57 protein-coding genes (1 of these 57 running past the window's edge) are annotated in these 55,996 nt (G+C 62.3%); 28 read left to right on the top strand and 29 right to left on the bottom strand.

What is annotated here, in order from left to right:
* Both lpdA and DBV08_RS14770 read left to right on the top strand, forming a co-directional pair.
* A protein-coding gene (gene lpdA, locus DBV08_RS14765; protein WP_003941477.1) for a dihydrolipoyl dehydrogenase crosses the window boundary here: on the top strand, positions 1-1,260 show its 3' portion. It extends 144 nt beyond the left edge of the window; only the last 1,260 of its 1,404 coding nucleotides appear in the window; the start codon falls outside the window, past its left edge; the stop codon is at positions 1,258-1,260.
* A 184-nt stretch (positions 1,261-1,444) separates the two neighbouring features.
* Positions 1,445-2,437: an iron-siderophore ABC transporter substrate-binding protein gene (locus DBV08_RS14770; protein ID WP_095970433.1), complete on the top strand. Its 993-nt coding sequence runs from the start codon at positions 1,445-1,447 to the stop codon at positions 2,435-2,437.
* On the opposite strand, the gene DBV08_RS14775 is transcribed toward DBV08_RS14770, so the two are convergent.
* A complete protein-coding gene (locus DBV08_RS14775; protein ID WP_082239249.1) occupies positions 2,413-2,862 on the bottom strand; it encodes a helix-turn-helix domain-containing protein in 450 nt (149 codons plus the stop codon). The two genes, DBV08_RS14770 and DBV08_RS14775, sit on opposite strands and share 25 nt — an antisense overlap.
* Positions 2,863-2,980: 118 nt before the next feature.
* On the opposite strand from DBV08_RS14775, the gene DBV08_RS14780 reads away from it, so the two are divergent.
* Positions 2,981-3,832 carry an SDR family oxidoreductase gene (locus DBV08_RS14780; protein ID WP_124567884.1) on the top strand — a complete coding sequence of 284 codons (852 nt, stop codon included), beginning with the start codon at positions 2,981-2,983 and terminating at the stop codon, positions 3,830-3,832.
* A gap of 51 nt (positions 3,833-3,883) precedes the next feature.
* Here DBV08_RS14780 and DBV08_RS14785 read toward each other — a convergent pair whose 3' ends face one another.
* Positions 3,884-5,485, bottom strand: a complete 1,602-nt coding sequence (locus DBV08_RS14785) for an MFS transporter (RefSeq protein ID WP_124567885.1) — start codon at positions 5,483-5,485, stop codon at positions 3,884-3,886.
* Positions 5,486-5,553: 68 nt separating this feature from the next.
* On the opposite strand from DBV08_RS14785, the gene DBV08_RS14790 reads away from it, so the two are divergent.
* Positions 5,554-6,129 carry a TetR family transcriptional regulator gene (locus DBV08_RS14790; protein ID WP_003941498.1) on the top strand — a complete coding sequence of 192 codons (576 nt, stop codon included), beginning with the start codon at positions 5,554-5,556 and terminating at the stop codon, positions 6,127-6,129.
* Between the two features lie 3 nt (positions 6,130-6,132).
* On the opposite strand, the gene atzF is transcribed toward DBV08_RS14790, so the two are convergent.
* From atzF to urtA, 12 genes are all read right to left on the bottom strand, one after another.
* Positions 6,133-7,842, bottom strand: a complete 1,710-nt coding sequence (gene atzF / locus DBV08_RS14795) for an allophanate hydrolase (RefSeq protein WP_124567886.1) — start codon at positions 7,840-7,842, stop codon at positions 6,133-6,135.
* Positions 7,843-7,859: 17 nt separating this feature from the next.
* Entirely contained in the window at positions 7,860-8,561 is a 702-nt protein-coding gene (locus tag DBV08_RS14800; RefSeq protein WP_124567887.1) for a GntR family transcriptional regulator, read from the bottom strand.
* 76 nt (positions 8,562-8,637) lie between these two features.
* Entirely contained in the window at positions 8,638-9,171 is a 534-nt protein-coding gene (locus tag DBV08_RS14805) for a carboxymuconolactone decarboxylase family protein (protein ID WP_124567888.1), read from the bottom strand.
* Entirely contained in the window at positions 9,168-9,974 is an 807-nt protein-coding gene (locus DBV08_RS14810; protein WP_124567889.1) for an SDR family NAD(P)-dependent oxidoreductase, read from the bottom strand. Before DBV08_RS14810 ends, DBV08_RS14805 begins: the two co-directional genes overlap by 4 nt.
* A gap of 97 nt (positions 9,975-10,071) precedes the next feature.
* The gene (locus DBV08_RS14815) at positions 10,072-11,268 is read right to left on the bottom strand and encodes an MFS transporter (protein WP_124567890.1); all 1,197 of its coding nucleotides are present in this window, start codon (positions 11,266-11,268) and stop codon (positions 10,072-10,074) included.
* A gap of 9 nt (positions 11,269-11,277) precedes the next feature.
* The gene (locus DBV08_RS14820; protein ID WP_039973481.1) at positions 11,278-12,267 is read right to left on the bottom strand and encodes an LLM class flavin-dependent oxidoreductase; all 990 of its coding nucleotides are present in this window, start codon (positions 12,265-12,267) and stop codon (positions 11,278-11,280) included.
* Positions 12,268-12,396: 129 nt separating this feature from the next.
* Entirely contained in the window at positions 12,397-13,086 is a 690-nt protein-coding gene (locus DBV08_RS14825) for a GntR family transcriptional regulator (protein ID WP_124567891.1), read from the bottom strand.
* A gap of 1 nt (position 13,087) precedes the next feature.
* Entirely contained in the window at positions 13,088-13,780 is a 693-nt protein-coding gene (gene urtE, locus DBV08_RS14830) for an urea ABC transporter ATP-binding subunit UrtE (RefSeq protein WP_050656708.1), read from the bottom strand.
* Between the two features lie 3 nt (positions 13,781-13,783).
* On the bottom strand, positions 13,784-14,620 hold the full coding sequence (gene urtD, locus DBV08_RS14835; protein WP_124567892.1) for an urea ABC transporter ATP-binding protein UrtD: 837 nt from the start codon (positions 14,618-14,620) through the stop codon (positions 13,784-13,786).
* Positions 14,617-15,723, bottom strand: coding sequence for an urea ABC transporter permease subunit UrtC (gene urtC, locus DBV08_RS14840; protein WP_124567893.1), 1,107 nt, complete (start codon positions 15,721-15,723; stop codon positions 14,617-14,619). Before urtC ends, urtD begins: the two co-directional genes overlap by 4 nt.
* Positions 15,720-16,604 (bottom strand): urea ABC transporter permease subunit UrtB, encoded by an 885-nt coding sequence (urtB, locus tag DBV08_RS14845; protein ID WP_124567894.1) that lies wholly within the window; start codon positions 16,602-16,604, stop codon positions 15,720-15,722. Before urtB ends, urtC begins: the two co-directional genes overlap by 4 nt.
* A gap of 54 nt (positions 16,605-16,658) precedes the next feature.
* Complete coding sequence (gene urtA, locus DBV08_RS14850) at positions 16,659-17,915, bottom strand: urea ABC transporter substrate-binding protein (RefSeq protein WP_007735391.1); 1,257 nt, start codon at positions 17,913-17,915, stop codon at positions 16,659-16,661.
* A 267-nt stretch (positions 17,916-18,182) separates the two neighbouring features.
* On the opposite strand from urtA, the gene DBV08_RS14855 reads away from it, so the two are divergent.
* The 9 genes from DBV08_RS14855 (at position 18,183) to DBV08_RS14895 (ending at position 27,521) form a co-directional block, all read left to right on the top strand.
* Entirely contained in the window at positions 18,183-18,923 is a 741-nt protein-coding gene (locus tag DBV08_RS14855; RefSeq protein ID WP_124567895.1) for a TetR/AcrR family transcriptional regulator, read from the top strand.
* Between the two features lie 126 nt (positions 18,924-19,049).
* Complete coding sequence (locus tag DBV08_RS14860; protein WP_124567896.1) at positions 19,050-20,234, top strand: ABC transporter substrate-binding protein; 1,185 nt, start codon at positions 19,050-19,052, stop codon at positions 20,232-20,234.
* Positions 20,235-20,249: 15 nt separating this feature from the next.
* Positions 20,250-21,125 (top strand): branched-chain amino acid ABC transporter permease, encoded by an 876-nt coding sequence (locus DBV08_RS14865; RefSeq protein WP_124567897.1) that lies wholly within the window; start codon positions 20,250-20,252, stop codon positions 21,123-21,125.
* Positions 21,125-22,153 carry a branched-chain amino acid ABC transporter permease gene (locus DBV08_RS14870; protein WP_124567898.1) on the top strand — a complete coding sequence of 343 codons (1,029 nt, stop codon included), beginning with the start codon at positions 21,125-21,127 and terminating at the stop codon, positions 22,151-22,153. The genes DBV08_RS14865 and DBV08_RS14870 overlap by 1 nt, the downstream gene beginning before the upstream one ends.
* Positions 22,150-22,923, top strand: coding sequence for an ABC transporter ATP-binding protein (locus DBV08_RS14875; RefSeq protein ID WP_029254813.1), 774 nt, complete (start codon positions 22,150-22,152; stop codon positions 22,921-22,923). Before DBV08_RS14870 ends, DBV08_RS14875 begins: the two co-directional genes overlap by 4 nt.
* Before the next feature lies 1 nt (position 22,924).
* On the top strand, positions 22,925-23,629 hold the full coding sequence (locus DBV08_RS14880) for an ABC transporter ATP-binding protein (RefSeq protein WP_124567899.1): 705 nt from the start codon (positions 22,925-22,927) through the stop codon (positions 23,627-23,629).
* 9 nt (positions 23,630-23,638) lie between these two features.
* Positions 23,639-25,279 carry a class I adenylate-forming enzyme family protein gene (locus DBV08_RS14885; protein ID WP_124567900.1) on the top strand — a complete coding sequence of 547 codons (1,641 nt, stop codon included), beginning with the start codon at positions 23,639-23,641 and terminating at the stop codon, positions 25,277-25,279.
* Between the two features lie 68 nt (positions 25,280-25,347).
* The gene (locus DBV08_RS14890; RefSeq protein WP_124567901.1) at positions 25,348-26,367 is read left to right on the top strand and encodes an alpha/beta hydrolase; all 1,020 of its coding nucleotides are present in this window, start codon (positions 25,348-25,350) and stop codon (positions 26,365-26,367) included.
* A 131-nt stretch (positions 26,368-26,498) separates the two neighbouring features.
* On the top strand, positions 26,499-27,521 hold the full coding sequence (locus DBV08_RS14895) for an alpha/beta hydrolase (protein ID WP_124567902.1): 1,023 nt from the start codon (positions 26,499-26,501) through the stop codon (positions 27,519-27,521).
* A gap of 5 nt (positions 27,522-27,526) precedes the next feature.
* Here DBV08_RS14895 and ramB read toward each other — a convergent pair whose 3' ends face one another.
* The 4 genes from ramB to DBV08_RS14915 all read right to left on the bottom strand — a co-directional run bounded on the left by ramB (position 27,527) and on the right by DBV08_RS14915 (position 31,227).
* Positions 27,527-28,939 carry an acetate metabolism transcriptional regulator RamB gene (gene ramB / locus DBV08_RS14900; RefSeq protein ID WP_019744436.1) on the bottom strand — a complete coding sequence of 471 codons (1,413 nt, stop codon included), beginning with the start codon at positions 28,937-28,939 and terminating at the stop codon, positions 27,527-27,529.
* Positions 28,940-29,063: 124 nt separating this feature from the next.
* Entirely contained in the window at positions 29,064-30,323 is a 1,260-nt protein-coding gene (gene fmdA / locus DBV08_RS14905) for a formamidase (protein ID WP_050656695.1), read from the bottom strand.
* A gap of 81 nt (positions 30,324-30,404) precedes the next feature.
* Entirely contained in the window at positions 30,405-30,692 is a 288-nt protein-coding gene (locus DBV08_RS14910; protein ID WP_124567903.1) for an FmdB family zinc ribbon protein, read from the bottom strand.
* A 79-nt stretch (positions 30,693-30,771) separates the two neighbouring features.
* Positions 30,772-31,227 carry a hypothetical protein gene (locus DBV08_RS14915; RefSeq protein ID WP_260395596.1) on the bottom strand — a complete coding sequence of 152 codons (456 nt, stop codon included), beginning with the start codon at positions 31,225-31,227 and terminating at the stop codon, positions 30,772-30,774.
* A 677-nt stretch (positions 31,228-31,904) separates the two neighbouring features.
* Here DBV08_RS14915 and aceA point away from each other — a divergent pair.
* The 4 genes from aceA to DBV08_RS14935 all read left to right on the top strand — a co-directional run bounded on the left by aceA (position 31,905) and on the right by DBV08_RS14935 (position 37,786).
* On the top strand, positions 31,905-33,194 hold the full coding sequence (gene aceA, locus DBV08_RS14920) for an isocitrate lyase (RefSeq protein ID WP_003941533.1): 1,290 nt from the start codon (positions 31,905-31,907) through the stop codon (positions 33,192-33,194).
* Positions 33,195-33,377: 183 nt separating this feature from the next.
* Entirely contained in the window at positions 33,378-34,274 is an 897-nt protein-coding gene (locus DBV08_RS14925; protein WP_003941541.1) for a 3-hydroxybutyryl-CoA dehydrogenase, read from the top strand.
* Between the two features lie 92 nt (positions 34,275-34,366).
* Complete coding sequence (metE, locus tag DBV08_RS14930) at positions 34,367-36,673, top strand: 5-methyltetrahydropteroyltriglutamate--homocysteine S-methyltransferase (RefSeq protein ID WP_070384580.1); 2,307 nt, start codon at positions 34,367-34,369, stop codon at positions 36,671-36,673.
* Positions 36,674-36,745: 72 nt separating this feature from the next.
* Entirely contained in the window at positions 36,746-37,786 is a 1,041-nt protein-coding gene (locus DBV08_RS14935) for an NAD(P)-dependent alcohol dehydrogenase (RefSeq protein ID WP_050656691.1), read from the top strand.
* Between the two features lie 59 nt (positions 37,787-37,845).
* Here the strand turns inward: DBV08_RS14935 and DBV08_RS14940 are convergent, their stop codons facing one another.
* Both DBV08_RS14940 and DBV08_RS14945 read right to left on the bottom strand, forming a co-directional pair.
* Positions 37,846-38,640, bottom strand: a complete 795-nt coding sequence (locus DBV08_RS14940) for an RNA polymerase sigma factor SigF (RefSeq protein WP_020906739.1) — start codon at positions 38,638-38,640, stop codon at positions 37,846-37,848.
* Complete coding sequence (locus tag DBV08_RS14945; RefSeq protein WP_003941553.1) at positions 38,637-39,068, bottom strand: ATP-binding protein; 432 nt, start codon at positions 39,066-39,068, stop codon at positions 38,637-38,639. Before DBV08_RS14945 ends, DBV08_RS14940 begins: the two co-directional genes overlap by 4 nt.
* A gap of 391 nt (positions 39,069-39,459) precedes the next feature.
* Here DBV08_RS14945 and DBV08_RS14955 point away from each other — a divergent pair, with 391 nt between their 5' ends.
* Positions 39,460-39,903: an STAS domain-containing protein gene (locus DBV08_RS14955; RefSeq protein WP_256278388.1), complete on the top strand. Its 444-nt coding sequence runs from the start codon at positions 39,460-39,462 to the stop codon at positions 39,901-39,903.
* Positions 39,904-39,970: 67 nt separating this feature from the next.
* On the opposite strand, the gene DBV08_RS14960 is transcribed toward DBV08_RS14955, so the two are convergent.
* Positions 39,971-41,239 (bottom strand): glycosyltransferase, encoded by a 1,269-nt coding sequence (locus DBV08_RS14960; protein ID WP_095970490.1) that lies wholly within the window; start codon positions 41,237-41,239, stop codon positions 39,971-39,973.
* A gap of 120 nt (positions 41,240-41,359) precedes the next feature.
* On the opposite strand from DBV08_RS14960, the gene DBV08_RS14965 reads away from it, so the two are divergent.
* Positions 41,360-41,773 (top strand): DUF6292 family protein, encoded by a 414-nt coding sequence (locus DBV08_RS14965; protein WP_003941464.1) that lies wholly within the window; start codon positions 41,360-41,362, stop codon positions 41,771-41,773.
* Positions 41,774-41,795: 22 nt separating this feature from the next.
* Here the strand turns inward: DBV08_RS14965 and DBV08_RS14970 are convergent, their stop codons facing one another.
* Entirely contained in the window at positions 41,796-42,368 is a 573-nt protein-coding gene (locus tag DBV08_RS14970; RefSeq protein ID WP_124567904.1) for a DUF2231 domain-containing protein, read from the bottom strand.
* Between the two features lie 114 nt (positions 42,369-42,482).
* Here DBV08_RS14970 and DBV08_RS14975 point away from each other — a divergent pair, with 114 nt between their 5' ends.
* Positions 42,483-42,704 carry a hypothetical protein gene (locus DBV08_RS14975; protein ID WP_020968904.1) on the top strand — a complete coding sequence of 74 codons (222 nt, stop codon included), beginning with the start codon at positions 42,483-42,485 and terminating at the stop codon, positions 42,702-42,704.
* Positions 42,705-42,720: 16 nt separating this feature from the next.
* Here the strand turns inward: DBV08_RS14975 and DBV08_RS14980 are convergent, their stop codons facing one another.
* Positions 42,721-43,575 (bottom strand): polyphosphate kinase 2 family protein, encoded by an 855-nt coding sequence (locus DBV08_RS14980; protein ID WP_124567905.1) that lies wholly within the window; start codon positions 43,573-43,575, stop codon positions 42,721-42,723.
* Between the two features lie 57 nt (positions 43,576-43,632).
* Positions 43,633-44,367 carry a TetR/AcrR family transcriptional regulator gene (locus DBV08_RS14985; RefSeq protein ID WP_003941527.1) on the bottom strand — a complete coding sequence of 245 codons (735 nt, stop codon included), beginning with the start codon at positions 44,365-44,367 and terminating at the stop codon, positions 43,633-43,635.
* A gap of 179 nt (positions 44,368-44,546) precedes the next feature.
* Here DBV08_RS14985 and DBV08_RS14990 point away from each other — a divergent pair, with 179 nt between their 5' ends.
* The 5 genes from DBV08_RS14990 (at position 44,547) to DBV08_RS15010 (ending at position 48,838) form a co-directional block, all read left to right on the top strand.
* Complete coding sequence (locus tag DBV08_RS14990) at positions 44,547-45,818, top strand: DUF445 domain-containing protein (RefSeq protein ID WP_185564633.1); 1,272 nt, start codon at positions 44,547-44,549, stop codon at positions 45,816-45,818.
* A gap of 103 nt (positions 45,819-45,921) precedes the next feature.
* On the top strand, positions 45,922-46,428 hold the full coding sequence (locus tag DBV08_RS14995) for a helix-turn-helix domain-containing protein (RefSeq protein WP_003941483.1): 507 nt from the start codon (positions 45,922-45,924) through the stop codon (positions 46,426-46,428).
* Positions 46,421-47,248, top strand: a complete 828-nt coding sequence (locus tag DBV08_RS15000; RefSeq protein ID WP_124567906.1) for a heparin-binding hemagglutinin — start codon at positions 46,421-46,423, stop codon at positions 47,246-47,248. Before DBV08_RS14995 ends, DBV08_RS15000 begins: the two co-directional genes overlap by 8 nt.
* A 95-nt stretch (positions 47,249-47,343) precedes the next feature.
* Positions 47,344-47,640, top strand: a complete 297-nt coding sequence (locus DBV08_RS15005; RefSeq protein WP_003941505.1) for a DUF2516 family protein — start codon at positions 47,344-47,346, stop codon at positions 47,638-47,640.
* A 166-nt stretch (positions 47,641-47,806) separates the two neighbouring features.
* Positions 47,807-48,838, top strand: a complete 1,032-nt coding sequence (locus tag DBV08_RS15010; RefSeq protein ID WP_021333908.1) for an alpha/beta fold hydrolase — start codon at positions 47,807-47,809, stop codon at positions 48,836-48,838.
* Here the strand turns inward: DBV08_RS15010 and DBV08_RS15015 are convergent.
* The 3 genes from DBV08_RS15015 to DBV08_RS15025 are packed head-to-tail and all read right to left on the bottom strand — an operon-like array spanning position 48,835 to position 51,733.
* Positions 48,835-49,632 carry a carbon-nitrogen hydrolase family protein gene (locus DBV08_RS15015; protein ID WP_046378192.1) on the bottom strand — a complete coding sequence of 266 codons (798 nt, stop codon included), beginning with the start codon at positions 49,630-49,632 and terminating at the stop codon, positions 48,835-48,837. The two genes, DBV08_RS15010 and DBV08_RS15015, sit on opposite strands and share 4 nt — an antisense overlap.
* On the bottom strand, positions 49,620-50,984 hold the full coding sequence (locus DBV08_RS15020; protein ID WP_124567907.1) for an MFS transporter: 1,365 nt from the start codon (positions 50,982-50,984) through the stop codon (positions 49,620-49,622). The genes DBV08_RS15015 and DBV08_RS15020 overlap by 13 nt, the downstream gene beginning before the upstream one ends.
* Entirely contained in the window at positions 50,981-51,733 is a 753-nt protein-coding gene (locus DBV08_RS15025) for an HpcH/HpaI aldolase/citrate lyase family protein (RefSeq protein WP_124567908.1), read from the bottom strand. The genes DBV08_RS15020 and DBV08_RS15025 overlap by 4 nt, the downstream gene beginning before the upstream one ends.
* 174 nt (positions 51,734-51,907) lie before the next feature.
* On the opposite strand from DBV08_RS15025, the gene DBV08_RS15030 reads away from it, so the two are divergent.
* Positions 51,908-52,585 (top strand): GntR family transcriptional regulator, encoded by a 678-nt coding sequence (locus DBV08_RS15030; RefSeq protein WP_185564635.1) that lies wholly within the window; start codon positions 51,908-51,910, stop codon positions 52,583-52,585.
* Here the strand turns inward: DBV08_RS15030 and purU are convergent.
* Positions 52,582-53,469, bottom strand: coding sequence for a formyltetrahydrofolate deformylase (gene purU / locus DBV08_RS15035; RefSeq protein WP_003941509.1), 888 nt, complete (start codon positions 53,467-53,469; stop codon positions 52,582-52,584). The genes DBV08_RS15030 and purU overlap by 4 nt on opposite strands.
* Positions 53,470-53,533: 64 nt before the next feature.
* Between purU and deoC the strand changes: the two genes are divergently transcribed.
* Entirely contained in the window at positions 53,534-54,199 is a 666-nt protein-coding gene (gene deoC / locus DBV08_RS15040) for a deoxyribose-phosphate aldolase (protein ID WP_095970489.1), read from the top strand.
* Here the strand turns inward: deoC and DBV08_RS15045 are convergent.
* Positions 54,196-54,966: a DUF2993 domain-containing protein gene (locus DBV08_RS15045; RefSeq protein ID WP_007735358.1), complete on the bottom strand. Its 771-nt coding sequence runs from the start codon at positions 54,964-54,966 to the stop codon at positions 54,196-54,198. The genes deoC and DBV08_RS15045 overlap by 4 nt on opposite strands.
* Before the next feature lie 127 nt (positions 54,967-55,093).
* On the opposite strand from DBV08_RS15045, the gene DBV08_RS15050 reads away from it, so the two are divergent.
* Complete coding sequence (locus DBV08_RS15050; protein ID WP_095970405.1) at positions 55,094-55,672, top strand: hypothetical protein; 579 nt, start codon at positions 55,094-55,096, stop codon at positions 55,670-55,672.
* Positions 55,673-55,996: the final 324 nt, after the last annotated feature.

Here is a 55,996-nt window from a genome sequence, read left to right on the forward strand (position 1 = left end):
CCGTCCAAGGCGCTTCTCCGTAACGCCGAACTCGCGCACATCTTCACGAAAGAAGCGAAGACGTTCGGCATGTCCGGAGACGTGTCCTTCGATTTCGGCTCCGCTTTCGATCGCAGCCGCAAGGTCGCGGACGGGCGAGTCAAGGGCATTCACTTCTTGATGAAGAAGAACAAGATCCCGGAGTACGACGGCAAGGGCACGTTCGTCGACGCCAACACCATCAGCGTGGAGCTGAGCAAGGGTGGCACCGAGACGATCACGTTCGACAACGCGATCATCGCGACCGGTTCGTACACCAAGCTGCTGCCCGGCACCTCGCTGAGCGAGAACGTCGTGACCTACGAAGAGCAGATCCTCACCCGTGACCTTCCGGGTTCGATCCTCATCGTCGGTGCCGGCGCGATCGGCATGGAGTTCGGTTACGTCCTCAAGAACTACGGCGTCGACGTCACGATCGTCGAGTTCCTCGATCGGGCACTGCCCAACGAGGACGCCGACGTCTCGAAGGAAATCGCCAAGCAGTACAAGAAGCTCGGCGTCACCATCAAGACCGGTGCCGCTGTGCAGTCCATCAGCGACGACGGCAGCAAGGTCACCGTCTCGATCAAGGACAACAAGTCCGGCGAGATCGAGACCGTGGTCGTCGACAAGGTTCTGCAGTCCGTCGGCTTCGCACCGCGCGTGGAGGGCTTCGGTCTCGAGAACACCGGTGTCGCGTTGACCGATCGCGGCGCCATCGCGATCGACGACTACATGCGCACCAACGTCCCGCACATCTTCGCCATCGGTGACGTCACCGCCAAGCTGCAGCTCGCGCACGTCGCAGAAGCTCAGGCTGTCGTCGCTGCCGAGACCATCGGCGGCGCGGAGACACAGACACTCGGTGACTACCGGATGATGCCGCGTGCGACGTTCTGCCAGCCGCAGGTCGCCTCGTTCGGTTTGACCGAGGAGCAGGCCAAGGCCGAGGGCTACGACGTCAAGGTCGCGAACTTCCCGTTCGCTGCCAACGGCAAGGCACACGGTCTCGGTGACCCGACCGGTTTCGTCAAGCTGATCGCCGACAAGAAGTACGGCGAACTGCTCGGCGGGCACCTCATCGGACCGGACGTTTCGGAACTGCTGCCCGAGCTGACCTTGGCCCAGAAGTGGGACCTCACGGTCAACGAGTTGGCACGCAACGTCCATACCCACCCCACACTCAGTGAGGCTCTGCAGGAAGCGATCCACGGCCTCGCAGGCCACATGATCAACTTCTGACGGCAGGGCCTTCGGCCCCGTGCGCCTTTTTCGGTAGTTCGCTCTACCGGAAAGGCGCACGGGGTTTTTCGTCTTTTGTGTCGAGTTGTGTTGCGAAACCGCCATCTGAGGCCTTCGAGTCGGGGTGTAGGCGCGCAACGCATTAGCGTCCCGAGTCGACCATCCGGCTTTCGAAGGACCACTCATGAAAACTCGTTCCGTACTGCTCGCGGCTTGCGTCGCGCTGACGCTCTCCGCCTGTGGGACCTCAGCTGACTCCGGATCTGACACCGAAGCTTCGGGTGCCGCCGAGGCGGGGGCGTTCCCCGTGACCGTCGACCACGCCTACGGCTCGACGACGATCGACGCGGAGCCGATGCGCATCGTGACCATCGGATGGAGTGGCCAGGATTCGGTGATCGCGCTGAACAAGGTCCCGGTCGCCATGGAGAGCTTCTCCGGCGACGGCATCGAGAACAACATCCTGCCCTGGGACGCTTCGCGTCTGAACGGTGCCAAGCCCGTTCTCATGACGACCAATCCCGATATCCCGTTCGAGCAGATCCTCGGGCTCGATCCCGACGTGATCCTCGCCGTCTACTCCGGCATCGACGAGGGCGAGTACAAGCGCCTCAGCGACATCGCGCCGACTGTCGCGTTCCCCGACCAGCCGTGGGATACGGCGTGGGACAAGCAGATGAGCATGATCGGCGCGGCACTCGGACAGCCGGCGCAGGCGCAGACGCTGATCGACGAGACCGGGGCGTACTTCGAGAAGCAGGCCGCAGATCACCCCCAGTTCCAGGGCAAGACCGCCACGTATGCAATGCGCACCGACGAGGGTTTGATCGTATTCTGCGGCACCGACCCGCGGATCCGTCTTCTCGGTCAGCTCGGGCTGAAGACCTCGCCCGGTGTCGACGCGGTGTGCACTTCCGGCGACAGTTCGGTGTCCGTGGGCATGGAATCCATCGACACACTCGACTCCGACGTCTTCATTCTCGTCGACGCCGACGGCACCAACCTGGACAAGCTCATGTCCTTCGGTCCGTTCGCGAACATGACCTCGGTGTCGAACGGCCGCCTGGTTCGCCTGGTCGGAATGGACTACGCGATGGCTACGTCCGCTCCGACGGTGCTGAGCGTTCCCTACGCATTCGACGAGTTCATCGCTCAGCTTTCGGACAAGCTGAGCTGATTCCGAGCGTCGTACGACGCTTGTGACGCAACGATTTTCGGAACCTGCGATTCGAGGAGTTCGATCAGGGCCGTGATCTTTGCGGCGACGTCGGCGCCGAGTTCGGTCAGACTGTATTCGACTTTGGGCGGGATGGTTTCGAGTACCTCACGGTGCACGAGGCCATCCCGCTCGAGTGTTTGCAGGGTCTGCGAGAGCATGCGCTCGCTGACTCCGTCGACGCGTCGGCGCAGGGCACTGAACCGGTACGGGCCCTCGTTCAATGCTGCCAGTGCGAGTGCGCCCCAGCGTCCGGTTGCATTCTGCAATGCCGCCCGAGAGTTGCACCCGCGAGCGAAGACGTCAGCCTCGAGGGTTGGGTCCACGACGTCGGCATTCGGATCAGGGGTCTGGGCAGCACGTGAAGGTGAGTCGGTGCTGGTCATGAACCCAGGCTACTACTGCACGATCCCATAGCGCTAACTCGACGTGTTGCACTTACGAAAAATAAGTGCATGATGGTTGCAGAACGCATTTACGCTTCAACCTGGATCGGGAGTTCGCATGAGCATTGCAGTCACCGGCGCAACCGGAAACCTCGGACAACTGGTCGTCGAGTCGTTGATCGAGCGGGGAACCGCCGCGTCCGACATCGTCGCAGTCGTCCGCAATCCACAGAAGGCGGAAAGCCTCGCCGCCCGCGGAGTAGTTGTACGCCAAGCGGACTACGCCGATGCCTCGGCGTTGGAAACCGCACTGGCGGGCGTCGACAAGCTGGTGCTGATCTCGGGAAGTGAAGTGGGGTCACGGCTCGCGCAACACACCAACATCATCGACGCGGCGAAGGCTGCCGGCGTCGGATTCATCGCCTACACGAGCATCTTGAATGCTCAGGACACGCCGATGAAGCTTGCTGCCGAGCACAAGGCGACCGAGGACGTGCTCGCTCGGAGCGGTATTCCGTTCGCGCTGTTGCGCAACGGTTGGTACTGGGAGAACTTCACCAACGACCTGGCCGGTGTGATCGAACGCGGCGCACTGGTCGGTGCGGGAGCGGAAGGCAAGATCGCGGCTGCGGCGCGTGCGGATTACGCCGACGCCGCCGCGGTAGTCGCGACCACCGGTGGCCACGAAGGCGCAGTGTACGAGTTGGGCGGTGACGAGAGGCTCACCTACGCCGAATTGGCCGAGAAGATCAGCGAATTCGCGGGCAAGCCCGTCGTGTACCAGTTCGTGGACGAGCAGGCATACGAAGGCATTCTCGAAAGTGTCGGACTGTCTGCACCGGTTGCGCAGATCCTCGCCGATTCCGATGCTGCAATTGCCAAGGGGGCGTTGGACACCGAGTCGGGTGACCTGCAGAAGTTGATCGGCCGCAGCAGCACTCCGGTGGCTGAGGTGTTGAAGCAGGCCTGACCTGCTGTGCGCCTTTATTAACCGCGGGCGGTTAATAAAGGCGCACAGCGGTTACCCCATGTGGACGGCACCCTCGGCGGGCAGATCACCCTTCTTGGCGCGGACCAGAACCAGCACTACCGGTGCGATGATCGCCAACAGGATTGCCGCCCAACCGAATGCGGCCGAGTATCCGGATACCTCGGCGCCGAAGAAGTAGTCCGTCATCGAGGCGACGAAGTCCTGCACCGGCTGGGGGAGTAGTGCCAATTGATCGCCGGCCGGGATGGTCGCATTCGACATGTCGACAGGAATGCCTTCCGGCGGGATCGGCGCCGCGTTGTCGGCGGTGAAGGCCGACTTGGCCGAAGCGTAGATCGTGGTGAACAGTGCGGTGCCGAGTGCACCGCCGATCTGCAGGGTGGCGTTGACCAGGGCACTGGCAGCGCCGGCGTCGTGGTCGGGAACGCCGATCAGTGCGAGGTTCTGCATCGGCACCATCAGCAGACCGAGTCCGAAGCCGAAGATCGCGAGGCCGGGGAACACGTGCGTCCAGTAGGAGCTGTGTACCTCGATCTGGGTCAGCATGAGCAGTCCTACCGCAGCCACCAGCGGGCCCGCGACCATGAGCGGCTTGGGGCCGATCTTGGTGGACAACTGCGCTGCGATGGTCGACGCCAAGACGATGAAGAACGCCATCGGCAGCGATCCGACGCCGGCCATGACCGGGCTGAATCCGAGCACGATCTGCAGGTAGAACGTCAGGTACAACGTGCCGCCGAGCAGGGCGGCGCCCACCAGCATGGAGCCGATCAGAGCAGCGCCGCGATCGCGATGCCACGGAACGCTCAGCGGTAGAAGCGGATTCTTGCTGCGGCTCTCGACGACCACGAAGATCGCGAGGAAGACCAGGCCCAGTGCGATGAACAGCAAAGTGTCAGCCTGACCCCAGCCGTGCTCGGCGCGTGTGAATCCGTAGACCAGTGAGCCGAGCCCCAGGGCGATGAGGACAGCGCCGGGAAGGTCGTAGCTCGTGTCACCGTGCGCTTTGGTCTCCTTGACGATCGGGACGGCTGCAGCGATGGCGATCAGAGCGATCGGGATGTTGACGAGCAGGCACCAGCGCCAGTCGACGTACTGCGTCAGCACTCCACCGAGGAGCAGGCCGATGGCAGCGCCACCGCCGGAGATCGCGCCGTAGACGGCAAAAGCCTTGGCGCGCTCCTTCTCTCCGATGAAGGTGGTGGTGAGCATCGACAGCGCAGCGGGCGCGAGCAATGCTGCGAAGACGCCCTGGCCGGCGCGAGCGATGAACAGTTCGATACCGCTCTGCGCGATGCCGCCGATGCCGGAGGCAACCGCGAAGCCGGCCATGCCGACGATGAAGGATCGCTTTCGGCCCCAGTAGTCGGCGATACGTCCGCCGAGGAGCAGCAGCGCACCGAACGCCAAGGCGTACGACGTGACCACCCACGCACGGTCAAGGTCGCTGATGCCCAGTTCCTCCTGGGCCGCCGGTAGTGCGATGGAGACGATGGTGCCGTCGAGCACCACCATGAGTTGAGCGAACGCGACGATGCAGAGCACCAGCCAGCGACGTTGATGATTCGGATTCTCGGAGGCAGCCGGGATCGGTGGCAGAGTGCCGCCGTCGACGTGGGACGTGGTGGTCATTGGAAAAAGGTATTCCAGCCTTCTCGGGTGAGTCAAACGAAATAGTTCGTTCGGTTACCATCATCACTATGGCTCCCACTGACGTGACCGCGACGAAACAGCGAATCCTCGACGCTGCGCAAGAAGAATTCGGTACCTACGGGCTTGCCGGTGCGCGCATCGATCGGATCGCGAAGAACGGAAACGCCAGTAAGGAGCGCCTCTACGCCTATTTCGGCGACAAGGTCGCGTTGTTCCACGCGGTGCTCGACGTCGACTTCGAGCAGGCGATGGAGTCCGTCGAGTTCACCGGTGAGGACATGCCCGCGCATGCCGTCGAACTGTTCGACGCAATGCTCGGCAAACCACAGATTCAGCGGATGATGATCTGGGGTCAATTGCAGGGTGAGGCGCCACGGATGAAGAAGCTGGCCGAGGAACATTCCAGCTGGGTTCCGCGAATGGCCACGATCCGCAAGGCTCAAGAAGACGGCCTCATCTCCAAGCACTGGGACCCCCAGGACCTGATCACGATGCTGTTCGGCCTCGTGTTCGGTTGGGTAGTGGCCCCCGGTGTAGCCGACAACCAGAACGTCGACGCCGACGAGATCGCGCGCCGCCGTGAAGTGGTGCGCGAGGCCGTCACTCGAATCTGCAAGCCCTGACTGTCAGCGAGAGAGGTACGCGGCCCAACCGCCGTAGCCGGTGATGTCAGCTGCGCCGTTTACTGCGTCATGAGTGCAGCTGAAACCGACAGTTGTTCTGCCGTCGGATAACTCGACGCTCGTGAGCGCCATCGGTGCCGGCAAGGCAGCGAGGAATGCTCCCAGGCCGGCCGGTGAGATCCGGAAGATCTCGCCGACGACCGGTGCGCCGAGTCCAGGCCCACGGCGTACCAGGCCGGGCTTCGGTGGCGTCGTGTCGAGAGCGAAGAGCCGGTAGGCATCCGAGGTCGTGACGGTTTCGACGAACCGCGCGCCGAGGTCGACCAGCTGTGTGTTGAGGGGTTGACCGCGCAGGTGAGCGCCGAATACTGCGAGGTCGATTCCGGTATTGACGAGGGTGGGTGATGGCACACCACCGAGTCGCGCAGCGAGGTCGATGGCGATCTGGTCGTCGAAAGCGGGTACGACGAACATGACGCCGAACGGGTGATCTTCGACGGTGCGGTGTCCAGGCACCGCGACGGCCGCCATGTCGAGCAGGTTGCAGAAGTTGGTGAAAGTTCCCATCCGGCGGTTGATTCCGAACGGATCCTCGGTCACGGCGGCGATCGTGGGATGTTCGGTGGTGGTGGGAAGCAGTAGGGCGTCGAACCCGGCGAGGAGTGCCCTGGCAGCGGCCTTGGCGCGGGTGAGAGCGTCGAGATCGTCGACCAGCTGGTATCCGGTGGGGTGCTTCGCGCCGAGCACGATGTCGGACACCGCGGGATCGGCTCCGGCAGGACGAGTTTCGAGGAACTCGCCGGCCGCGGCGTACCGCTGCGCCACCACGGCGCCGTCGTAGAGCAATCGGGCCGCGTCGAGCAGCCCGGAGATGTCGACGGTCTCGGTCTCGGCGCCGCCGGCTACCAGAGCTGCCACGGTGTCCTGAAACGCTGCCAGATACGACGGGCTCAGTTGCGTCAGATCCTCGATTCGGGGCACGGCGACGCGGGGATTCGGCGCCGCCGCGAGACGAACGTCGGAAGGCCAGACTCGGCTGCGGGGATCTCGAGGTTCGAGGCCGACCATGATTGCCGCTGCCGCGGTTGCCGATTCGAGGTCGCCGGCAAATACCGTCACAGCGTCGTAGTCGATGCAGGCGGGCACCACTCCGTGGACGGGAATGACGCCGAGCGAGAGCTTGAGTCCGTATAGCCCGTGGAACGCTGCCGGCACCCGGCCCGAACCGGCAGTGTCGGTACCGATTCCGATATCCGCAATCCCCAGTGCCACGGCGACGGCGGATCCGGAGCTACTACCGCCCGAGATCAACTTCTCGTCCCATGCGCAGCGAACGGCTCCGTACGGACTACGCGTTCCGACCAGTCCGGTGGCGAACTGGTCCAGATTGGTCTTCCCCAGAACAACAGCCCCGTGCTCGATCAACCGTTCAACGGCACTGGCCGTTTCATCCGGCGCATACGCGAATTCGGGGCACGCCGCTGTGGTCGGCAGACCGGCGACATCGACGTTGTCCTTGACGGCGACCAGGCGCCCAGCCAGGGGAAGATGCTCGCCCGCGGCGATTCTGGCTTCGGCCGAGGCGGCATCGGCAAGCACATCTTCCTTGCGGCGCAACGTGATCCAGATTTCGGGGCGATCTACTTCCTCGATCCGCTGGAATGCCTGCTCGACCCGGGCTGTCGGGGTGAAAACTTCTGCTGCGATGGTCATGGTGTGTACTGCTCCGATCAGTCCGTGATGTTGGCGAGTGAGAGCGCGGTGATCGCGCGGGTCACCCGGTCGAGGACGACGTCGAGAGACTCGCCGATGTGCTGGTGCAAAAGCGTGCGGGCCTCGGGCAGATTGCCGGCACGTAGTTCTTCGAGGATTCGAATGTGCTCCGCGATCGAGGTGTCGATGCGGCCGTTGACCATGAAGTCGTACATCCGAACGTGCCGGATACGGGAATTCACCGACAGCAGCGACGCGACCAGTTCATTGTTTCCCGACGCCGTCAGTACGGCGACGTGGAATTCCTCGTCCCGTTCGACGAACCCCGGTTCCTGAGCCGGCGGATCGAGAGCTAGGGCACGCCACCGCACCAACTCGTCGTCGAGGATCGTTCGATCGTGCCGGATCGTCGGATCTGCGATCGCTCGGGTAATTCCTTGTAATTCCAGGGTGATTCGGAGTTCGTACAGATCTCGGATCCGCGGGATGCTCGGGCGCACGGCGGAGAATCCGTACTCTTCCCGGCGCAGGAGTCCATCGGCGCACAGCATCGTCAACGCTTCCCGTATGGGCGTGCGAGAAATGCCGAAACGCGTGGAGAGTTTCGGTTCCGTCAGGCGCTGATCGAACCCGATGGTCCCGTTGACCAGTTCGGTGCGTAGTTCCCGGTAGACCACCTCACGCAGTGGCTCCGGAGCCGTATTCATCCCTGTCGACATACCTGTATACGCTATTGATCAGGTGTTTCGTCCAGATGTCCTCGGGTTAGAGCTGAGTTACGGCCGCCGCGGAACTTCAGGAGAAGTCGCGCTGAACCCGCAAGGTTCCGATCGTGGTGGCCAGGCCGTCGTACTGGGTGACCAGCAATGTGAATTCGATCAACCGACGATCGTCGAGATGCTGCGAGAGCGTTCCCCACGTGTTGTCGGTGATGTCCTTGGTGGTGACCAACTCGTCTACCGCAGTCAGGATCGCACGGTGACGCGGACTCAACTCGGAAGCGTCAGGGCCCTCGATGATCCGGGCCAGTTGTTCTGCGTCGATTCCGGCTTTGCGGCCGAGCCTGATGTGGTGATCCATCTCGTAACCGCAGTCCCGCAGATGTGCGACCCGCAGGATGATCAGTTCGGTGTCGTGCCGAGAGATCTTGCCGCCGGGCATGAGTGAGCCGGAGTAGTGCAGCCAACCGCGGAAGAGTCCGCCCGTGCGCCCCAAGGTGCTGAACAGATGCGCATCGGGTGCTCCGGCAGCCTTCGACAGGACGCGCCAGATTCCCCAGTTGATCGGACCGAGGTCCTTGAATCGGCCGGGTGGGATGCGGGGGTTCATGCGACTCCACGGATGTGAGAGGGACGGAGGTCGATAGCTCGTTGCGCGATGTGGCGAACCGCAGCGCTGCGGCGGGGCGCGTGTACGCGTGACTTCCGGCCGACGATACCGCGCTCGAACGCGTCGACGGCGTCGGCGACGGTCGTGGTGCCGGCGCTGGCGAGGGTTCCGCGAGCGCCGTCGAAAGAGAGTGCGGTGGTATCGGTGTCGATGTCTCCGATATACGCGACGCCCACCTTGGTACCAAGGTGTTTCATTTCCAAGCGCAACGCGTCGCCCAACGCTTCGACACCGGCGCGCGAAGCACCGAACGGTCCGCGGAACGGGTGCTTCGCCGCGCCGTGGGCCGAGGCGACCACCAGGGCGTAACCATCTTCGTGACTGATGTGGGGACCCGCTGCGCGCAGGGTGTAGTACGTGCCCATTAGGTTGACTTCGACTGCGCGACGCATGTCTTCGACGTCTCCGCCGAGGATCGACGAGTTCGCCTCGACGCCGGCATTGGCCACGACGACGTCGATGCCTCCCAACTTCTCAGCGATGTAGTCGACGCCGCGAGATACCTGCTCGGGGTCGGCGACATCGCACAACTGCCACGGCGCGCGGCCGCAGGAAGTGGCGACTTGCTCGAGAAGTTCCGGCTCGAGGCCGAGCAGTCCCACGGACGCACCACGGTCGTACAGGCGTCTGGCCAGCGAAGAACCGATGTTGCGGGCGGCACCGGTGATCAGGATGCGCCGACCCGTCAGATCGTCGGCACTGCTCTTGCCCGATTCGGCCTTGCCCGCCTCGCTCTTACCCATGTGCTGTGTCCCTACGCAGTTACCTTCTGGTCCTCCGACGCTAACACCGCCGGGTAGCTGCGACTGCAAGTACCGCCAACTCCGTCCGAACGGGTGTTCAGACCGATGCGGCTTCGAGACGCGGATGTGACGTGGAAGCCTGGGGCGACCGCAATCGACGGAATCGGACCACGGCAACAACGGCGGCAACAGCGGCGAGGATCACCAACGGCAGTGACGGACCCATCGTGGGTTCGATGACAACCAGTAGCACCGGCAGTCCGAATCCGAGATAGGTGCCGACGTAGAAGATCCCGGTCAGGGCGCCCCGCGAGGCCGGGGGAGCCAGCGACTCGAGGTCGAGCAGTCCCTCACGCAGGCACAGTCCGTAGGCCGTACCGAGGACGAGCGCGCAGACGATGAACAAACCGAGCGCGGGGCGTGCGCCGCCGACCGCGACCAGAAGGTATCCGAGCGCCGCCAGCGCGGCGCCGACCGTGCCGGCCTGAGGACCCCAATTGCGATGGCGCGCAGCAGTTTGAACCAGGATTCCAGCACCCAAGGTCAGCGCCGCCGCGAAACCCGGAAGGAGAGGACCGGAGTAGCGGTCCCCGAGCCTGGCCGTCATGGTCACGAAAGACACTGTTGCGCTGGCGAACACCCATGGCGCCAACGGAAGTGCCCAGAGCAGTGCGCCCTTCACATTGGTTCCCGACCGCTCTGCACGGTCGGGAACCTGTGTGAACGTCGCAGCTTTGGTGGGAGCAGGAGTACGACTCCACTCAGCCGCCGCGGCAACCGAACCCACCGACAAGACGGCCGAGACGACAAAGGGCGTAGCGAGTGGGAAGGCGGCAAATTGTGCCAACAGACCCGAAAACATTGGTCCCAGTGCAAAGCCCGAGGTGAGTACGACGCCCGCCATCACGGTTCCGGACTTGCCGCGAAGGTCAGCTGCCCACGCGGTACCGGCGCCGATTGCCAGACCGGCACCGATACCGACTACGAGGCGCCCGACCATGAGCCCGGGCGCGTCGTGCCAGAGAAGAAGAATCAAGGTTCCGAGCGAGGCTATGAGTGCTCCGGGAAGGACGACTACAGCTCGGCCGACGCGGTCCGACACTGCTCCACCGGTCAACAGGCCGGGTAGGAGTCCGAGCGCATAGATACCGAAGACACCATCGAGTACGGCATGAGAGAGGCCCTCGTCCACCCGGAGAACCGGGATGAGTGAAGCAAAGTGGTTGGCGGCCCAACCCGTCGAAAGTAGTACGGCCAGTACCGAGATGAACCCGCGACGGGATGGATCGCCCATACCGGCAGCTTAGGCGGGCACCAGATCGCTCACGTCGGCGAGGAGTTCGAACGTGCGCAACCATGCCTCGCGGTTGGTGCCGGTCGACACCGTGATCAGCTCGTCGGCCTGCGCATGCTCGGTGAACTCGTCGAGGTAGGCGCGGACCTCCGTAGGCGTGCCGATGGCGCTGTACTTGGTCATTTGCAGAACCTGCTGACCGGCGGGGGAGTCGAGCAGCATGTCCGCTTCGTCGTCCGTGAACTTGCGCCCGCGTCCGAGAAGAAGACTGACGCGCGAACGCTTGGCCGCGAGGAAGTCCTGCTGAGCCTGCTCGTGCGTGTCGGCGGCGATCACGTTGACGCCGGCGATGACGTACGGCTCCGCCAATTGCTCCGACGGCTTGAACTCGCGTCGGTAGATTGCGACGGCGTCGCGCAGGGCGTTGGGGGCGAAGTGCGAGGCAAATGCATACGGGAGACCGAGCATCGCGGCGAGCTTGGCTCCGAACAGTGACGATCCGAGAATGTAGAGCGGAACGTGAGTGCCCTTACCGGGAACGGCATTGATTCCGGGGACGCGCGAGGTGTCGCCGAGGTAGCCCTGAAGCTCGAGTACGTCCTGCGGGAAGCTGTCGGAAGAACTCGGGTCGCGTCGCAAAGCCTGCATCGTCTTCTGATCACTACCGGGCGCGCGGCCGAGGCCGAGGTCGATGCGACCCGGGTGCAGAGTCTCGAGCGTGCCGAACTGCTCGGCGATCGTCAGCGGTGCGTGGTTGGGAAGCATGATGCCACCGGCGCCGAGGCGGATTTTGCTGGTGTGCGCGGCGACGTGGCTGATCAGAACGCTGGTTGCCGAAGACGCGATGGAACCCATGTTGTGGTGCTCGGCATACCAGATTCGCTTGTAGCCCCACTCCTCGGCTCGCTGCGCCAAGGTCACGCTGGCGTCGAAGCTGTCTTTGGCGGTTTCGTTGTCGCCGATATGGGCGAGGTCGAGGATGGAAAGTGGGACGGCCATGAATGTGGTGCCTTTCTCAGCGGGCAATTACAAGCGTTGTTGTGAAGTGCAACCGCTGCGAGTGCATTCCTATTTCCGAGAGACCACGTCACCGAAGACGTCACCGTGAACTCAGCGACACGAGGCTGATCAGTTACGCACGGCATTGGCCATTGCGGCCAACGAGAGGGCCTGCCGAGCGCGGTCGAGGACGACCGTTCGAGAGATGTCGATGTGCGATACCAGTGCCTCGTGGGCTTGCGGAATCTTGCCGTCGAGCACTAGTTCGACGACGGAGATATGTTCGTCCACGGTGGCCTTCATACGGTCGGGAGTCAGGTAGTCGAACATCCGCACGGGGCGCAGTTTCGAGTTGACGGCCTGAAGAGCGTCGACCAACGCGTGGTTTCCGGACGAGGCGAGGAGCGCGATGTGAAACTCCTCGTCGAGCGTCACGAAACCGGCGTCCGGTACCGGCATCTGTTTGAGAAATGCGTACCACTTGTCGAGTTCGGAACCGAGCGCGTCTCGATCATGGGCGGGGGCCTCACCCTCGAGTACCCGACGAAGCCCGTGCACTTCGAGGAGTATGCGCAGCTCGTAGAGGCCACCCAACTCGTCGAGGTGCGGACGGTACGGAAAGAGTCCGTGTTCGTCGCGCTCGACCAGCCCGTCGGATTCCAACTTTGCGAGCGCTTCGCGCACCGGTGTTCGCGAGACACCGTACAGATGAGCCAACCGTTCTTCGCCGAGCCGTTCGGAGGGTGCGATCTGACCGGTCATCAGATCGTTTCGGATCGACCGATAGACCTGCTCGCGCAGCGGCGGGCGCACACTCATGTCAGATTGCCATCGCTCGACGAACCGCGTCGGTGGACGTGGTGCCGCCCTCACCGGTCGAGGTCACGTGTCCGGCCGCGAGAATGCTGTAATGCTGCGCAGATTGGAGTGCGAAACCGATGTGCTGCTCGACGAGGAGGACACCGAGATCGCCGCGTTCGGTGAGTTCCATGACGGTCCTTTCGATTTCGGCGACCACGTTGGGCTGAATGCCCTCGGTCGGCTCGTCCAGGATGAGGATCTTGGGCTCGGTGATCAGGGCGCGAGCGATGGCAAGCTGTTGTCGCTGCCCGCCGGAGAGAAGTCCCGCGCGCCGGTCGAGGAGTGTGGTGAGCGCGGGAAACAGATCCAATGCCTCTGCGATGAGTGCCTTTCCGCGTTTGCGCCCGTCGGCGACCACTCGAAGATTCTCGGCAGTCGTCAGTTGTCCGAACGACTGCTGACCCTGGGGTACGTAGGCGAGTCCGCGAGCGACGCGGGCGCTCGGCCGTAATCCGGTGATGTCCTCACCGTTCAGAAGTACCTTTCCCCGTGTGGGTTTGATCAGTCCGACGGCGGCGCGTAGCAAGGTGGTTTTACCCGCACCGTTGTGGCCCATGACTGCCGCAACCCCGTCGCTGGGAACCAGCAGGGAAACGCCGTGGATCACTTCGGTACGTCCGTAGCCGGCGCGGATGTCGACGAGTTCGAGCATGATTCAGTCCTCCGGGGTCGGTTCGGTGTCGGCGCCGAGATCTGTTCCGGCAGCGGCTGTGCCGAGGTAGACCTCTTGCACCTTGGGGTCGGCTTGGACCTCCGCCACAGTTCCTTCGGCGAGTACTTTCCCAGCGGCGAGCACTGTGACGGACGTGGCGAAGGATCGCATGAAGTCCATGTCGTGCTCGACCACGACGACGGTTCGCGCACCGCCGATGCGCCGCAGAAGGTTTCCGGTCTCCTCGCGCTCCTCGAGACTCATGCCTGCGACGGGCTCGTCGAGCAGTAGCACGGAACAGTTCTGTACCAACAACATTCCGATTTCGAGCCACTGCTTCTGCCCGTGCGCCAGGATGCCCGCGGCAGTGTTCCTGAGGTGCTCCAACCCAGTTGTCTCCAGAGCCTCTTCGATCTCGGGAAGCACACCTTTGCGTTTTCTGAGCAGGTTCCACGGTGATCGGCCGGCTCCGGCCGCGATATCGAGATTCTGCAGTACCGAGAGCTCTTCGAAGACGCTTGCCGTCTGGAAGGTTCGTCCGACGCCGAGACGGGCGATCTTGTGAACCTTCTTGCCGAGCAGCTGCTCGCCGGACTTCGTGATCGAACCCGTCGCGGGAACGAGTCCGGTGATGGCGTCGACCAGCGTTGTCTTTCCAGCCCCGTTCGGGCCGATGAGAAACCTGAGGTCGCCCTGCATGAGGGTCAAGTCGACGCCGTCGACGGCCTTGAAACCGTCGAAGCTGACCGAAAGATTCCGTACTTCGAGGTACTCGGACGACATTCCGGCGTTGCCGCCCAGTGCCGGTGTGGGTTCGCTGGTGGCGGTTGTGTTGGTCATGACGACACCTCCACTGGTTGGGGTTCGGAGACCTTGACCGGTGGGTCGGCCGGGGTCTCACGCTTCTTGCGGTGGCGCATCAGGGCGAACAGTCCGGCCACACCTGCCGGGAAGAACCCGACAACGACGATGAACATCAACCCTTGTGCGTAGATCCATCCCGAAGGGAGTTTCTCTGAGAACGTCGACTGTGCCCACGCGACGCCGATCGCACCCAGTACCGGGCCGAGAAGCGTTGCGCGGCCGCCGATCGCTACCCCGATGAGGAAGGCGATTGACGGGACGATCCCGACGTCGGCGGGGGAGATGATGCCCACGATCGGAACGAACAGCGCGCCGGCGATACCGGCGAGGAACGCCGCGGTCACGTAGGCGACCAGTTTGATGTTCGCCGGATCGTATCCGAGGAAACGTACGCGCTCCTCTTGATCGCGGACGGCGACGAGGAGTTCGCCGTATCGGGAGTTCATCAGCTGGCGAATCAGGGCGACCGATGCGAGAAGAACTCCGGCGGCGATGAAGAACAACATCTGCTTGTTCGCCGGATCATTGAGGTTGAAACCGAAGAACGTGCGAAAGCGGTTGAGGCCGTTGCTGCCACCGATCGACTGCTGGCCGATCAAGAGGATCGCGAAAGCCGCGGCGAGTGCCTGCGAGAGGATCGCGAAGTACGCGCCCTTGACTCTCCGCTTGAACACACCGAGCCCGAGCAGAAAGGCAACAGCGGCCGGCAGGAAAAGGATCGCGAAGATCGCCACGAATGGCGAGGCGAACGGTTGCCAGTATCCCGGAAGTTCGGTCTTGCCGGCGATGGACATGAAGTCCGGGACCGCGTCGCCCTTGAGTTCGGCATCGGCGATCTTGAGGTGCATCGCCATCACGTATGCGCCGATTCCGAAGAACACGCCCTGGCCGAGCGTGAGCATTCCGCCTCTGCCCCAAGCCAAACCGATGCCGACAGCGACTATCGCAAAGCACAGGAATTTGGCCAACAGTGACAGTCTGAAGTCCGAGAGCACAGCCGGAGCGATGGCGAACAGCACGATTGCGGCGAGTGCGAAACCGCCCCACACCCGAATTCGGGAGTTGTTCAGGATGCTCATACGAGGCTCCTCGTCTTGATTGCGAACAGGCCCTGTGGCCGAACTTGAAGGAAGACGACGATGATGACGAACACGATCACCTTCGCGATCGACGCCGTCGTCGAGTACTCGATGAACGAGTTCAAGATGCCGAGGGCGAAGGCTGCGATCACGGCTCCCTTCATCTGACCGAGACCGCCGACGACAACAACCAGGAAGGCGTCGATCAGATACGACTGGCCGATGGTCGGGCTGGTGGAACCGATGAGCGTCAACGCCACACCCGCGACTCCGGCGAGCCCGGAACCGAGGAAGAAGGTCGTGATGTCCGTACGACGAGAAGAGATTCCGCTCGTCTCGGCCAGATCGCGATTCTGTACGACGGCCCGGATGCGTCTACCCATCGACGACTGCTTCAGTGCGACCGAAAGCGCGATCACCGCTGCGATCGCCAACACCAGAATGAAGATGCGGGTTTTCGGTACCACCGCGCCGAAAATATCGACTCCGCCCGAAAGCCACGTCGGTGCTGAAACATTGACTGCCGGCGCCCCGAAGATGTCTCGTGCCAATTGCTGAAGGATCAATCCGACGCCGAATGTCACCAACAGAGTGTCGAGGGGGCGGTGGTACATCCGCGATACCAAGACCACTTCGAGCACGACACCCATCAGTCCGCCGACGACGAAACCGACGAGCAGAGAAATGATCAACGATCCCGTTGCATTCGAAATCACCTGCTGCACTACGTATGCGGTGTACGAGCCGGCCATGATGAACTCGCCGTGTGCCATGTTGATGACACCCATCTGCCCGAACGTGAGAGACAATCCCAACGCTGCCAACAGGAGAATCGATCCGATACTCAAACCCGTGAACAACTGCCCGATCACAACATCCATGACAGACGCTCCACCTCTCTACTCGTCGATTCCGTCAATTCCGCCTTTCGTCGATCAGCTGCCGAGTCCCTCGGCCCAGGGGTAGTTCTTCAGGTACGGATCCGGCTCGATCGGCTGTCCCGAATCCCAGACCGTGTAGATCAGTCCGTCGGAACGGATTTCGCCGATCCGAGCAGTCTTGGTGATGTGGTGGTTGTCGCCGTCGATGGTGACGAGTCCCTCGGGCGCTTGGAAAGTCACACCGTCGGCGTTGTCCTGAATATCCTTGACCGCAAACGAGTTGGCCTTCTCGACGGTGTTCTTCCAGAGGTAGACGGAGGTGTATGCCGCTTCCATCGGATCGGACGTCGGCTTGTCCTGGCCGAACTTCGCCTTGTACGCCGCGACGAATTTCTTGTTCTCAGGGGAGTCGATGGTCTGGTAGTAGTTCCACGCCGTCAGCTGGCCTTCGACGTTCTGGACTCCGATACCGCCGACCTCTTCCTCCGCAATGGAGACGGAGACGACGGGCATGTCGGCGGGCTTCAGGCCGACATTCGAGTATTCACGGAAGAACGCAACGTTGGAATCGCCGTTGAGTGTGTTGAACACGGCATCCGCGTCGGCAGTGCGGACCTTGTTCACGATGGTGGAGAAGTCGGTCGAACCCAGAGGCGTGTAATCCTCGCCCTTGATCTCGATGCCGTTTGCTGCCGCGTACGCCTTGATGATGCGGTTGGCGGTCTGCGGGAACACGTAGTCGCTGCCGACCAGATACAGCGACTTGACGCCCTTCTCCTTCAGGTAATCCAGAGCCGGGATGATCTGCTGGTTGGTCGTTGCACCCGTGTAGAAGATGTTCTTCGAATCTTCCAGTCCCTCGTACTGGACCGGGTAGTAGAGCAGCGAGTTGTTGTCCTCGAACACGGGCAGCATGGCCTTGCGGCTCGAGGAGGTCCAGCCACCGAAAACTGCTGCGACGCAATCGCTGCTGATCAGTTTCTCGGCCTTCTCGGCGAACACTGTCGGCTCCGACGCGCCGTCCTCGGCCACGATCTGGATCTTCTTGCCCAGCACACCGCCGGAATCGTTGATCTCCTGCACCGCCAACGAGATGGAGTCGCGGACCGTCACTTCACTGATGGCCATGGTGCCCGAGAGTGAATTCAGGGAACCGACCTTGATCGTGTCCCCCGAGGTGTCGACGCACGACGTAGCCGTCGAATCTCCCGATGCGGTGTCTGTTGCCTTGCTTCCGCAGCCGGTGAGAACCAAGCCCAGCGCGGCGAGAGCGGCCGGCGCGGCAAGGGTGCGCTTCGAGAAGGTTCGCATGTACGGGCCTTTCGTGTCGATGGCTCTGGCAGACAATGGCTCTGACAGATCTGTATCCGGAGTGCGTATACAACGCTGTATTCGTCGAGTGCACAGAGTAGGTGGAAGTTGTTGCGGTGGAATGACTGTCGGTGACAAGTGTGTGTCCGGTGTTTCGATTGGGTATCCAGGACCTCACACCGCAGGTCAGAGAGGGTGCGGTGTTAGCATCGACGAGAAATTGATCAAGCACTCGCTTGACGATCGGAACGTCGGAAGGATCTTCTCGTGCGCTCGACCCGACGGGACGAAATACTCGCTCATGCGGCCAAGCTGTTCAGTGAGCGGGGAATCGCCGCGACGACGGTGCGAGACATCGCCGACGAAGTCGGGATCCTTTCCGGCAGCCTCTATCACTACTTCGATTCCAAGGACGCGATAGCCAACGAGATCGTCGTCCGGTTCCTCGAAGATCTCAACGTCCGGTACGAGGACTCGATCGAGCCGGAAGGTTCGGCCCGAGATCGCCTGGCCACGATGGTTTCGGTGTCTTTCGCCTCCGCGGTCGATCACCCGTATGCCACCGAGGTGTATCAGGGAGAAGCCATACTTTCGTCGCAGCCGGCAGACGCGCCCATCACCGTTCTGGTTCAGAAGGCACACAGTTACTGGCGATCGGCCATCACGCGCGGAGTTGCCGACGGGGAGTTTCGGGAAGACATCGATCCCGAGCAGTTTCACCGTCTCCTGCGTGAATCCGTCTGGTCCACCGTCGCGCAGTATCGCCCGCAGCTTTCCGAATTGGCCGAAGATCTGCAGCGCAATCTGATTTCTGTGTTCCTGGACGGCTTTGCCGCACGTTCCGTCGACGGCGAGCCGGTGGCACGCATTGCGCGGCGCACGGCGAAGAAGGAAGCGCAGACCGAATCTCCCGACTCTGAACTTGCCGAACTCCGTTCGGATGTCGACGAATTGAAGTCCGTCATTCGCGAACTCAGCTCCTCGATCCGGCAGCTGCAGAAGCCGTAACACCGCAGTTCGTGCGCATGTAGTTCGCATTTTGACTATCGGTGTGACCCAGTGCATACTTCTGTCCACACTCGTAAATCAAGCGCTTGTTTGATTTACCAAGCAGAGTCTGGACGGGAGTTCGATGTGAGACTCGGAAAGGCGATCGCCGTCTGCGCGGCAGTGGTCCTCGGGGCGAGCGGGTGCGCATCTGCCGGTGTCATTCCTGAAGACACCATCGTCATCGGTTTGGACGAGGATTCCACCGGGCCCGGTGCGTCGTACAGCACGATCGCCGGAAAGACCGTGCGGATGACCGTCGACCTGATCAACCAGGCCGGCGGAATCAACGGCAAGCAGGTCGAATTGGTTGTCGAGAATGACGAGAGCAGTCCCACCAAGACCCCGTCGATCATTCGGAAGTTGGTCGATCACGGGTCCAGTGCGGTCATCCTCGCCACCGGCAGCGGGTCGGTGCTGCAGGCCAAGTCGATTCTCCAGCAGTCGAAGATTCCCGCGATCGCTCCGGTCGTTCTCAGCGACGCCTTCGCCTCGGCGCCCGACAACGACTACTCGTTCATGATTCCGAACTCCTTGAAGCAGTACGCCCAGGTGTACTGCGGGGCTTTCGAGAAGATGGGGTACAAGTCTCTGGGAATTCTCGGTGACGCGAGTGCATCCATCGACGGAATCATCAAGACCCTGCGGCCGGCGCTCGAGAAGTGCGCGAGAGTGACGGGCGTCGAAAAGGCGCCGGTGGATGCCGCGGACATCACCGCACAGGTCTCACGTCTCGCGGAAACCGAACCGGACGCGATTCTGGTCGCCAGTATCGGCGGGCACTTCGAAATCCTCGCGCACAACACCTTGTCGAAGATCACCCCGCAGACGCAACGCTTCTCACTCGCTTCCATCGGAAACCAGCCCGCATCTTGGGCTTTGGCAGACCCGAAGGCGTTGAGCGGCATGGTGTACATGGGCTCGCTCAGTGAGAACAACCCGAGAACCGCCGAACTGCGTAGCAAGGTGCAGGCGGTGAAGGGGTCTGATTATCAACTGACCGCCTACGACGCTCAGGCGTACGACGCCGTCATGATGTTGGCCGAGGCCATCGAGATTGCCGGCGACCACCGAGATCGGACGGCCGTTCGTGATGCTCTTCAACAGGTTTCGGCACTTCCCGCGAGCTTCGGCCAGGACGGATTGACGCTGTCGTTTTCCCCTCAGGATCACCTGGCGCCGGACAGCCTCTGCGGACTGGTGCTCGTCGAATTCGGTGAGGACAACAAACCGGCCCATCCGTGGGATTCCTACCAACCCCCGTGCGGATAACCGAGGAGCCTTGACATGACAGATGCACAACTGTGGCTCGCAGCCATCGAGATCGGTGCCTTCTTCTCTCTGATAGCCCTCGGAATGTATCTCGTGGTGGTCGGCGCCGACTTCTTCAACTTTGCGATGGGTCCGTACGCGATGGCTGCGGCCATGGCGTCGAGTTGGGTCGCGATCAATTACGGGCTCGCTCTCTGGATAGCCATGCCGCTGGGGACCGCGGTGGCGGTGGCGCTGTCGGTCCTGACGGAAAAGCTTGTGGTCAAACAGGTTCAGAAGCGTTCGGGTCGGGGTGAACTACCGGCGTTGGTGGCGGTGACGGCAGTACTGTTCGGGATCCAGCAGCTCGCCGGCACCGTCTTCGGCCGCACACCACTTCCCGGGCAGAAGATCTTCGACTTCGATCCGATATCGGTGCTCGGTGCCACCGTCGACAGCTCGACCGTTGTACTCGTCGTCGGTACCGCAGCGATCTTCGTCGGTATCGGACTGTGGCTGAACCGGTCCACGTCGGGCCGTCTGCTTCGCGCCGTCGGCGACAGTCCGGATGCCGCCCGCGTCCTGGGCTTGCCAGTGGATCGGGTTCGCCTCATCGCGTTCACCCTCGCGGGCGTGATCGCCGCCGTCGCCGGACTTCTGTTCGCTCCCAAGGCCGGTGTTCAGTTCACGAGCGGTCTGTCATGGACGCTGACGGCATTCATCGCACTCGTCATCGGTGGTACCGGCCGGAGTTGGGCTCCGCTGATCGGCGGAATGGTGTTGGGCGTCGTCCAGGTATTCGCCCCGTACTACTTCGGTGCGAGTGCTGCTCAAACCGCCATTCTGTTGATTGCCCTGGTGTTCTTCGCTTTCCGTCCGGAAGGCTTGCTCTCGAGGAAGGTTCGCGTCTGATGGCCTCGCTTTCTACCAGTCCGCTGACGTCACGTCCGCCCACTACGGCCGGCGGTTCCCGGACGAGAATGCTCGCCGTGTCACGAGAAGCGCTGATCACCGTAACCGTGGTTGCCGCCGTGCTTCTGTGGATGGGTCCGAGTCTGTACCGGCAGGATCTGGTGTTCCTCGCTGCGACGTATTCGCTGATCGCACTCGGAATGTACGTGCCATTCGTGCTCGCGGGATCATTGTCGATGGCGTACAGCGCGTACGCGGCGATCGGCGCGTATGCCGTTGCGCTGATTTCGGTTCGGACCGGGTTGTCGATGTGGTGGGGATGGATTCTCGGCGCCCTCGCCGCTGCAGCGGTTGCAGTACTCCTCAGCTTGGCAACGCAGAAACTCTCCGGCTTCTACCTTGCCGCGGTGACCTTGTTGTTCGGTATCGCTTTCGAGCACTGGTTGATCGACGGGCCGAGTTTCACCGGCGGGTCGGCCGGGATCTCGGGCGTCGAGACTGTGACGATGTTCGGCTGGGAGCCACCGCGCTACGCATTGGTCGTGTTCGCGATCTTGTTCGTGTGTCTGATCGCGGTCGCTGTCGATCGACTCCGGAAATCGGTGTGGGGGCTGATGTTGCAAGCTGCCCGCGACAATCGCAATGTCGCACGGTCTTCCGGCGTCAATCCTGCGCACCTGACCGTCGTGGCGCTGGCGATCGGTGCCGCGATCGCGTCGACCGGCGGATCGCTGTTCACCGTGTCGGTGCAAGCTGTCACCCCTGAAACCTTCACTCTCAGTATTGTTTTCCTCGCAATCTTCATGCCGATCATCGGCGGTCGCGGTTCGGCGTGGGGTGCTCCGCTCGGTGCGTTGATCGTGGTGATCGTGACGCTGAACATGCCCGGCTACCAGGGAAGCGGCGAACTCCTGCTTGCCGGAGCCGTCCTGGTGATCCTCATCGTCGCGCCTGGTGGGGTGATCGGGTGGAGTCAGAACGTTCTCGGTCGAATGAACCGTCTGTACAAGGAGCGTGGCATTCGATGACGCGGCTACTCGAAGTGAGCGGGCTCCACAAGTCCTACGGCGGCGTCCGCGCTGTCGACGATGTCTCGTTCAGCGTCGGACCGGGAGAGGTGATCGGCCTGGTCGGCCCGAACGGGGCAGGCAAGACCACACTCGTGGACTGCATCTTCGGCACCCAGCAAGCAGACTCCGGAACCGTCGCGCTCGCCGGTGCTCCCTTGACCGGGCCGTCGGAGCGCCGTGCACGGCAAGGGCTCTCGCGCACGTTTCAACATCCGCAGCTCGCGGCGGAACTCGACGCCGTCGACAACATCATCCCGGGACTGTACGGGCACAAGATCACCTCACCGCTGCACTCGCTGTGGTGGGCGATCAAAGGTCCTTTCGAGAACTGGGACCGGACAGCGCAGCGGGCCCGGGAGATCGCTGCGCGATACTCGGTCACCGACGTCGAGAGTGCTTGCGGGGATCTCAGTTTGGGCGCGCAGCGTCTGGTCGAGGTGGCGCGGGCGATGGCGACCGAACCCGATGTTCTCCTGTTGGACGAACCGTTTGCCGGCGCGGATCACGACGGCATCGCGGCCATCTCCGGTGCCGTGCGATCGATTGCCGCGCAGGGCAAAGGAGTAGTCCTGGTCGATCACAACGTCGATCTCATCGCGGCGCTCGCCACCAAGATCGTGCTGCTCAATTTCGGATCAGTGGCGTTCTACGGACCACCGCAGGAGTGCTTGGCCAGCGACGCGATGCGAGAAGTCTATTTCGGTTCCGAATACGAGGAAGGCGCCTGACATGCTCGAACTCGACAGAGTCACAGTTCGATACGGATCCGCTGTCGCCGTCCGGGAAGTCTCCCTTGTCGCCCCCGCCGGAGAAGTGACAGCGATCGTCGGACCGAACGGTGCAGGCAAGACCAGCTTGGCGGGATCCATCTACGGCTCGGTTCCCGCCACCGGGACAATCAGATTCGATGGTCGAGAGATCCAGAAATTATCGGCACTGGATCGTGTCCGCAGCGGATTTGCCTACGTTCCCCAAGGCAGGCAACTGTTCATGCGAATGTCCGTTCGCGAGAACCTACGCGTCGGCGCAGACCTGCTGGGATTGAAAGCCGAAGCCGTGGAAACAGCTTTCGAGAGGTTCCCGATCCTGCGTGAACGCTCGGAGAGTTATGCCGGGGTCCTCAGCGGTGGTGAGCAGCAGATGTTGGTTCTGGGGCGGGCCCTTCTGGAAACCCCGAAGGTGCTGCTCCTCGACGAGATGATGACAGGACTGGCACCGAAAATCGTCGCGGAGCTGCGAGCGCTGGTCGGGGGTCTGGCCGCCGAAGGTGTGACCGTCATCGTGACGGAACCGGCACTTACTGCACTGAAATCGGTTGTCGACCGCGGATATGTCATGCAGCGCGGCGAACTCGTCCGCGAATGCGATTCCGCAGCGACACTGGACAACGCGTACAAACAATCGATGGGCGTCCTCAGCGCCGACGGGAGATGATCGACGATCATGCTTGAAACGAAGACACTCGACTTCACCGTCGGTGAATTCGCCACGAATCCGGACCGGTTCGCCGGCGTCAGCATCAGCGAAATGGTCAGGCATTGGTCTGAGACCATCCCGGACGAAACCGCCTTTGTCACTCCGGAATCGAGGGTGTCGTGGAAACAGTACGACGCGGCTGCCGATGCGATCGCGTCGGCGCTGGATCTAGCTGGTGAGGGGTACGGACATGTTGCCGTGTTGCTTCCCGACACCGCTGTATTCCATGCGGCTCTCTGCGCAGCATTTCGTACCGGCCGCGTCGCCGTCGGAATCGGTTCGCGCTCGGGCATTCGCGAGATCTCTCATCTGATCGCCCGCTCGGAAGCCTCCGTACTCGTCACCACTCGCACGCTGCGAGGCGTCGATACCGCCGAACTCGTCGCGAGTCTGCGGGCAGAGCATCCCGGACTGGACGTCGTCTTCGCCGACGAACGCGCCGACGTGAGTTTCGAACGCGTGAGCGCACACGGCGAACTCACCTCGTTGCCGGTCGAGCTAAAGCAGTTCCCCGCAACCAGTCCGTGTTTTGTCACGTCAGCCGTTTCGATGCTGAACTCGACCTCCGGCACGACGGGCCTGCCCAAACTGGTCACACAAACCGAGGATCGTTGGGTTGGTTTCTCCGAGATTGCCGCCGAGGCGGCGGCGATCGGTCCGGATGAGGTGTTCCTCGGCGGGGTTCCGGCGCCTTTTGGATTCGGCCTCTGGACTTCGCATTTCCTGCCGGCGCTACTCGGTGCTCGTAATGTCGTCATGGAACGCTTCGACGTTTCGGTGATGATCGAGTTGATCGAGCGCGAACGGGTTACCGCTTTGAATTGTGTGAGTACACAATTCAAGATGCTGTTGCGTTCGGAGGCCGCGGAATCCGCCGATCTCTCGTCACTTCGTTTCATGTTCACCGGTGGTGAAGCCGTGCCGTATTCGGAGGCACTGGCCTTCGAACAACGCACCGGAGCTGCGGTTCTGCAGTTCTACGGCTCGAACGAAACCGGCGCGGTCTCGGTGACGACGGTTGCGGACGATTCCGATACCCGACTGAAGACGTGTGGCCACGTCATCGATCGTATGCAAGTTCGTGTATTCGACGACGCTGCAAAGGAAGTGACGGGCTCGGTCCGTCGTGGTCAGCCTGGGGTCAACGGACCGCTGATGTGTCAGGGCTATTGGGGCGACGTCCATGCAAACGACGAGTTGTACACCGACGGCGGTTGGATGCTTCTCGGCGACATCGTCGAGATCGACGAGACCGGGCGGGTGCGGGTGGTGGGGCGCAAGGCCGACATCATCATTCGAGGCGGCAAGAACATCTCCGCGGTCGAAGTCGAGGAGTACGTGCGCGCGCATCCTTCGGTAGAACTGGTCGCCGTGGTCGGGGTCGACGATCCGCTGTTCGGTGAGAAGGTCTGTGCGGTCGTCGTATCCGCCGATGACGATCTGAGTTCGGAGGACCTGACCGCCTGGCTGCAGAGCCGAGGAGTGACCCGCGAGTACATACCCGAGTACGTGATGACGGTCGCCGAATTGCCGATGGCGGCAGGCGGCAAAGTAGCCAAGGGCGAAGTCAAGGCACTCGCGCAGCGGCGGATCGCTGAACTCGGCTGATCGCGCCTGGCAGTACCGGCTTCGCGTTACGCTGATCCGGACATTGTGCCGAGAGTGAAGGAAACCCGATGACGAACCCTTCACCGCACCGATGGCGCAAGCGAGCACTGTTAACGCTCGGGATCCTGATCGTCCTTGTCGGCGCCGTGGTTCTGGCCTTTGTGCTCAGCCCGAGACCCGGCGCGCTCACCGTGCGCTGGGTCTTCGATCGTGACGCCGTGAAAGTCACCGAGGCGCTGGAGAAGCACGCTCCGGATGGTGTCGACTCGATCAAGGACCAGCAGTACCGCGCCGATGACGACGACGCATACCTGGATGTCTACTTTCCCGCGGCGACGACGACCGCATTGCCTACGGTGATCTGGACTCATGGCGGTGCCTGGATCTCGGGAAGCAAGTCCAACTACGCGCCGTACTACGAGTTGCTGGCCTCTCGTGGCTACACCGTTGTGTCCCTGGACTACTCACTCGGACCCGAGCACAACTATCCGACCGCGGTGCGGCAGCTCAACGACGCGCACGCGTACGTCGTCGCGAATGCGGAACGACTGCATGTTGATCCGACGAAGATTGTTCTCGCCGGTGATTCTGCGGGAGCGCAACTCACGAGTCAGCTCGCCGCTCTCATCACTGATCCCGCATATGCGGACCGAGTGGGCGTGAACCCGTCGCTGCGGCCGGATCAGTTGCGCGGAGTAGTCCTCAACTGTGGCATCTACGACGTCGGGAACATGGTCGGCGGGCCAGGCATCATCGGCTGGGGAGTTGATCGGTCCCTCTGGGCGTATACCGGGGTGCGCGACTTCATGAGTACCGAAGCGGCGGATCAGATGTCGACCTTGAACTACGTCACCGATCGATTTCCGCCTGTCTACGTCAGCGGCGGCAACGCGGATCCTTTGACAGATTCTCAGTCGAAACCGTTGGCTGACAAATTGACGGGGTTGGGAGTTGGGGTCGACACACTGTTCTATCCGGCCGATCACGTTCCGGCGCTCGGTCACGAGTATCAGTTCGATCTGGACAATGCCGACGGTCTCACTGCACTCGATCGCACGGTTCAGTTTCTCGACGCACATACCCGCTAGTTGTCGGATGATGCTGAGACGCTAAAGAAATGGTCATTTCAGACAAAGCGCCGCGGGTGTGTTGCCGGGTAATTCTCGACTAGTCCTTTTGGTCTAGCCTGGGTGAATCCGATCCGACCCCAGGAGTTGTTGTGCGCGCGTCTTCCCCCGACAGACGGCGAAGGCGCATTGTCGGAATCGCGGCGGTATTCGTCGTCATTCTGCTGTCCGGGGTAACCGCGGCACTCGTCAGTCCGTGGCCGGGAGTTCTCCTCGTACGGTGGATGTCGGCGGGTGGCTCCGAAGCGACTCACGCACAACTCGACAGGCACGCGCCATCAGGAATCGTCTCGGTCCTCGAACAGTCGTATCGCGACGGCGACGCCGATGCGCAACTCGACGTGTACTACCCGTCGGAGTCCACTTCTCCGCTGCCGACGGTGATCTGGATACACGGCGGTGGCTGGATTTCAGGTTCGCGAACCGATGCGTCCGGTTACTACAAACTGCTGGCAGATCAAGGGTTCACCGTAGTTTCGGTGGACTACTCACTGGGGCCGAATGCGTATTACCCCACCGCCGTGAATCAGCTGAACGACGCGTATCGATATCTCTCGAGCAATGCGGACAGGCTGCATGTCGATTCGAACAATCTCTTCCTTGCGGGAGATTCGGCAGGCGCGCAATTGTCCAGTCAGTTGGCTACCGTCATGACCAGCCCTGACTACGCGTCGCAGATGGGGATTGAACCGGCACTACGCCCCGAACAGATACGTGGAGTCGTCCTCGACTGCGGGGTGTTCGATCTGAAACCGCTGCTGTCACAGGGGAAGTACCTCGGTTGGGGCGTCGACAAGCAATCGTTGTGGGGATACCTCGGAACGAGGGACTTCGACGGGTCGACTGCAGTGGGTCAGATGTCGACACTCGGGCATGTGACCTCGACCTTTCCCGCGACGTTCATCACCGGCGGAAACATCGACCCGCTGACCGCCAGTCAGTCGAAACCCATGGCGCAACGGCTCGCCGATCTCGGCGTCGAAGTCGACGCACTGTTCTACCCCGACGATCACGAGCCTGCGCTGGACCACGAATATCAGTTCGACCTCGATACCGTGGACGGGATGATCGCGTTCGATCGCACAGTCGCGTTCTTTCGCAACCACGTGCGTTAGTGCGCTCAGCGAATCACGTAAGGCGAAATCGAACTCCGGTGCTCGCTGATGTCGAGGTCTTTGCCCAACGGAGGGAAGGCACGCTGCGGACAGTTGAGGCGTTCGCAGACGCGGCAGCCCGAGCCGATCGGCGTTCCCGGATTCGACTCGTCCAGATCCAGACCGTCGCTGTAGACGAGCCGGTGCGCGTGTCGAATCTCGCATCCCAATCCGATGGCGAAGATCTTTGCGGGCTGTCCGTATCGAGCCGCTCGACGTTCGACCGTGCGCGCAACCCAGAGGTATCGGCGGCCGTCGGGCATCTGTGCGATCTGGGGCATGATCTTGCCCGGATAGGAGAACGTCTCGTAGACGTTCCACAGCGGGCACGTACCGCCGCTGGTGGAGAAGTGGAAGCCGGTGGCGGACTGACGCTTCGACATGTTTCCGGCCCGGTCGACACGTACGAACATGAACGGAACCCCGCGAAGTTTGGGGCGCTGCAGGGTCGAGAGGCGGTGGCAGATCGTCTCGTAGCTCGCGGAATAGAAGGCGGACATGCGCTCGATGTCGTACCGGAAGTCCTCGGCGACGTCGTGGAACTGGCTGTAGGGGAGCACGGTGGCCGCCGCGAAGTAGTTGGCCAATCCAAGTCGCGCCAGGGAGACCGACGCTTCGCTGGTGAAGTTGCCCTCGGCCACCAACGAGTCGAGCAGGTCGCCGTGCTCGAGATAGGCGAGTTCCGTCGCAAACTTGAAGACCTGTTGCCCGCCGGAGAGCCTCGCGGAGATTTCCAGGACTCTGGTGTCCGGGTCGTATCGATGAAGTATGTTCTCGCCCAGGTCGACTCGTCGAACGATCTGCACGCCGTGGACGGTCTCGAGGCGTCTGGCGATCTCGCCGGCGACGTCGCCGCGGTGAAAGCGCATCCGGGCAGTGAGTTCTTCGGCCGCGGTGTCGAGATCGTGAATGTAGTTCTGCCGCTGATAGAAGTAGTCGCGCACTTCCTCGTGCGGCATGGTGATCGAACCGCTGCCGCTGCCGTCCGAGAATCGGTCCTCCGTCGCTGCGGCGAGCTGCGCCGTCGTGTTGCGGAAGCGGCGATGCATGTTCACCATCGCCTTGGCGAGGCCGGGGTGGGTGGAGACCATCTCCGCGATTTCGTGGGCGTCGGCGTCGATGCCCATCTCCTGATCGAGAGCGACCTCGCGCATTTCTGCGATCAAACGTGTGTCGTCCTGCGGGGAGAAGAAGGTGGTGTCGACACCGAACACTTCACTGATTCGCAGGAGGACCGGCACTGTGAGTGGCCGTACGTCGTGCTCGATCTGATTGAGATAGCTTGCCGAGATCTCCAGCGTCTTGGCCAGCGAAGCCTGGCTCAACCCGCGCTCGGTCCGCAGTTGGCGGAGCCGGACACCGACAAAGGTTTTCGACATTTCCCCAGGATACGAGTGACGGCCCGGCTTCGCAAAGGTGGGTTCGCAGACTTCGCACAAGGGCTCCGCCCCCGTGAGTGGTTAAGGAGTCCTGGCACTCCTTAACCACTCACGGGCCGGAGGCCTAAACCTTGTTCTCCGAACGCGGGGCGCCGATTCCGGGATCGATCTGGAACGGTCCGCTCGAAGACGGAGCGAGGGGGAAGTCGAAGATCGCAGTCGGGAGATACACCGTCGAACACGAGTTCGGGATATCCACGACGCCCGACAGACGGCCCTCGATCGGCGCCGCACCCAGCAGCAGGTACGCCTGCTCGGGCGCGTACCCGAACTTGGTCAGGTACTCGATCGCATGCAGGCACGCACGCTGGTACGACAGATGTGAATCCAGGTACTTCTGCTCGCCGTCGAGCGTGACGGAAGTGCCCGAGAACGCAAGCCACTCGGAATACTGCGGATCCGTGTTGCCCGGCATGAAGATGGCGTTCTCGGAAACGCCGTAGGTATCCATGCCGCCTTTGATGATGTCCACACGAAGATCGATGAAGCCGCCCATTTCGATGGCGCCGCAGAATGTGATCTCACCGTCGCCCTGGGAGAAGTGGAGATCGCCCACCGACAGATTCGCGCCGTCCACGAATACCGGATAGAAGATTCGGCTGCCCTTGGTGAGGTTCTTGATGTCCTGGTTTCCGCCGTTCTCGCGCGGGGGAGCGGTGCGCGCTGCCTCGCCGGCGACGCGTGTGTACTCGTCGCCGGTCAAGGTACCCAGTACTGCATCACGGGGCTCGGGCGGAAGTGCAAGCGGGGGAACCCGGTTGGGATCGGTGGCGATGAGGGCACCCTCGCGGGCATTCCACTTGGCGAGCAAGGCTGCCGACGGAGCCGTGCCCATGAGTCCCGGGTGGACGATGCCCGTGAACGAGACGTGCGGAATGTGGCGCGACGTCGCCGTTTGCCCGGAGAAGTCCCAGACGGCCTTGTACGCGTCGGGGAACTGTTCGGTGAGGAAGCCGCCGCCGTTGTTCCGTGGGAAGATGCCGGTGTAACCCCAGCCTTGACCGGCCAACGGACCCGAATCCTCTTGGGGGATAGGCCCGATGTCCAAGATGTCGACGATCAAGAGGTCGCCGGGCTTTGCGCCTTCGACGGCAAAGGGGCCGGACAGCGTGTGGACAGTCGTCAGCGGTGCATTGAGAATGTCGTCGGCCGAGTCGTCGTTGTGGATGGCGCCGTCGAACCATTCGCGGCAATGGACACGAAACGAGTCACCGGGTTTCACCGTCACCGCCGCGGGGATGTCCGGGTGCCACCGATTGTGGCCGACGATTGCCTGGTCGGTGAATTTCTTGGCGGAATCGAGTGGAAACAGCAGTTCAGGCATATGCACTCCTCATTCTCGACGAAACGGAAAACTCGTGGCGGCAGTACTTTCGTGTCGGGTCGGGACTCGCGAAGATTTCGCTCAGGGGCGAGGTAGCTTGCGGTGCAACGGATTGGACGTCGTCGGGGCAGATCGCTGGCCGCGGCCCGGTAGTGACCCACTGACCACGGCAGGCTCGTGCGCTGATCGGGCAGTGCTGTCCAGTAGACCCATCGCGGCCGACGACGCGTGACTCAACCGGGGAGACGAGACCACCCGCTTGGACTCGAGACTGCACTGGGGGCAAGTAATCGACTGGGGCACTTCGGCCATCGCGAACGACCGCTCGAGCGGGCCGCAGCCGGTACAGCGAAACTCGTACAGAGGCATGCGGTCACGCTATCGGAGGATCCGTCAGTGCGACACTGGAACGACACGCACCGGGTTGCCGATGCCGCAAGTGCGCCCGTCAGCGCAAGTACACAACCGCGTTGTCACCGCCGGTGCAGGTGACGATGCCGGAGGCCGCCTTGCACGCCATCGTGTACTCCTTGCCGGTCACCGGACTACGTGCGGACACGGTCCTGGATGTACCCGCGGCACCGGAGTTTCCGTAGGCCATCCGAACTGCCTCGGCGAACTCGCACGAAGTTTTGCCACCACTGGTCGCGGACTCCTTGTAACTTCCGGCCGCCTGCCCACCGGGGCAGGCGGCCGCACCTGCCGGGAAGTTCGCGGCGTGTGTGGTCGTCGGGGATGTCGTGCTGGGAGCGGTTGTCGTGGTGCCGGGTGTGTTCGTGGCGGCGGTGGTGTGGGCGGCGCCACCGGCGGCAGAACTGGGAACGTCCTTCGGCCAGAGAACCCATGCAAGCCCGCCGAAGAGCACCAACACTGTGACGACACCGATGACAGCTAGCGGAATCACCCAGCCGGGTCGCCGTGGCGGAGGGTTCCCACGCGGTGGGCCTGGTGGGAACCCTTGCGGTGGGGGATAGGACTGTGGGGCGGCTCGATATCCCAACTGCGGCGGTTGCGGACCGGATTGCGACCATGCCTGGTTGTTCGATGGCTGCGGGTAGTTGTTCGACACAGCTTTATCGCCCGGTCGGTGGTGTCGAGGGCGTCGAACGACAAGTCATGGTTCGACAGCATATGGCTGGCGAACGGGTTGTCTGTGGCTTTCCGAGGGGTAGTTCCCGGAATTGTCCGAGTGAGGGCTCGTGACGCGGAGTGATTGCGGTCACTTGCAGGTAGTGAAGTTGGCTCCGAAGTAGCGGACGGGCCTGTTCCGAGTGCCGCGTGAACTGCCGGAATTCGCAAGCGGCGGAGTTGTGTGCATTTCGTTCACAGCCTGCGGTTTCTTTGCTACTCGCGAGTACGGAACCTGTCCGATTGGGCAGTGTCGACGGTGTAGGAATCTTCACAGACTTAGCAAAGTGTGTTGAAAAGGTAGCGAAGATTGGCATTAGCAACAGGTAGACGGCACTTTTTCGATGTGCCATTCTCGGTAAGTACACAAGAAGGGCCTGGCAAGTATGTGAAGTAGTACGCACGTACTGCTCACAACAGGCCGGACCAGCAGATCAAAGAGATGGAGTCTTGATGTCGACCACCGGCACCCCGAAGACCGCAGCTGAGCTCCAGCAGGATTGGGACACCAACCCTCGCTGGAAGGGCGTTACTCGTAACTACACGGCCGATCAGGTCGTCAAGCTCCAGGGCACCGTCGTCGAGGAGCAGACCCTCGCTCGTCGCGGATCCGAGATCCTGTGGGATCTCGTGAACAACGAGGACTACATCAACTCCCTCGGTGCACTTACCGGCAACATGGCTGTGCAGCAGGTTCGCGCCGGCCTGAAGGCCATCTACCTCTCCGGTTGGCAGGTTGCCGGCGACGCTAACCTCTCGGGCCACACGTACCCGGACCAGAGCCTCTACCCGGCCAACTCGGTTCCGACCGTCGTTCGTCGCATCAACAACGCACTGCTGCGCGCCGACGAGATCGCCAAGACCGAGGGTGACACCTCCGTCAGCAACTGGCTCGCTCCGATCGTTGCCGACGCCGAAGCCGGCTTCGGTGGCGCTCTCAACGCTTACGAGCTCCAGAAGGCCATGATCGGCGCCGGCGCTGCCGGTGTCCACTGGGAGGATCAGCTCGCTTCGGAGAAGAAGTGCGGCCACCTCGGCGGCAAGGTGCTCATCCCCACGCAGCAGCACATCCGCACCCTGACCTCGGCTCGCCTGGCTTCCGACGTTGCGGACGTTCCGTCCGTCATCATCGCCCGCACCGACGCTGAGGCTGCAACCCTCATCACCTCCGACGTGGACGAGCGTGACCGCCCGTTCCTCGACGGAACCCGCACGGCTGAAGGCTTCTACGGCGTCAAGAACGGCATCGAGCCCTGCATCGCTCGCGCCAAGGCTTACGCACCGTACGCAGACCTCATCTGGATGGAGACCGGCGTGCCGGATCTCGAGGTTGCAAAGAAGTTCGCCGAGTCCGTTCGCAGCGAATTCCCGGACCAGCTCCTGGCCTACAACTGCTCCCCTTCCTTCAACTGGAAGGCGCACCTGGACGACGCGACCATCGCGAAGTTCCAGAAGGAGCTCGGCGCAATGGGCTTCAAGTTCCAGTTCATCACGCTGGCCGGCTTCCACTCGCTCAACTACGGCATGTTCGACCTGGCCTACGGCTACGCCCGCGAAGGCATGACGGCATTCGTCGACCTGCAGGAGCGCGAGTTCAAGGCTGCCGAAGAGCGTGGCTTCACCGCCATCAAGCACCAGCGTGAGGTTGGCGCCGGCTACTTCGACACCATCGCCACCACCGTTGACCCCAACACCTCGACGGCAGCTCTCAAGGGCTCCACCGAAGAGGGACAGTTCCACTAAGAACTGACTTCGGGTGGGGGAGAGGCTCGGCTTCGGGTCTCTCCCCTGCTTGTATCACCGCACTACTTCACTCGTCTTCAGGGCAGTTCCGATTGCGTCGGCCACCAGTGTCGACGCAGTTCGAAGTGCTTCTCTTGCAACATCTTCACCAGACAAACTCCACGAGACAAACAAGGAGCTGACGTGACCAGCGAAAAAATTCAGCGCGTCGGCGTTATCGGCGCCGGAATCATGGGTGCCGGAATCGCCGAGGTGTGCGCCCGCGCACATGTCGATGTTCTGGTCTTCGAGCAGACTCGCGAGCTTGCAGCAGCCGGGCGTTCACGCATCCTGCGTTCGCTCGACCGCGGCGTGAGCAGCGGAAAGATCACAGAACGTGAGCGTGAGCAGGCCGCATGGCGTCTGCGTTTCACCTCCGATCTGGGAGATTTCGCGGACCGCCAGCTCGTCGTGGAGGCCGTCGTCGAAGACGAGAAGATCAAGAGCGAAATCTTCGCCGAGCTCGACGCGGTCGTGACGGACCCGGATGCGGTTCTCGCGTCCAACACGTCGTCGATCCCGATCATGAAGCTCGGCATCTCGACCAAGCGTCCCGAGCGAGTCATCGGTATGCACTTCTTCAACCCGGTTCCGGTTCTGCCGCTCGTCGAATTGGTGACGACGCTCAAGACCAGTGCCTCCGTCTCGCAGCGCGCCGAGGCTTTCGCCAGCGACATCCTCGGCAAGCAGGTCGTCCGCAGTGCCGACCGCTCCGGCTTCGTCGTCAATGCACTCCTGGTGCCGTACCTGCTCTCGGCGATCCGCATGGTCGAGTCGGGATTCGCGACCAAGGAAGACATCGACAAGGCAACCGTTCTCGGCCTCGCGCACCCCATGGGCCCGCTGGCTCTGACCGACCTGGTCGGACTCGACACGGTCAAGTCCATCGCCGACTCAATGTACGAAGAGTTCAAGGAGCCGCTGTACTCCGCTCCGCCGCTGCTCCTGCGTATGGTCGAAGCCGGATTGACCGGCAAGAAGTCCGGCGCGGGCTTCTACGAATACGCCGACAACGGTCGCTCCACCAAGCAGGCAAGCTAAGGCCCACAGCCCCCTGTGCGCGTTTGTGGAGTGTAGAGACTCCATAAGCGCGCACAGGGCGCTCGCGCCCCTCGGTTAGAAAGGTCGACCGCATGTCCAGCAGCACTGCAGCATTCGGCTCCAGCGTCCTGGGGTATCCGCGCATCGGGCCGCGCCGTGAGCTCAAGCGCGCCCTCGAGTCCTACTGGCACGGCACTTCGGACAAGGACGCACTTCTCGCGGTCGCCAAGGAACTCCAGGAATCGACCTGGAGTGAATTGGCTGCGACGGGATTGAGCCAGGTTCCGGGCAACACTTTCTCCTTCTACGATCATGTGCTCGACAATGCGCTGCTCTTCGGCGCAGTGCCGGAGCGGTTCAAGCCGCTCGAGGGCGCCCTCGATCCGCTCGATTTCTACTTCACGATGGCACGCGGTCGCCCGGACTTCCCGCCTCTCGAGCTGGTGCGCTTCTTCGGCACGAACTACTACTACCGTCAGCCCGAGATCGACGCGAACACCGTGTTCTCGCTCAACTCGGAGGCACTTCTCGACGAGTTCGACCGTGCGAAGGCGCGCGGCATCGAATTGCGCCCCGTCATCATGGGACCGGTTTCGCTGCTCCTGCTCTCGAAGGTCGGGCCGGCCACCGAGAAGTCCGATCCGAACTTCACCCCACTCGACCTGTTGGACTCGCTTCTGCCCGAGTACGAGAAGCTCTTCGAGCAGCTCGCCAAGGCCGGTGCCACCTGTGTTCAATTGGACGAGCCTTCGGTGACCGAGGACCGCACCGCCGAGGAACTCGCCGCTCTGGGGCGTGCATACGAGAAGCTGTCGACGGCTCCGCTGCGCCCGCGTCTGTTGGTGACCGGTCCGTACGGCAAGTTCGGCGAAGCCCTCAATATCTTGGCGCCCACCAAGATCGAGGCCTTCGGTCTGGACTTGGTGCACGGCAAGATCACGGCCGAGGAACTGGCCGCGGTGCCGAACATCAAGCGCAAGCGCATCTACGCGGGCGTCGTCGACGGTCGCAACGTCTGGCGCGTCGACCGGTTCAACACCTTGACGTACCTGAACGAACTCAAGGACGTTGTACCTGACCTCGTCGTCTCCACGTCGTCGTCGCTGCTACACGTGCCGTACGACGTGCTCTCCGAGTACGACATTCCGGGAGACGTTGCAGACCGTCTGGCTTTTGCGAAGCAGAAGGTCGGCGAGGTCGTCTCACTGGCGAAGGCGCTCACCGAAGGTCCTTCGGACAAGTGGCGTAAGCGTCCGACGAAGGTGCACTTCAAGCTCAAGCACGCTGTCCGTGCTCGGGTCAACGCGATCAAGCCCGAAGATCGTGTGCGCGCACCGTACGAGGAGCGTCGTAAAGCTCAGCAGGAACGGTTGAACCTGCCTTTGGTTCCGGCCCAGACACTGGGTTCGTTCCCGCAGACCGACGCGATTCGCCAGGCTCGTTACGAACTCGGCCAGGGCCGTTTGGAGTGGGACGACTACTACAAGCGCATCCAGGAAGAGATCGAGCGCACAATCCGTCTGCAAGAGGACATCGGTCTCGATGTTTTCGTGCACGGCGAGCACGAGCGCAACGACATGGTCCAGTACTTCGCCGAACTGCTCGAGGGCTATGCCTTCACGCACAACGGTTGGGTTCAGGCCTACGGATCTCGTTGCACGCGTCCGCCGATTCTCTACGGCGACATCGCACGTCCGAAGCCGATGACGGTCGAGTGGATCGCGTACGCGCAGTCGTTGACCGACAAGCCGGTCAAGGGCATGCTGACGGGTCCGGTCACCATGATTGCTCGTTCGTTCGTTCGTCAGGATCAGCCGCTCTACGAAACGGCAGAGCAACTGGCACTTGTCATTCGAGACGAAATCGCGGATCTCGAAGCCGCCGGAATCGCCATCATCCAGGTGGACGAGCCGGCAATTCGTGAACTGCTGCCACTGCGTGAGGACGGCCGGGAGGCCTACCTGGAGTGGGCCGTCGACGCGTTCCGTCTGGCAACAGGTGGAGCGAAGCCGGAAACACAGATCCACACACATCTGACGTACTCCGCTCGGTCGTCGGTGGTCGACGCCATCGAACGGTTGGACGCCGATGTGACGGCTATCGTCGCGACCCGCTCCATCACGTGGGTTCTCGAAGCACTCAAGGAAGGCGCGCTCACACACGGCGTCGGCCCCGGTGTGTACGAATCTCGTTCGGCTCGGATCCCCGACATCGACGAGCTCGACGAATTGCTTACGGAGGCAAGCGAATCGATCTCACTCGATCGTTTGTGGGCCAACCCGGACGGCGGCCTCAAAACCCGCCATCCCTGGCAGCTCGAGCCTTCGCTGCGCAACATGGTCGCGGCGGCGAGGCGCCTGCGTCGTCGGGCCGAGCAAGCCGAGCGCGACGCCGGGTAGGTCGCGTAAAGAACAAGTCATGGAGGGGCCTGCGATTTGCAGGTCCCTCCATGCACGGGTAGGCATGTGTGCATGGTTACTGCTGCTGCTTATGCCGCGACGTCCGCTGACGGTCCCCTCGAGAAGACCACCGTCGAACGCCGCGAGCTCGGTCCACTGGACATTCTCATCGACATCAAATTCGCCGGCATCTGCCATTCCGACATCCACACCGCTCGCAACGAGTGGGGCGGAGCCAAGTACCCGATCGTTCCCGGTCACGAAATCGCCGGCGTCGTCGCCGCCGTGGGTTCGGGCGTCACCAAGCACAAGGTCGGCGACCGCGTCGGCGTCGGCTGCTTCGTCGACTCGTGTGGGGAGTGCGACGCCTGCCTGGCCGGCGAAGAGCAGTATTGCCGCAAGGGTGTGACCGGTACGTACAACGCCACCGGACGCGACGGCGAACGCACTCAGGGTGGCTACTCGACGCACATCGTCGTCACCGAGCACTTCGTTCTCTCGATCCCCGAAGGCATCGAACTCGACGTCGCCGCGCCGCTGCTGTGCGCAGGCATCACCTTGTACTCACCGTTGCGGCACTGGAATGCCGGACCCGGCAAGAAGGTCGCCATCATCGGTTTCGGCGGCCTCGGTCACGTCGGCGTGAAGATCGCCAAGGCGCTCGGCGCGGAAGTCACCGTCCTGAGCCAGACACTCGGCAAGAAGGAAGACGGGCTTCGTCTCGGTGCCGACCACTACTACGCGACCAACGACCGTGAGACGTTCAAGGCTCTTCGAGGCGAGTTCGACCTGATCCTCAACACGGTCTCGGTCAATCTCGACATCGACGCCTACATGTCCTTGCTCGCCATCAACGGCACGCTCGTCGAACTGGGCCTGCCGGAGAAGCCGATCGAAGTTCGCGCATTCTCCCTCGCCGCAAACCGTCGTAGCCTCGCCGGCTCCATGGTGGGCGGTATTCCGCAGACACAGGAGATGCTCGACTTCTGTGCCGAGCACGGTATCGGTGCAGAAATCGAACTGATCCCGGCGAGCGACATCAACGACGCTTACGAGCGCGTGATCAAGAGCGACGTTCGCTACCGATTCGTGATCGACACCGCAACAATCTGACCCGCTCGGTCCTGCTCAGTCGAATTGTTCGCGGAGCTCAGTCGAATTGTTCGCGGAGCTCAGTCGAGTTGCTCGCGAAGATTACTCAGTGTCTTCGCGAGCAACCTCGACACGTGCATCTGGGACACACCGACTTTCTCGGCAATCTGTGTTTGCGTCAGATTTCCGAAGAATCTGAGCATCAACACCGTCCGCTCTCGTTCGGGCAGCTTGTCGAGAAGCGGACGCAAAGCCTCGTGATTCTCGACGTTCTCGAGGGCTGCGTCGTAGTCACCGAGTGTTTCCACCAGCGGCAGATCGTCGGTGTGATTGGACGCGGCCCCGTCGACCGAGACGGTCTGGTACGCGTTGCCGGCGATCAGCGCCTGGGCAACTTCTTCGCGTTCGATCCCCAAGGTCTCGGCCAACTCGTCGACGGTCGGCGCGTGACCGAGTTGTTGTGACAGCTCGCTGATGGCTTGCCCGAGTTGGAAGTGCAATTCCTTCATCCGACGCGGAACCCGCAATGCCCAACCGGTGTCGCGGAAGTGTCGTCGAACCTCGCCCATCACAGTGGGCACCGCGAACGAGACGAAATCGGATCCGCGGGTGGAATCGAAACGGTCGACGGCATTGACCAGACCGAGCCGCGCCACTTGAACCAGATCGTCGTGCGCCTCGCCGCGCCCGTCGAATCGTCTGGCGATGTGTTCGGCCAACGGTAGGCACCTGGTGATGAGTGCGGTGCGCACTCGTTCGTACTCGGGGCTGTGTGGCTCGAGGGTCCGCATTTCCTCGAAAACTGGTATGACGTCCCGATATTCGTCGGTGGACCGCCGACGCGGGCGTGACGGGCCGTCTGCGGAAGCGGTCACAGGCGCCCGCTGAGGGCCTTGGTGAACTTCATGGTCGTGATGTAGCCGACGCCGCCGAGGTTCTCTTCCTGATCGAGCGAAATCGAATCGGTGAGTTCGGTGAGGATGTGCCACCCGAACGAACGCTGACTGCTGTCCTCGTACTCCGTGGTGGTCGTCGACACGGACACGTGCAATTGCGGGGGAGTGAAGACGAACCGACACACCAGAACCGAATCCGGCGCAGCACGAACGATCAGATGCGTACAGATTTCGTCCATGGCCAGTTTGATGTCGGCGATGGCGTCGAGGTCGAAGTTTTCCTGAATGGCAACGGTGGCGGCCAGTGCACGCAAAATCGACAGCTGATCGAGAGTCGCTTGAATCCTCAACTCCACGACGGGCTGAGTCTGATCTTGATCGGGCTCGAGTGCGCTGAGGTGTGCCATAAGTTCTCCGGATCGTCGTACCAGGGGTCCCCGTGAAGTCTGGTGCCGAGAACGATACCCATCCCGACCTTCACAGTGACCCCCGAACACGAAATTTCGTCGATGGTGGTGCCGGGGTAAACGACACAGTTCTGCTCACGACCGTTGGCGATCGCAACATCGGATTACCTCGCGGAACCGCAGACCAAACCACATTTTTGTTCGGAACACCGAAACGAATGGTCGCAACGCACTTGTGACGTCCGTCATGCTGGCGTACTGTTTCAAACCGAGGTTGAGCACACAGCCGATGAGGGATTTATCCGTAATTCTGGAGACCCGTTCATCGTGCGTCTCCTTCGGAGGTCCCTTCTCTTTTGCAGAGTGTAAACCGTTGCGGGATGGGAGAACCATGACTGTTGTTCCAGGATCATCAATTTCAGGCTTTACGAACGCGGCGAAGGGATCGGTAGATTACGGACCTCCCGCGACCGGGACAGCGACCGCATCGTTTCACGCGCACCGCATCAGTGCACACACCGCTGTGATCCAAGTTCGTGGCGAGATCGATCTGATGAGCGCCAATGCTTTTCGTGACTTCTTGACGTACCACGTGGCCGCGGACCGGACGCTGGTGGTCGATCTGTCCGAACTCGAATTCATGGGGACATGCGGCTTGTCCGTGCTGTCGGTCCTGTCGACTCGATCGCGCGACGTGGGCGGCACACTGGCGCTCGTCTGCGCCCGCCCGGTGCAAAGGTTGCTCAAAGCAGCTGGTCAGGAGTCGATGTTTGCCTGCTACGAGTCTTTGGATCACGCGATCGGTCTGGAAGAGACTCGACGTTTCCCGGCTTGAACCCGCGGTTCACCCACAGCTTCGTGAAATCAGCTTCGTGAATTCGGTTTCGTAGAGCCCGTCAGTGTCAGTGCACTTCACTTCGGTGAGTGCCCTTGTGCTGGCGGGCTCTCGGCGGTGCTGTGACGCAACGGCCGTAGGTGCGGACCACTTCGGTGGCGACGTGATCCCACGAATACGATTCGCAGGCGCGAGCCCGGCTCTGCCGCGCAAACGCTGCGCCTTCGTCCTCGTCGTCGAGAAGATGACGGACTGCACGCGCGGTTTCCACCGGATTGTTGACCGGGACCCGGCGCCCCGTGAGTCCGTCGATCACGGTATCCCGCAGTCCGCCAACAGGAGTCGCGACAACCGGAACGCCACATGCCATCGCTTCCAGAGCCGCGATTCCGAACGGTTCGTATCTGGGGGTGCACACGAGGGCGTCGGCCGATCGCATCAGTTTGGGTAATTGGCGGTGCGGCACCCGTCCCAGTAATTGGACTCGATCTGCGACGCCGAGTCGCTCGGCGAGCTTGACCAAGCGGATCGCTACCTCGTCGGTGCTCAGTTGTGCGACGGGTGGCCCGCCGATCACCACCAACTCCGTATCCGGCAGCGAAGCCAGCGCGGCGACGGCAACATCGAAGCCCTTCTGCTCCACCAGCCTTCCGACGCAGATCAATCGGTGCGGTGCGTTCTTCTTCGCGGCGGGGCCCTCCGGGGTGAACGCGTCGGTGTCGACGCCCGACGGCACCATCGTGGTCCGCGATCGCGGGGAGCCCTGCCGGACCAGATCGAAGATTTCGTCGGAACTCGTCGCGATGACATGGGTTGCGCCCCTGGCGATCAACGGTTCCAGGTGAGTCCGTTCCGAGGGGCTGTCGTCGGCTGCGCCGAGATGGCGATGCGCCGCAGACCCCAGGGAATGGAAAGTCTGCAGTACGGGGATGCCGAGCGAGCGCGTCGCGAGTTCCGTTGCCACACCTGACATCCAGAAGTGCGAGTGCACCACATCAGGTCGGTCGGTACTCCACTGAGCGCGCAGAATGCTGGCGAAGGTTCCCAGGTGGGGGAGGATGTCGGCGTCCGGGAGCGCCTGCGTCGGGCCGGCCTCGAGGTAGTCGACCGAGTACCCGGCGCGGGCGCGAACGCGGTCCGGCCCTCCGACGTGTGCCCGTCTGGTGAAGACGGTGACGTCGTGTCCGGCTCGCACCAGGGCCGCGGACAGTTCGTCGACGTGCAGGTTCTGTGCACCGGCTGCCGAGCAGCCCACCGGTGCGAGTGGATCGGCGTTCACCGACACCATGGAGATCTTCAGCATTCGTCCGGGAGCCATAGCGGGCGAGTACTTCATCGGGTCCCCTCTCCACTTGATCGGTTCGTCTGGGGATACCCGGAGTCCGTGATCTGAACCGGGTTTCGACGTGGTCAGCGGTGGGCACATTCCAAACACGATGGCGAGGAGTGAGGTTCGATGACAGAACAAATGCTGGTCGACGCAACCGTCGGACTCGGGTTCGAGCGGTACGTACAACGGGTGGCGGTCGGCGTGGGGGCCGGCATCGAGCAGTGGTGTTGCAGGCGCGAGCACCCTCTGGAGGCCTACATCGCGTTGGACCGAACTGTGCCGCGTTTTCCAGGGCGTGAGGTGGCGTTGCTCTGGGAGGAGACATGCGGTTGGGCCCTGGCCGTGGAGACTCGTTCAGGGGAGGACCTCATCGTTCTCGGATATCTGGGCGAACACGCTGTGCCGACCCCGGACGCCGTCGCCGACTTTGCCGCGACGCTGGGCACCCGCAGCCCGCACTGGGTCATGAACAGACCCTTGGCGGATTCGGACGAAACTGCGCGAGAACTGCGAAGCTACTCCGGAAGTGCTTACGCCTGAACAGTATTCAGTCCCTGTCCGCTCAGTTGACCACGTCCAGGATGGGATCGAGAACAGGAGTTGCTGCAGCCTCGACGGCCGGATCGTCCATCAGTTTGAAGACGATGTGACCGCCGAGCGCACCACCGACACCGACCGCAGCGAGTCCCAGCACCGAGAAAACACGTGCCAGTGCGAGCGAGTCCTTTCCGCGTAGCCGGTATGACGCGGCAAACGACCAGATGCCCACGGCATTCGACGCTGCGTGCACCAGGCCCACACGACGGGCGACGTCGCCGCGTTCGGACCAGTCCAGCCAGCCGGTCAGCAGAACCGGCGGCGTCGAGATCAAACCGAGGCCGATCAATCGTCGTGCGGTCTTCGGATCGCGGAGCACGGTGTCGAAGATCAGCGAAGCTGTCCATGCGCCTGCCGGAACGGCCACGAGAGCGGGGTGGAGGGGATGCCCGACGGCGGCGCCGCGCAGAAGCGCTGCGACAGTGCGCGATCTGTCGGATCTCTCGGTGATCTCGAGGATTCTGCGCCGAAGGCCAGTGGACGGACCGTCCAGTCCGCGAGCGGATTCGATTCCGCGGTAAAGAGTTCCGATGTCCATGTAATTCGGCTACCCGGCGTAGACGTCGGGAAACCTCGCGGCGGGAGTGTCTTGTCGACCGTCATGCTCCGGCGTACGGTCGAAACGAAAGAGATCCGACCGGAGGAGCGAACGATGAAGCTCAATCTCTTTGCAGCGTGGGCGTCGTATTTCCTGGTATTGGCCACCGTTGTCTGTCTCGGCAGCTTTCTCGTGGCCGCCGGTTCAGGGCACGGTGGTTGGGCGTTGATTGCCGGGCTCGCCGGTGTCGCGTCCATCGGACTGGCGGTTGCCCTGTACACCAGCACCGTTCATCACGACCACAAAGTGCACCGCGAATCCCCACACCTGTTCTGATCAGGACTGCTTCTGATCAGGACTGTGCGAGTCGCGCCTTCTCCGCCTCGATGTCGAAGTTGGCAGGCGGCCAGTCGAGATCGAGCTTTTCCAGAGCGTCGATCAGTAGCTCCGTGACCGCAATTCGGCTGTACCACTTCCGATCACACGGCACGACGTACCACGGAGCATGTTCGGTCGACGTCTTGTCGAGCATCGCCTGATATGCCTGCTGGTAAGCCGGCCACAATCCGCGCTCTGTCACGTCACCGGGGTTGTACTTCCAGTACTTGTCCGGGCGGTCGAGACGCTCTTCGAGTCGCTTCTTCTGCTCGTCGAGCGAGACGAACATCGCCACCTTGACGATGGTGGTTCCGCCGTCGACGAGTTCTTTCTCGAACTGGTTGATCTCGTCGTAGCGCTTGCTCCAGACATCCTCGGGGACAAGATCGTGGACGCGCACGACCAGGACGTCCTCGTAGTGGGAGCGATCGAACACGCCGAGATAGCCGCCGCGGGGGAGTTCCTTCTTGATCCGCCAGAGGTAGTGGTGTTGCTTTTCCTCTTCGGTCGGCACGCCGAATGCGGCGTGCTGAACTCCCGAAGGATCCACGTGACCGATCACGTGTCGGACCATGCCGCCCTTGCCGGCGGTGTCCATGCCTTGCAGGACCAACAGGATCGAACGGCTGTCTCCGGACCTGCCGTTGGCGTACAGCAACTCCTGCAGGTCGGACAGAACCGCGCCGCGCTCCTCGAGCAGACGCTCGCCGTCAGCTTTGTTTCCGGTGAATCCCGGAGTGCTGTTGCGATCGAGTTGATCGAGTTCGAACCCGGGCTCTGCCCGCAGAGTCTTGGCGGCCGGTGTTTCCCACAGCGAGTCTTGTGCCATGCCGAAAGAGTGCCACAGGATCGACCACTGTGGCTCGAAAGTTCGGTCTCGGGCGAGTCAGTCCTCGGCGGGCTTGACGAGCGGATGCGGTACCGATTTGAACTTGGCCGGTGATCCGTTGACCGCCGCGATGCCGGTGATGCCGCCCCACGTCATCATCGTGAGGTAGTCGATCAACGATTCTGCGGACATCGACTTGTTGGAGATCCACCAGTGCGTCGCAAGCTGAATTCCACCGACGATCCCGAACGCCCACGGCAGGGAACCGCCGGAATCCATCTCCATCTCGCGAAGACGATTGCCCAACACCGTGGAAAGCAATTCGGCGATCATGCGCTCGGAATCGGCAACGACGTCGCGGTTGGCGCCGGCGCCGTTGGCCATGACGTAGAGATAGATGTCCGGGTCGGACGCCACCGTCTCGACGTACGCGGTGATGCTGGCCTGGGTGAGTTCGAAATCGTCGAGATCGCCGCTGATCGCTTCGTAGATACGCGGCGACAGGATGGTTTCGACGTACCGCATCATCGTGGCGGTGGTGAGGTCGCTCTTGTCGGCGAAGTACCGGTAGAGCACGGTCTTGGAGACACCGATCTCGGACGCGATCTCGTCCATGCCGATCTCGCGGCCGCGCGCCCGAATAGCGGCGATGGTGCCGTCGACGAGTTCCTCGCGGCGAGCGATTTTGTGTTCGCGCCACCGACGCTTGCGACCGTCGGATTTCTCGGGCTTCGCATCAGCAACGACTGGGCCGTCTACCTGCTCGTTGTCCTGCACGGCATTCTTGGCCACGAGTCATCTCATATCTGTGGTGCGAGCCACGTCCGATCGGTCTACTTTCCGGTCCAGCTTAATGTCCGTGCCTTTATCTCGGGCACTCACATCGGCAGTTCGGGGGATTAGGTCCTGAGGAATCAGACATCGTGTCACTCGCGCTACGCCGAGTCACACCTTTCGGCACAATGGCGAGGGTGCAGCAACTGAGCCTCTCCGCCTTCGACGACGCCGCCAAGCGTCGGGACCTTCGCAAGATGAAGGTCTTCGCCACTGGCCTTCTGGGCTTCGCGACGGTGGTCTACATCTTCTGTCGGTGGCAGGAATCCCGCGGTGCCGGGGAGTGGGTCGGCTACGTCCGCGCCGCGTCCGAGGCCGGCATGGTCGGCGCCCTGGCCGACTGGTTTGCCGTCACCGCGCTCTTCCGTCATCCGATGGGACTCCCCATCCCGCACACCGCCATCATCAAGCGAAAGAAGGACCAACTCGGCGCCAGTCTGAGTTCGTTCGTCGGCCAGAACTTCCTGGCTCCCGAAGTTGTGTCGGCCAAGGTGCAGCAGGCGCAGATTCCGCTCCGCCTCGGTACGTGGATGGCCGAACCTGCCAATGCCGCTCGCGTCGCCGCCGAGACGTCGACGGTCTTGCGCGGCATGGTCGAGGTTCTTCGCGACGAGGACATCGCCCAGATCATCGACAACACGATCGTGAAGCGGTTGGCCGAGCCCATGTGGGGACCGCCGATCGGCCGAGTGCTCGGTGAGCTTCTCAAGGACAACAAGCAACTTCCGATCATCGAGCTTCTGGCCGAGCGGGCGCATCAGTGGGCTCTGGGCAGCCAGGAGACGATCGACCGTGTGATCGTGCGCGATTCGCCGGCGTGGTCGCCGAAGTTCGTCGACGCGATGCTGGGGGAGAAGATCTACAAGGAACTCGTCGAGTTCACCTGGAAGGTCCGTTCCAATCCCGAGCACGAGGTGCGCCTCGCCGCCAATCGCTTCCTGATCGACTTCGCCGATGATCTTCAGAACGATCCGGAGACCATCAAGAAGGCCGAGGGGATCAAGGCCGAGATCATGGGGCGCGAGGAAGTGACTGGCCTGGCGTCGTCGACGTGGCAGGTCGCCAAGCGCCTCATCATGGAGTCCGTCGACGATCCGAACAGCACCCTGCGAACCAAGGTCGCCGAGAACGTGGCCGGCTTCGGAATCAGGTTGCGTGACGACGAGTCGATGCGTGAGAAGGTCGACGGCTGGCTGGTGCAGGGCACCAAGTACATCGCGGAGAACTACACCGACGAGATCACCGGGGTCATCAGTGACACGGTCGAGCGATGGGATGCCGACGAAGCGAGCCAGAAGATCGAGCTGCAGGTCGGTCGAGATCTTCAGTTCATCCGTATCAACGGCACCGTTGTCGGCTCGATTGCCGGGCTGCTGATCTACACGATTTCGACGCTCGTTTTCGGCTGAGCTGTCCGGTATGTGACGTCCACCACGAGTGCTAGCAGTAGTGCTTGCAATAGTTAGCACCCTCTCCTATCCTGGGAAATGTCCACTGGAAAGGGAGGACGCAATGCCAGCGAAGTCGACGAACTCCGATGACGGAGATCGTGAATCATCCGGTGCCGCAGCCGGAGCAAGCGACTTGGCAGCTCGCGTCGTCAGCTCTGCGGCACACGACATCGGGGGGTTCATTCGTGCACAGCGGGAAGCCGCCCAAGTTTCGATGCGCCAACTCGCTCAACTCGCCGGCGTCAGCAATCCGTATCTGAGTCAGATCGAACGCGGATTGCGCAAACCGTCGGCAGACGTACTGGCGCAAATTGCCAAGGGCCTTCGAGTCTCATCGGAAGTCCTGTACGTCCAAGCGGGATATCTCGAACAACGCCCGCACAGTCCCATCAGGGACGCGGTGTTGGCCGAGACGGCCATCAACGAACGGCAGAAGCAAGTACTGCTCGAAATCTACGACTCGTTCTGTCGCGAGAACGAGTCGTCGAGACCAGCCGCAGCGCCCGATTTCGCCGAATCGGCCGCAATTCCAGACACCGAGACTTCACTAGGAGAACAAGATGACTGACAAGAACGCCATCGACAGCGTCAAGACCTCGCTCTACGCCGCCGTCGGCGCAGGCGACCTGGTTGTCCAGGCCGTAGCCGACGTCGTTGCTCAGGTTCGTGAGCGCGCCGAGAACACCCAGGGCGACGTCAACGGCCGTGTCGACGGTGCCCGCGAGAAGCTCGCTTCCGTTCAGGGTGACGTTGCCGAGAGCGTCGAGGCACTGCGCGAGCGTCTCGCCGGCCTGCCGTCCGAGCTGCCAGAAGAGCTTGCCGAGCTGCGCGAGAAGTTCTCACCCGAGGAGCTCCGCAAGGTCGCCGAGGCATACCTCAAGGTTGCCGGCGATCTGTACAACTCTCTCGCAGAGCGCGGCGAAGACGCAGTCGAGCGCATCCGCAAGCAGCCCGCAGTCGAAGAAGGCATCGCTGCTGCGGAGTCGGCACTCGGCGACGCCGTCGAGCTGACCGAAGACGCACTCGGAACCGTTGCTCGTCAGACGCGTGCCGTGGGCGAGCAGGCTGCCAAGCTGGCCGGCCGCGCTGCCGGACGCATCTCCGACACCGCAGAAGAGGTCGGCGAGAAGATCGCTGACGCCGGCGAGAAGATCGCCGACGCAGGCGACGAGGCTGCACTGAAGGTTCTCGACCTCGGTGACCAGGCCGACGAGGCTTCCAAGGAAGCTGCCGCTCGCGTGACCGCTGCAGCCTCCGACGTGCAGGAGCGCGCAACCACCGCAGCCAAGAAGGCTGCTCCGGCCAAGGCTGCTCCCGCGAAGGCTGCTCCGGCCAAGGCCACCGCTGCTGCTCCGGCCAAGAAGGCTGCTCCGGCCAAGAAGGCCTGATTTGCCCAGCTCCACCTGACGAAGGCTCCCGCGCTCAGCCGAGTGTGGGAGCCTTCGTGTTCGTCGGGAACCGGATGAGAACTTAGGATGTAGTTGTGACTCAAGTCGATGGGCTAGTCGGTCTGATCTTTCTCGCACTCAAGGTGCTCGCGTTGGTGGGTGCTGTCTACGCGATCGTTCATGCCGTCAGGCAGCGTCCGGACGCCTTCACTGCGGTCAACAAATTGACCAAGCCGATCTGGCTCGGAATCCTGATCGTTGCGGCGTTGATCCTTCTGGCGACGTCACCTGTCGGTCTCCTGGGCATCATCGCGGTCGTTGCAGTGTGCGTGTATCTCGTCGACGTTCGCCCCCGCGTTGACGACATCCAGCACGGCGGTTCTCGCTGGTAGTACCGCGGTTCTGCTGATCCTGTGACGCCGTTTCCGGCCATCGTGTGTTGCCCCACTCTTTCGCTCCAACTCTGACAACAGGCGTTGTTCGAGTGATAGTGTCGGTTAACGGCAGTCACACATAGATTGCATCCGTCTGTCGTCAGCAGCAGTCAGGGGTAAATGCATGTCCAGTCGTTCGCGCACCACAGAGCTTCGAGTACTGGCAGGCGCCGTCGGAGTGGGAGCACTCGTCGCGGCGGTCGCGGGAATCCGTCATCGGCGATCCACCCGCGGGTTGACTCTTTCGAGCGACGTCGAGCCCAACGCACTCCTGAAGACTCCGACGCTCAAAGCTGATATCAGCGAACTGACCACCGACGACGGTGCGATCATCAATGTCCGGGCTTACGGTCCCGTCGACGGCGATCCGATCGTTCTCAGTCACGGCTGGACGTGCTCAACCGAATTCTGGTACCCGCAGGTCAATGCGCTCGCCGGGGAATATCGCGTCATCACCTACGATCAGCGCGGTCACGGACGCAGTACCGTCGGTAATCTTCCGCTCGGCCCGGACGTCCTTGCCGACGACCTCTCTGCCGTGCTGGCAGCGACGGTTCGCGAGGACAAGAAGGCGGTCATCGTCGGTCACAGCATGGGCGGGATGAGCATCATCGCCTGGGCTGGTCGTCACCCCGACGAGGTCAAGAAGTACGCGTCGGCGGTCATGCTCGCGAGTACGGCGAGTGAAAGGTTGATCGCCGAGACCACGGTCATCCCACTGCCCAATCGTTTTCCTCGGGTTCCGGTCCCCGTGGGCCGCGCCATCCTCAGCTCGCCCGTTCCATTTGTCTCCTCGGGCGCCATGACGAAGGCAATCCAGTACGTCTCGATGTCACCGAACGCGACCAAGGCCGAGATTCAGTTCTGCGAGAACATCGTTCGTGAGTGCAAGCCCCGCATCCGTGGTGGTTGGGGAGCAGCGCTGAGCACCCTCGACATTCACGAGGGACTCGACAATCTCGAAGTACCGACCACCGTGCTCGTCGGTTCGCTCGATCGGCTCACTCCGCCGGTCCATGCGCGCAAGCTTGCGCAGGTCCTCGACGACGCCGGCAACCTCGAACGGTTGATCGTGTTGCCGGGCGTCGGTCATATGTCGTCGATCGAGAACATCGACGAGTTCGACAAGGAAATCGTGCGACTGCGCAATCTCTAGCGCGCGGTGATTCCGAAGCGGCGTAGTTCGAGGGCAGGATTCTTCGTCCGGACCTCCGCGATTCGTTCGAGGGAGACGGTTGCAGTCGCGATACCCACGCGTTCTCCCAGCGATGCGACGATGACGCCCATCGGATCCACGATCATGCTCGCACCCGATCCCGCCGGCGCGCTCTGGTCGGCCGCCGCGACGTAGATCGTGTTCTCGATCGCGCGGGCGCGGACGAGAGTGGTCCAGTGATCTTCCTTCAACGGGCCGGGCACCCACTCCGCCGGGAGGAGTAGAACGTCGGCGCCTGCATCGACGATCCGTCGTGTCGTTTCCGGGAAGCGAAGGTCGTAGCAAGTCTGAAGACCGAACCGGACGTCTTCCACGACAAAGGTTTCGGGGTCCTGAATCTCACCGGCACGGACGACGTCCGATTCCTTGTAACCGAAAGCGTCATACAGGTGCAGCTTGCGGTAGATCGCAACGACACCGAGTTTCGGGGCAAGGGCGACCAAGGTGTTCGAGATCTTGTCGGAGCCCGTTACTGCCTCGTTGATCCCGGCGACTATGTGAATGCCGAGAGTTGTCGCGAGGTCTGCCAGCGCTGAGACGAATTTGCCGTCGAGCGACTCGGCGGTCAAGACGAAACGTGAATCCATGCTCGGAGCCGTGAACATCGCGTACTCGGGAGCGACCACGATGCGAGCGCCGGATTCCGCCGCTTCGCTTGCCAGTTTCGTGAGCTGCTCGAGATTCGCCTGCTTGTCGAGTCCTGGGGCGTACTGTGCGATCGCTACGTCGACCATGTGGTTGTGCCTTTCTGGGCTTGGGGCGCCGGCATTCTCTCGATCTTGCCGAGCACCACGGTGTAACAGAAGATTCCGCCGATGAGTACCGCACCGGTCGCGATGAACGCGCCGGCGAACGAACCGGTGGCGTCGACCACCATGCCGGTCACGATGGGCGCCGCGATTCCGAGCAGATTCGCCACGAAATTGACGATGCCGCCGAGCGACCCGGTGTATCCCTCCGGCGCGATGAGCGCCACGATGGACGAACCTGCGGGGACCGACACTGCCAGTCCTGCTGCTCCGATCGAGAGGAAGATCAGGGCGACTGCGATCGAGCCCGCGTATGCCGCTCCCGTGACTGCAAGTGATGCGAGGAGGCTGACCACGAGGACCGTACGGCGGACTTTGGTGACGTCACCCGTTTTCGCCAACCACCTGTCCATGAGAATGCCGGCGATGAGGAACTGTGCGATCACGGCAACGAGCCACGGGATCATCGTGTAGATGCCGCCCTTGAGGAGGTTGACCCCGAAGCTCTTCTCCAAGTAGGCGGGGAGCCAGGTCAAGAGCACGTAATACGCGTACGTGTAGGACGCGTACCCGAGTGCGAGTCCCCAAGTCTTGCGTCGCCGCAGGAGGTAGCCCAGGCCGTTGAGCGAACCGCTGGTTTCTGCGTCCTCGTCCTCGGCGCCGCCCTCGCGTATGTAATCGAACTCCGCTTGGCTCAGCCGACCCTTGGCGAGTGCCTCCTTGGGCGTCAGATACAGCAGCCACCAAATCGCGAGGTAGGCCACGGAGAGAACGCCAGTGAAGATGAAGGCCGCGTGCCAGCTGAATGTCGTGACCAGGAACGCCATGATCGGGATGCCGATGACGTTCGAGATCTTTGCGCAGCCGTCGAAGATGGACGTCGCGGTCCCGCGCTCCTGCTTGGGGAACCATTGGCCGATTGCTTTCCAGCCGGCCGGGACAGTAGGGGCTTCGCCGACCCCGAGGACGAGTCGGGCGACCAGGAGCATTCCCAATCCACCTGCCGCGGCCGAGGCGAACGACGCCACGGCCCAAAGAAACGCGGCAGCTCGATTGACCCACCGCACGCCGATGCGGTCGATGAACGAACCGATCGGCATCTGGAGCATGGCGTATGTCCACAAGAATGCGGACGAGACCATGCCCATTTGCGAAGCGCTGATGTCGAAGTCGCGCATGATCTCCGGTGCAGCGATGGAGAGGTTCACGCGGTCGATGTAGTTGACGAACATGCCGACACCGAGAACTCCGGCGATACCCCAACGGGCACGGCCGATCTTCGGCGGGACGGCCGTCTTCATCGGTGAAGAGCCGGGTTCCGAGGTTTGCGTTGTCATCGAGACTCCCGAATCCGAGTGATCTGATCGAGCGGTCCGGCGAAGCCGGCAGCGAGGGCACCGTGCTGCATGATCAATGCCATCTGATCAGCGCCGTGTCGAACGGCAAATTCTTTCTCTTCCACGCTCCACGCCGGCAGTACCCACGGCTTGCCCGCTTCGGCCGCCGCTGCGGCAACGATAGCGAGGTCGGCAAAGTCGCCGTCTGTGCGTGTGTATGCACCGCGTTCTCGGCGCAGCGAAAGATCGGACGGGCCCACGAAGACGCCGTCGACGGTGTCGAGTGCCAAGATGTCCGTGATGTTCTCGATTGCGCCGGCATCCTCGATCATCGGGTAGCAACGAGTGAACGTGTCCTGGCGACGGACCCAGTCGTCGGTGAAACCGCCGTAGTTGGTCGTGCGGCCGCCCGCGAAACTGCGGTCGCCGAGTGGTGGGAATTTGGCGAATGCAGTGACTTCCTTTGCATGGGAAGCATTTTCGATGTGCGGAATGACAACGGCGGTAGCGCCGAAGTCGAGAGCCTGCTGAATCGGTCCGCGCTCGGGTCCGAGGACTTTCGCGAGAACCTCCATGTCCAGACCGCGAAGGAAGGGGATGAATCGCTCGAGGTCGGCAAGGTCGAACGACCCGTGTTCGATGTCGAGGATCACCGCGCCGTAGCCGAGTCCACGCGCGATTTCTGCTGCGGCAAAGCTCGGATCGGACAGCCAGATCGCGTGACGGCGGTCGGCGGGAGTGCTGAACATGCTGGTGGGCTCCTTGGCAGTTGGGATTCTACGACTGATCGGATCGGTGTGACGACCCGCACAACTGTCGTATACGTCATGTATACACAGAGAATACTTGGTGTGTCCAGAGTCGGTATGATGAATTTGTTACAAGTTCGTCAACCCGGCGGACGCCAGTGCGAAGGGATTGTGATGTCGACACCGGCAACTGCCGACCCGTCAGCGACCCAGGGGCCGGCACGTGACCGCGTCTACGTCTGGTTGCGGGACGAGATCATTCGTGGATCGATCGAAGGCGGACGATTCCTGGACGAGCTGTGGGTCTCCGGAACTATGGGGGTCTCCCGTACACCGGTCAGAGAGGCATTCCATCGGCTCGCCGCCGAAAAGTTCATCACCCTCCTGCCGCGCAAGGGCGCGCAGGTACGAACGGTGACCGCCCGAGAGCTCGAAGAGGTCTACCAGAGCCGACAACTGATCGAGGGTCACGCGGTGACAGTGCTGTGTGCCCGGGGCTTCGGCGCGCCGACATCGATGATCGAGCTGATCGAACCGATGGAAGCCGCAGGGCGCGAACGCGATTGGTTCGAGGTTTCCGGTCTCGACCGGCAGTTTCATCTTGCGATGGTCAGAGCTGCACAGAACTCGGTACTGACCGAACTCTACGAGTCGCTCCGGTCACGGCAACAGAGAGTTGCGGTGCGCGCCCTGAACGTGGGACCGCACCGCCTGGACACGATCAATGCGCAGCATCGTGCCTTGGTTGCGGCGCTGGACGAATCCGATGCCGACAAGGCCCTCGAAATTCTGGCCGCACACCTCCGGCCGGTACCGGAGGTCCTTGCCCTCTTGCCTGCCGATCAGCCTTAGCTGAACACGACCGTCTTGCGCCCGTGGACCAGAACCCGATCCTCGAGGTGCCAGCGCAGTCCGCGTGAGAGCACGAGCTTTTCGATGTCTCGACCCTGCCGGACCATGTCGGCGACATCGTCGGCGTGGTCGACGCGGATCACGTCCTGCTCGATGATCGGACCGGCATCGAGTTCGGCGGTCACGTAGTGGCAGGTGGCGCCGATCAACTTCACGCCGCGGGCGAACGCCTGGTGATAGGGGCGGGCACCGATGAACGACGGCAAGAAGCTGTGGTGGATGTTGATCGCGCGTCCGGCCCAGTGCTCGCACAGTGATTCCGGCAGCACTTGCATGAAGCGCGCAAGAACGACGGCGTCGGGGTTGTGAGCGTCGACCAGGGCGCGAACCTTCTCGAAGGACGGTCCGCGTTCGGCCGGGTCCTTGGCGAACGGAACGTGGTGGAAGTCGATCCCGTGGCGCTCGGTGACACTGCGCAGATCTTCGTGGTTTCCGATGACGGCGCTGATTTCTGCCGGAAGTTCTCCGCCCGCGGCACGGCCCAGGAGGTCATGCAGGCAGTGGCCTTCCTTGCTCACGAGCAACACGATCTTCTTGGGTGCGCCGGAGTCGTGAAGAGTCCACTCGGTTTCCGGACCGATCTCGGCCGCAACAGCTTTGAACCGTTCACGAAGTTCGTCGATGCTCATGCTCACAGACGACGCACGGACCGCCTGACGCGTGAAGAACCATCCTGTGTCGGCATCGGCGTGATACGCGGCCTCCACGATCCATCCACCGACATCGGTGAGAAAGGTCGAGATGCGTGCGACGATGCCCGTGGTGTCGGGGCAGCCGAGGGACAGAACATAGCGACGATCATCGATCGAAGGTGCAGCGGTCATGCGGCCTAGTCTCTCAGGTGCGGCTGCAGCGACGGTCGTGTGGTGGTGTGCCAAGCTTTCCAACATGTCTGAAGCTGCACTCACTCGTTCCCAGGTTGCCGCGATGGTGGACCACACTCTCCTCAAACCCGAAGCCACCGCGGCCGATGTGACCGCCCTGATCGACGAGGCACGCAGCCTCGGTGTGCTGGCTGTCTGCGTCTCGCCGTCGATGTTGCCGATTCGCGCCGACGGACTGGTGACGGCGGCCGTCGTCGGATTCCCGTCGGGGAAGCATCATTCACTGGTCAAGGGTGCCGAGGCGCGACTGGCCGTCGATCAGGGCGCAGCCGAGATCGACATGGTCATCGACGTGGGAGCGGCGGTCGCGGGCGACTACAGCGCTGTGCTCGCAGACATCCTCACCGTCCGTGAGGCGATGGGGGAGAGTGCGATCCTCAAGGTGATCCTCGAAACCGCAGCGCTGTCCGACGAGGCAATCGTCGAATGCTGCCGCGCAGCCGTGCGCGCCGGGGCGAACTTCGTCAAGACCTCCACCGGATTCCACCCTGCAGGCGGGGCAACCGTCGAGGCCGTCAGACTGATGGCGCAGACCGTCGGCCCGGGCGTGGGAGTCAAGGCCAGTGGCGGAATACGTACGACGCAGGCCGCACTCGACATGATTGCGGCCGGCGCCACCCGCCTCGGATTGTCCGGAACCCGAGCAGTATTGGACGGTCTGACCGACTAGGTCAGCAGGCCGCAGCTGTCCGGCACCGCCGAGGTGTTCTGGTTGTTCGCGTCGGCGACAGGCATGGCGTAAGCGCCGCCCTCCAGTGAGATCTGGATCGCGTCGTCGGTGACGGTCAGCTTTGTGGGCTTCATGTCCAGCGGGTACGTCTGCAGGCTGTCGGTGAGTGTCTGAACGATGCCGTCGACCAGGTCGGTCGGCAGACCCAATCCGAGAATCTCGGCGCCGACGGTCTGAACGTCGACCACGCCGTTGGTGACGGTGGGCTTGACTGTCAGCTTCGCGAGCCCGACCGGTCCGACGTCGAACGCGAGTGTTCCGGCGCTCGAGTCGGCGGTGACGCCGGAGACGAGGCCACCGAAGGTCTGCTCCTGCAAGGTGGCGAGAATGCCTGCGGTAGACCAGGTGACGTCGGCGCTGGAGCTGCCGATGGTGCCGCTGTTACCCGCCGAAGGCTGCAAGTTGATGTCGTTCACCTTCGCGTGAACCTGCATTCCCGTTGCGGGGCCGAACGAAGAGTCGTCACTGTCGATGCTGATGTACGGCACCTTCTTGTCGACTGCCTGCAGGAGTACGGGCTTCCAGCTCAACCCGACGTCGACCTGGGATCCCAGTTCGCTCTGGAACTGATCGGCCATGCAGGTCTTCACCTGGTTGCGTACGTACAGTTCTCCACCGACGAGTGCCGCGACGAGTACGGCGATCACCACGAGAAGGATGATGAGCACTCGGTTGCGCGGACGAGGGTTGTTCGCTGCGACAGTCATTCGCCAGATTCTTCCCGACGAGTCTGAACGAACTCTGTGAATACGCACTTCCTCATTCCTGTGATGCGCGACACAGTCGCCCGTAGTCTGTTCGAAACGGCGTTTTCGACGGTCACCGGAGGTGGTCATGGCTTCGGACTACGAGTCACTCGAGCTGCTGGCGCTGCGACAGTGCGGATTTGTCACGGCTCTCCAGGCATCGGAACTGGGTTTCGGTCTGGCGTTGATGGAAGAAATGACGGAATCCGGAACATGGACATGTGAGTGCCGTGGACTCTTTCGTCTCGAACGCGTCAGGCATACCGCCTTGGACGAGTTCGCGAAGTGGTGCACGTGGTTCGCCGGTAGTGCCACCGTCTCGCATTACAGCGCCGCTGACCTCCATGGCCTCGGGCACCTGCAACCTCGTTTCATTCACCTCTCGATAGCTCACCCTCTCGCGGCGCCCACCCGTCAGGTGGCACTGCACCGACTGCCGCTTGCGGACGACGAGTGCGAACAGATCGGACCCATCCGCATCACCACGCCTTTGCGTACCGTGCACGACCTCGCTTCGGGTGGAATCTCTCAAGTCCTGCTCAATGAAGTAGTCGCCGATGCCGTAGCGATAGGCCGACTCGACGCACACGAGTTGTATCTCTCGTGTGAGAACGCGAGTGTCGACGTTGCCGTTCGGGTGGAGTTGGCGCTTGCCGCAAGCCTGTAGTCGAGCCAGTCACTTTTGTCGCTCCCTTGAGTCGCTGCGACCTTCTGGCATCGCTCCCGAAATCGAACATGACGCCGATATCAGAGATTTGAGACGCGCAACGTCGGGGTAAACATTTTCTCTTCTGCGCTGGTAGAACTACCTCGCGATGAGTGGTCTAGGACTTTCGGCCTAGGGTCACGGCTGCTCAGTGGTGTCGCCGATGAACCAAATCTGCGAAAAGCGTAGTTACTTTACAGTCAATGGGATAACGTCACGGCATCGAAAGCAGACGGACGCTTGTCCTGGACGGCTGTCTGCCCCCGTTGTCGAGAGGGATGTGGA

Source organism: Rhodococcus sp. KBW08, assembly GCF_003852455.1.
Lineage (GTDB): Bacteria > Actinomycetota > Actinomycetes > Mycobacteriales > Mycobacteriaceae > Rhodococcus_F > Rhodococcus_F baikonurensis.

What these genes read in the sequence shown, in the direction of transcription:
- DBV08_RS14955 (WP_256278388.1), top strand. Translation starts at nt 39,460, where the DNA reads ATGACTGTTGTTCCAGGATCATCAATTTCAGGCTTTACGAACGCGGCG.
- aceA (WP_003941533.1), top strand. Translation starts at nt 31,905, where the DNA reads ATGTCGACCACCGGCACCCCGAAGACCGCAGCTGAGCTCCAGCAGGAT.
- DBV08_RS14910 (WP_124567903.1), bottom strand. Translation starts at nt 30,692, where the DNA reads ATGCCTCTGTACGAGTTTCGCTGTACCGGCTGCGGCCCGCTCGAGCGG.
- DBV08_RS14945 (WP_003941553.1), bottom strand. Translation starts at nt 39,068, where the DNA reads ATGGCACACCTCAGCGCACTCGAGCCCGATCAAGATCAGACTCAGCCC.
- metE (WP_070384580.1), top strand. Translation starts at nt 34,367, where the DNA reads ATGTCCAGCAGCACTGCAGCATTCGGCTCCAGCGTCCTGGGGTATCCG.
- DBV08_RS14975 (WP_020968904.1), top strand. Translation starts at nt 42,483, where the DNA reads ATGAAGCTCAATCTCTTTGCAGCGTGGGCGTCGTATTTCCTGGTATTG.
- DBV08_RS14805 (WP_124567888.1), bottom strand. Translation starts at nt 9,171, where the DNA reads ATGAACCCCCGCATCCCACCCGGCCGATTCAAGGACCTCGGTCCGATC.
- DBV08_RS15010 (WP_021333908.1), top strand. Translation starts at nt 47,807, where the DNA reads ATGTCCAGTCGTTCGCGCACCACAGAGCTTCGAGTACTGGCAGGCGCC.
- purU (WP_003941509.1), bottom strand. Translation starts at nt 53,469, where the DNA reads ATGACCGCTGCACCTTCGATCGATGATCGTCGCTATGTTCTGTCCCTC.
- DBV08_RS14800 (WP_124567887.1), bottom strand. Translation starts at nt 8,561, where the DNA reads ATGTCGACAGGGATGAATACGGCTCCGGAGCCACTGCGTGAGGTGGTC.
- urtB (WP_124567894.1), bottom strand. Translation starts at nt 16,604, where the DNA reads ATGGATGTTGTGATCGGGCAGTTGTTCACGGGTTTGAGTATCGGATCG.
- DBV08_RS14825 (WP_124567891.1), bottom strand. Translation starts at nt 13,086, where the DNA reads ATGAGTGTGCGCCCGCCGCTGCGCGAGCAGGTCTATCGGTCGATCCGA.
- DBV08_RS14890 (WP_124567901.1), top strand. Translation starts at nt 25,348, where the DNA reads ATGACGAACCCTTCACCGCACCGATGGCGCAAGCGAGCACTGTTAACG.
- DBV08_RS14875 (WP_029254813.1), top strand. Translation starts at nt 22,150, where the DNA reads ATGACGCGGCTACTCGAAGTGAGCGGGCTCCACAAGTCCTACGGCGGC.
- deoC (WP_095970489.1), top strand. Translation starts at nt 53,534, where the DNA reads ATGTCTGAAGCTGCACTCACTCGTTCCCAGGTTGCCGCGATGGTGGAC.
- DBV08_RS14865 (WP_124567897.1), top strand. Translation starts at nt 20,250, where the DNA reads ATGACAGATGCACAACTGTGGCTCGCAGCCATCGAGATCGGTGCCTTC.
- DBV08_RS15050 (WP_095970405.1), top strand. Translation starts at nt 55,094, where the DNA reads ATGGCTTCGGACTACGAGTCACTCGAGCTGCTGGCGCTGCGACAGTGC.
- DBV08_RS14995 (WP_003941483.1), top strand. Translation starts at nt 45,922, where the DNA reads ATGCCAGCGAAGTCGACGAACTCCGATGACGGAGATCGTGAATCATCC.
- urtA (WP_007735391.1), bottom strand. Translation starts at nt 17,915, where the DNA reads ATGCGAACCTTCTCGAAGCGCACCCTTGCCGCGCCGGCCGCTCTCGCC.
- DBV08_RS14770 (WP_095970433.1), top strand. Translation starts at nt 1,445, where the DNA reads ATGAAAACTCGTTCCGTACTGCTCGCGGCTTGCGTCGCGCTGACGCTC.
- urtE (WP_050656708.1), bottom strand. Translation starts at nt 13,780, where the DNA reads ATGCTCGAACTCGTCGACATCCGCGCCGGCTACGGACGTACCGAAGTG.
- DBV08_RS14870 (WP_124567898.1), top strand. Translation starts at nt 21,125, where the DNA reads ATGGCCTCGCTTTCTACCAGTCCGCTGACGTCACGTCCGCCCACTACG.
- DBV08_RS14820 (WP_039973481.1), bottom strand. Translation starts at nt 12,267, where the DNA reads ATGGCCGTCCCACTTTCCATCCTCGACCTCGCCCATATCGGCGACAAC.
- DBV08_RS14810 (WP_124567889.1), bottom strand. Translation starts at nt 9,974, where the DNA reads ATGGGTAAGAGCGAGGCGGGCAAGGCCGAATCGGGCAAGAGCAGTGCC.
- DBV08_RS14880 (WP_124567899.1), top strand. Translation starts at nt 22,925, where the DNA reads ATGCTCGAACTCGACAGAGTCACAGTTCGATACGGATCCGCTGTCGCC.
- fmdA (WP_050656695.1), bottom strand. Translation starts at nt 30,323, where the DNA reads ATGCCTGAACTGCTGTTTCCACTCGATTCCGCCAAGAAATTCACCGAC.
- DBV08_RS14885 (WP_124567900.1), top strand. Translation starts at nt 23,639, where the DNA reads ATGCTTGAAACGAAGACACTCGACTTCACCGTCGGTGAATTCGCCACG.
- DBV08_RS14965 (WP_003941464.1), top strand. Translation starts at nt 41,360, where the DNA reads ATGACAGAACAAATGCTGGTCGACGCAACCGTCGGACTCGGGTTCGAG.
- urtC (WP_124567893.1), bottom strand. Translation starts at nt 15,723, where the DNA reads ATGAGCATCCTGAACAACTCCCGAATTCGGGTGTGGGGCGGTTTCGCA.
- DBV08_RS14970 (WP_124567904.1), bottom strand. Translation starts at nt 42,368, where the DNA reads ATGGACATCGGAACTCTTTACCGCGGAATCGAATCCGCTCGCGGACTG.
- DBV08_RS15020 (WP_124567907.1), bottom strand. Translation starts at nt 50,984, where the DNA reads ATGACAACGCAAACCTCGGAACCCGGCTCTTCACCGATGAAGACGGCC.
- DBV08_RS15015 (WP_046378192.1), bottom strand. Translation starts at nt 49,632, where the DNA reads ATGGTCGACGTAGCGATCGCACAGTACGCCCCAGGACTCGACAAGCAG.
- DBV08_RS14815 (WP_124567890.1), bottom strand. Translation starts at nt 11,268, where the DNA reads ATGGGCGATCCATCCCGTCGCGGGTTCATCTCGGTACTGGCCGTACTA.
- DBV08_RS15000 (WP_124567906.1), top strand. Translation starts at nt 46,421, where the DNA reads ATGACTGACAAGAACGCCATCGACAGCGTCAAGACCTCGCTCTACGCC.
- DBV08_RS14780 (WP_124567884.1), top strand. Translation starts at nt 2,981, where the DNA reads ATGAGCATTGCAGTCACCGGCGCAACCGGAAACCTCGGACAACTGGTC.
- atzF (WP_124567886.1), bottom strand. Translation starts at nt 7,842, where the DNA reads ATGACCATCGCAGCAGAAGTTTTCACCCCGACAGCCCGGGTCGAGCAG.
- DBV08_RS14960 (WP_095970490.1), bottom strand. Translation starts at nt 41,239, where the DNA reads ATGAAGTACTCGCCCGCTATGGCTCCCGGACGAATGCTGAAGATCTCC.
- DBV08_RS14935 (WP_050656691.1), top strand. Translation starts at nt 36,746, where the DNA reads ATGGTTACTGCTGCTGCTTATGCCGCGACGTCCGCTGACGGTCCCCTC.
- DBV08_RS14790 (WP_003941498.1), top strand. Translation starts at nt 5,554, where the DNA reads ATGGCTCCCACTGACGTGACCGCGACGAAACAGCGAATCCTCGACGCT.
- ramB (WP_019744436.1), bottom strand. Translation starts at nt 28,939, where the DNA reads ATGTCGAAAACCTTTGTCGGTGTCCGGCTCCGCCAACTGCGGACCGAG.
- DBV08_RS15025 (WP_124567908.1), bottom strand. Translation starts at nt 51,733, where the DNA reads ATGTTCAGCACTCCCGCCGACCGCCGTCACGCGATCTGGCTGTCCGAT.
- DBV08_RS15045 (WP_007735358.1), bottom strand. Translation starts at nt 54,966, where the DNA reads ATGACTGTCGCAGCGAACAACCCTCGTCCGCGCAACCGAGTGCTCATC.
- DBV08_RS14775 (WP_082239249.1), bottom strand. Translation starts at nt 2,862, where the DNA reads ATGACCAGCACCGACTCACCTTCACGTGCTGCCCAGACCCCTGATCCG.
- DBV08_RS14785 (WP_124567885.1), bottom strand. Translation starts at nt 5,485, where the DNA reads ATGACCACCACGTCCCACGTCGACGGCGGCACTCTGCCACCGATCCCG.
- DBV08_RS15030 (WP_185564635.1), top strand. Translation starts at nt 51,908, where the DNA reads ATGTCGACACCGGCAACTGCCGACCCGTCAGCGACCCAGGGGCCGGCA.
- urtD (WP_124567892.1), bottom strand. Translation starts at nt 14,620, where the DNA reads ATGACCAACACAACCGCCACCAGCGAACCCACACCGGCACTGGGCGGC.
- DBV08_RS14980 (WP_124567905.1), bottom strand. Translation starts at nt 43,575, where the DNA reads ATGGCACAAGACTCGCTGTGGGAAACACCGGCCGCCAAGACTCTGCGG.